The organism is Paeniglutamicibacter sp. ORCA_105 (genome assembly GCF_045798545.1).
Lineage (GTDB): Bacteria > Actinomycetota > Actinomycetes > Actinomycetales > Micrococcaceae > Paeniglutamicibacter > Paeniglutamicibacter sulfureus.
On record NZ_JBIXLM010000027.1, the window covers coordinates 1 to 57,671 of the forward strand.

Consider the following 57,671-nt stretch of genomic DNA (forward strand, 5'->3'; position numbering starts at 1 on the left):
CCTTGGCGCGATTGTGCGCGACACTTTGCTTATGAAAGAAAAGATCACGCTTGTGCCCACCCGCAGAAGTGTCATTGGCGCCGCGCTGGTTTCCGGCGCCGCGGTGACCTTGGTGTCGTGCGGGTCCGGCGATAAGGCCCAGGATCTCCCGGAAGCCACCGGCACCGGTACAGACGCCATCGATGTCTCCCGTTTGCCGGTGGACGGTACCGCATCGGTCACCGTCAACGGAAGCGGATACCTGCTCTACCGACCCGACGAGGCAACCGTCCTCGCGTACACCTCCGTGTGCACGCACCAGGGATGCAAGGTCGGCAGCGGCAGCGGCGAAACCTTCGAGTGCCCGTGCCACGGCTCCAAGTTCTCCAAAGCCGATGGCTCGGTCGCCCAGGGCCCCGCCGACGCTTCGCTGAAGCGCTTTCCGGCTGCGATCGAGGGTGACAAGGTCAAGATCTTCCTCTGATCCGGGAGCCTGCCGGGCCCCGGCAGGGGTTGTAAGTGACATCGCACGGCCACTTCGATCCTGCCTGCGCACGTGCATGAAATGATGGGAATCATGACTTCGCTTTCTTCCCCCATCACGCGTCGCGCCTTTGGTGGCACCACCGTGGCAGCCGGTGCCACCCTGGCCCTTGCCGCCTGCGGCGACGGTTCCTCGGCGGCACCCAACAACGTGCCCTCCGCCCCTCCGGAGCCCGTCGGCACCGGCACCGTGGTGGCGACCACCGCCGAATTGGCCGTGGGTACGCGCCTGTCGGTTGAAGCGGTCCTCACCCAGGGCGAGGCAGCGGGTAGGCAGGCAGGTTTCCTGCTGTTCCGCCCGAGCCAAAAATCCGTTCTCGCCTACTCGGCAATCTGCACCCACCAGGGATGTGCCGTCGGCGCGAAGTCGCCCAACGACGACGAGGCGTTCTACTGCGCCTGCCACGGCTCGTTCTTCCAGCCCGAGGACGGCAAGGCCGTCGCCGGTCCTGCCCGCGGCGCGCTGGAGCGCTTTGCCGCGGAAATCAAGGGCGATGACGTCCTCATCTACGTCTAGGGTGCCCCTTGGTTGGGCCTTTCGGCGGCCGGGCACCCGAGACTAGGCATCGAAGCCGTGGGTCATGAACCCGACGGTTCCCTCATCGAGCCCCGACAGCGAGAGCCAGCCGGCCTCGCTGGGTGCCCCGGGCACGCCGAAGGCCGTGGTGTTTGTTCCCCATCGGGTGCACACCAGCTCGTTCGCATCGTTGACCCAGTGGGTGGCAACCAACAGCCCGTCGGCCCAGGCCTCGAAACGCCGGGCCGATAGGATGCCGCCCAACGGGATGGGGAGTTCTTCGGGCGGGCCCACCTGCTGGATCCGCGCATTGGGTTCCGCGCGCCGAGGGACGAGGCGGTCGTGTATCTCCTGGCCGGACTCGTTCAGGCGCACATATTCCACCGGGTTCCCGGGATCCCGGATGGCCCGCTGCAACATCAGGATGTCTGCAAAGCTCGGCATGGATTCCACGGGCGGATCCTGCGTCTCCCGGCGCATGATCCGGGCCTGGTCCATGGTTAGGTCCCGGAACCAGCTCAGCTCCCAGGCATCGGAGCCCGGGTCAAGCCGCACGCGCGACTCTGCCCGATAGGGTTGGTCGCCCTCCTCCACCAGGACGCGGGTCAGCAACACGTTGGATTCAAGGTTCCGGTAGAGCACCCCGATCCGCTGCTGGTCGCGGACCAGCACATCCCACCGCTCAAAATCCTCTGGCATGCTTCTCCCATGGCTCGTTGGCCCCCAAGAAATCCCACACTACCGGCCCCGGCAGTCCCAACGGAGCCGATGCGTGATGCCGGGACCCACTTTCCGTTCTATGCCCTGGCGGCCCGGGCAGGTTCCATTCTGTGGACGCGGTGCGCGGTGGCAGCCATGAACGCCTCGTCATGGGTGGAGAAGAGCACGGCGCCGCCGCGGTCCAGCACCTTCCCGATCGCACCCCGCAGCCGCGCCACCCCTTCCGCGTCCAGCGCCTCGGTCGGCTCATCGAGCAACAGCACGCTCGGATCGCGCACCAGCACGGTGGCCAGGGCCACGAGGCGCCGGGCGGAGGCGGGCAACTCGTAGGGGTGGGTTTCCGCCTCGGCGGCCAGCCCCAGGGTGGCCAGCACCTCCGGGACCCGCGCCGCCTGAGGACCGCGTTTGGGCAGGCCGAAGGCGACCTCGCGGCGGACCGTCCGTTCAAAGAGCTGGTCGGAGGGATTCTGCATCAAGAGCCCGATGGACCCGCCGGGGCGCGCATGGTCAACGACCCGTCCGGCGCCGGGGCGCAGCAACCCGGCCGCTGCCTTGAGCACCGTGGTCTTGCCCGCCCCGTTCGGCCCGGCCAGCGCGACGCATTCACCGGCCCTCACCTGCAGGTCCAGTCCCGCCACCACGGGGTCGGCGGATCCCGCGTAGCCGAGCTCCGTGCTGGCGAACTCGAGCAGTAAGGCCGCGCCAGCGCGCGGATTCCGGTGAGCCGGTGGTGGTGCCGGCACGCTGCCGGCCACATCGGCGCCCTCGGCCGAGCTGGTGCTGCCGGCGCGCAGCGACAGCACCCGGTCTGCACCGGCCGCCAACCCATCGAGGCTGCGGGTGAGCAGCACCAGCGCTGTCCCCTCGGAGCGCAGGTGATCCAGCAGGGCCGAGACCTGGGCCGCCGCGGAGGCATCCAGGCCGGCCAGCGGTTCGTCCAGTACCAGCACCTGCGCGGCGCCCAGGGCGAGAGCGGCCAGCGCCACGAGGCGTTCCTGCCCGCCGGAGAGCTTCCCCGAATCACGGGTCAGCAGGGAGCCGATTCCAAGTTTCCGGGCCAGCGCGGCGATGCCCAGGCGCATGTCGGCGCGCGGCACCCCGGCGTTCTCGAGTCCCAGGGCCAGTTCCTCCTCCACGGTTTCGCGTACCCCGGAGAGGTAGTGCCGGGCATCCTGGGGCAGCATTCCGACGTGGCGGGCCCACCCCACCGGATCGATGCGCGGGTCGGCGCCGGCACCGTGGCGGATCTCCCGCCCGGCGAGGGTGATGCACCCGTCCAGGTCGTCGCCGTCGTGGCGGGGCAACATCCCCGCAAGCACCGCACCAAGCGTTGACTTGCCGGAGCCAGAGTCCCCCACGATTGCCGTCAGCGATCCCGGCGCCAGGGACAGGCAAATGCCGGCAAGCGTGTCGTGCTCGGCCCCGGAGTAACGGAAGCGTTCCAAGTCCAGCTCGAGCACTGCGTTGCGCGTCGTGCTCATGCGGCGGCCATCCATTCCGGGGCCAGGACCGCCAGGGGGCCGATGACGATGCAGGCAAGCGCTGCCCGGCGCAGTCGGCGCTGGGCGGCCGAGTCGGGCACCGAACGCAGGCGGGTGTGCGGCCCCGCAGCCGGGAAGCCGCGCGCGGCCAGGTGGGCGGAACGGTCGGCTGCGTCCTGCAGGGCGAAAAGCACCAACGGCACCGAGCACAGGCGGATCCGGCGCCACCAGCCAGCCGGCCCGGCACCGGCGGCCGCCCCGCGCAGCGCCTGCGCTTCACCGATGGCGCGCTGCCGTTCGGCCAGGCGGGGCAGCAGGGAAAGCGTGGCGGCCACCAGGTAGCCCAGTTGCGGCGGGGCGCCGGAGAGATCGACGGCGGCGACGAGGTCGTGCCTGTCGATGAGCAGCGTGCACAGCAGCCCGGCGACCACCAGCACGGCGGTGCGCAGCCCCAGCTGCCCGGCGGTGGCCAGCCCCTCGGTGGTGATCCTTAGCGGGCCGGCAGCGGCCAGCACATGGCTGCCGGTACGGTCGACCAGACCGTGGATCAGCAGCTGGGAGCCCCAGGCCGGCAGCAGGATGGCGGCAGCGATCCCTGCCAACCTCCGCCCACGGCGCGCCCGCACCGCCAGCAGCACGCAGCCCAGCAGCACCGTGGCGCTGAGCCACCAGCGGCCGGCTGCCGTGGTGGTGGCCACGACTGCCGCTGCGAGGGCGAGCACGGTGAAGGGATGCAATGGTGCGGTGCGGGACACTGGCAGCTTCCTAGCGGGAGCCGCGGCGGCCGAGCACCCGATAGCGGCGCACGAACGCGAAGCCTGCACTCAGCCGCCCGGGCAGCGCATACACCAGCAGCGCGGCGAGCAGGAAGACAATGGCCTTGTCCCCGGGATCGGAGATCAGCGCCTGCTTGGTCACGGCGCCCAGCAGCGAGTCCCCCATCGAGCGGAATGCGGCGACCAGCGCGCCGGTGCCCACCCCGGAGGTACCGCCGAAGACGAAGGCGGCGACGGGCGCGGAGAGAACGCCTACCAGGATCCCGGCCAAGAGCCCGGCCACCGGGGCCAGGTAGGGGCGGCGCAGCGCACCGAAGCGGGCGGCGGTGCCGGCCAGGAAGCCGACCAGCGCTGCACCGGCCGCGAAGGGCAGCACCGTCGGGTTGAACAACGACCAGATGAGCGTGCCGAGCACGCCGGTGGCTGCCCCGGCGCGGCGTCCGGCCAGGAAGCCGACCAGCACCGTGCCCAGCGAGTCCAGGTAGAGCGGGATCATCACGGACCCGACAAACTGGCCCAGCACGATGTTCAGCGCAAGTGCCACGGGGATCAGGGTGAGCGTGGAGACCGGCAGCTCGGGCAGCACGGCTGCGAGCAGCAGGAGCGCGGCTGCCAGGTAGGCCGCGAAGGTGGCCAGGGCAACCCCTTGGCCGAGGCCGTCGACGAGGCCGGTCGGCTGGGTCAGGACCAGGACGGTATAGGTGCCGGCCAGCAGGAGCACTCCGGCGGCGGCAAGGATCCGGCCGCGCAGGGCGTGCCCTGCGGCTTTCTCGGGCAGGGTCAGGTTCGGTGACATGGTGGGGGCATTCCTCGGGTGCTGGGGGCGCAGCCGGTGAGGACCGGTGGCGCAGCTGGGCGGGAGCGGGGGGGCCTATGTCACCTCGGCCCGGTGAATGATTCTAGCCGATTTGGCCCGGGCCCGGTTCCCCTTGGGGAGCCCCGTCCAGCCGCCTGGCGAGGGCACCGAGGCGGGAAACGAGTTCGGCAAACCCCGCCGCCGGATCGTTCCAGGACACGACGCGGGCGTTGGCGGGCTTTCCCCAGAGCGCGCGGAAGTCAGCCACGGTGGTTCCCGTCAACAACGGGGATTCGGTTTCGACATCCACGGTGGCACCGGCGCTGCGGTACTCGAGCGTGCCGGCGGCGATGCCGGCGGCAAAGTAGTCGTGTACGTGGGCGATGTAGCCCTGGTCGTAGTGGCGGTGGAATTCGAAGTAGAAACGCAGCGCGTCGGAAAGATAGCGCACCAACGGGTTCGAGGCGGTGCTGCGCGTGCCTTCCGGGTCCCCGGCAAGCACATGCTCGGGTTCGGCGCAGCCCGCCGCGGCGGCCAGGTCGGTGAGCAGCCCGGGCTGCATCTCGAAGCGCTCGGTGGAATCCAGCGAGCACACGATCGGCAACTTCTGGACGTCGAGACCCGCCTGGGCGGCCGCGGTGTAGGCCGCGTAGACCTCGGCGGCGGCGTGCGGGTCCACGTGGGTGTTCCACTCCGCGGTCGGGGTGGTGTTCCCCTGGTGGTAGAAGGCCCCGCCCATGATCACCACCCGGCCCAACAACCAGGGAAGCCGTGGTTCCCGGCGCAGCGCGAGCGCGAAGTTGGTCAGCGGGGCGCTCAGCAGGGCAGTGAGTTCCCCGGGGTTGGCGCGGGCTGCCTCGATCCAGTGGTCGACAGCGTCTATTCCATGGCCGGCGGCGGGTCCGGGATCCGGCAGCGTCGCGTAGCCGACCCCTTGCGGGCCATGGGTTTCCGGGGTGGTGGTCAGCGGGACCTGCAGCGGGGCCCGCGCGCCGATGAGCACCGGCACCTGCGGCTGCCCGCACAACGCCAACAGCGCCCGGTTGTTGGCAGCGACCTGGTCGGCGTCGACGTTGCCGGGCGTGGCGGTGACCGCCACGATCTCCACGTGGTCGCAGGCGGCCAGGTAGGCCAGCGCAAGTGCGTCGTCGATTCCGGTGTCGTTGTCCAACAGGATCCGGATGCGGGGCGTGTCCATCGGCTAGAAGAGCGCGATCTTGGGCACGGCCGGGAAGATCGCGTCCAGCTCGGCAAGGTCCTCGGCGCCTGGCTTCCAACCGGCGGAGGCGGCGTTCTGCTTCACCTGTTCGGGGCGGGTGGCCCCGGCAATGACGCTGGCCACGGCGGGACGGGATGCCAGCCAGGAGAATGCGACCTCCAGTTCGCTCAGTCCGCGGGCGGCGGCGAACGCACCGAAGTCGCGCAGCTGGCCGAAGTCGGCGGTGTCCATCAGGTGCCGTCGGGCGTGGGTCAGCCTGGAGCCTTCCGGGGCGGAGCCGCCGGAGTACTTGCCGGTCAGCAGCCCGTTGGCCAGCGGGAAGTAGGGCAGCAGGCCCAGCGAGTACGCCTGCGCGGCCGGTGCCACCTCGAGCTCGGCACGCCGATCGAGCAGGTTGTAGTGGTTCTGCGTGGAGACGAAGCGTGCCCCGCCCGCGGCGCGTGCGGTGAACTCGGCCTCGGCGATCTGCCACCCGGCGCGGTTCGAGTGCCCGATGTAGCGCACCTTGCCGGCTGACACCAGGTCATCGAGCGCGGCAAGGGTCTCCCCAATGGGCGTGAGCTGGTCCGGGGTGTGGAATTGGTAGAGGTCGATGTAGTCCGTGCCGAGCCGCCGCAGCGATGCCTCGACTGCCCGCACGATGTAGCGCCGCGAGCCGCGGGCACCGAAGTCGTTGCCGTTGGCGCCGCCCATGTCCATGCCGAACTTGGTGCCGATGACCACCTCGTCGCGCCGCTGCCCCAGTGCCTTGCCGAGCATGGTCTCGGACAGCCCGGGCTCCCTGCCGTAGGTGTCCGCGACGTCAAAGAATGTGATTCCCGACTCAAGGGCGGCGTTGATGACGGCGTCGGTGCCGGCCTGTTCCTCGGTCGCGGTGCCTGCCCTGCCCAGGTTGTTGCACCCCAGCCCCACGGCCGAAACCACCAGTCCGGATGCTCCCAATCGACGGTATTCCATGGCGCCCATGCGCATTAGTCCTTTCACCGGTGGTCCCTTGGCCAATGCCCTGCGCGTGCGCGGAAGGCATGGAGGCGGCTTGCTGTGCCCGCCTAAGCATTCAAGCATGCACCATGCCGGGCGGCACAGTGTGTCGGGGCCGAGGCGGCGTGGGTTCACGGTAAACGCCCATGAACCCTTAAGATGGGGGTTATGTCTAAAGTCCTCACCTCCCTGCCCGTTGGCGAACGCGTAGGTATCGCGTTCTCCGGTGGCCTTGATACTTCCGTCGCCGTTGCCTGGATGCGTGAAAAGGGTGCCATCCCTTACACGTACACCGGAGACCTCGGCCAATACGATGAGCCGAACATCGACGCCGTTCCGGGCCGCGCCCTGGAATACGGTGCAGAGGCCGCCCGCCTGGTCGACTGCAAGCCCGCCCTGGTCGAAGAGGGCCTCGTTGCCCTGGCCTGCGGCGCCTTCCACATCCGCTCCGGCGGAAAGGCCTACTTCAACACCACCCCGCTGGGCCGTGCCGTCACCGGCACCCTGCTGGTGCGCGCCATGCGCGAAGACGGCGTTGACGTGTGGGGCGACGGCTCGACCTACAAGGGCAATGACATCGAGCGGTTCTACCGCTACGGCCTGCTCTCGAACCCGAAGCTGCGCATCTACAAGCCGTGGCTTGACCCGGCCTTCGTGCAGGAGCTCGGCGGCCGCTCGGAAATGAGCGAATGGCTCGTTGAGCGCGACTTCCCGTACCGCGACTCCGCCGAAAAGGCATACTCCACCGATGCCAACATCTGGGGCGCCACACACGAGGCCAAGACCCTCGAACTGCTGAACACCTCGCTGGAATCGGTCCAGCCGATCATGGGCGTGCGCTACTGGGACGAATCGGTCGAGGTCAAGACCGAGGACGTCTCCGTGACCTTCGAGGCCGGCCGTCCGGTCGCCATCAACGGCGTCCGTTTCGAGAATGCCGTTGCGCTGGTCGACGAGGCCAACAAGATCGGTGGCCGCCACGGACTGGGCATGAGCGACCAGATCGAAAACCGCATCATCGAGGCGAAGTCCCGCGGCATCTACGAGGCCCCGGCCATGGCGCTGCTGCACATCACCTACGAGCGCCTGCTCAATGCGATCCACAACGAAGACACCGTGGCCAACTACCACGCAGAGGGCCGCCGCCTGGGCCGCCTGATGTACGAAGGCCGTTGGCTGGACCCGCAGGCACTGATGCTGCGCGAGTCCCTGCAGCGCTGGGTCGGATCCGCCGTCACCGGCACCGTCACCGTGCGCCTGCGCCGCGGCGACGACTACACGGTGCTGGACACCACGGGACCGAACCTCAGCTACCACCCGGACAAGCTGTCCATGGAGCGCGTTGGCGACTCCGCGTTCGGCCCGCTGGACCGCATCGGCCAGCTGACCATGCGCAACCTGGACATCGCCGATTCCCGCTCGCGCCTGGAGCAGTACGCCAACCAGGGCCTGCTCGGCGAGAAGACCGTGAAGCTGGTCGGCAAGCTGGAGGCCGGCGGCGCATCGGCAATCGTTGACGCCGAGACGGTCGACGCCGACGAATTGGCTTCCGATCGCGCCCTCGAGCGTGCCGCGTTTGATTCGGGCACCGACTAAATAGCAACACCGGCGTGCCCTTGAGGCCGCCGCATTTGGGGCGGGGCGCCCCTTGCCAGGAAACCGGCGAGGGCGCCCCGCCCTTTTTCATGACCTGGAATCGATGGCATCGAGGTCGCGCACCGCAAAGCGGTGGTGGTCCCATTCCTCCTGCAGGATCGTGTGGAGGCAACTCAGAATCGTCTCCGGGTGTTGGGGATTCCAGGGGTTCTCGCGCAGCAAGGCCAATTGGCCGGGCGTGAGCGCGGCGAGGAAGTCCCGCACCACGGCCACGCGCCCCGCCCTGGCCGCGAGCACCTCAGGACTCCCCCGTCTTCGAGCAGCCACGGCCCTTCGATTTCCATTCCCTTGACATTGGCCCCGCGCATCACGGTGCCCGGGTTCGCAGCACCGGTCCGTACCGGCTTGCTAGACTTCTCGACCACGCCACGTTGCCTACGTTCGGAGAATCCTTGTCGAAAAACATCCCACGCGCCCGGCTCTGGTCGTGGGCGCACGCCGAGCGCACCGCCCTGGCCCGCGACCTCGACGGGCTCGAGGACAAACAGTGGGCTACGACATCGTTGTGCGGGCGCTGGAGCGTGGAAGAGGTCGTGGCACACCTGAGTGCCGCGGCAAGTGTGGGCCCGGCTCGCTGGATGGCCAGCGTACTGGGCGCCAGGTTCAATTTCGACCTGCACAATGACAGGCGCCTGTCCGAGCACCGCGGGGCAACACCTGCCGAAACGTTGGCACGTTTTCGCGCGATCCTCACCAGCACCACCTCGACATTCGGTCCGGTCGAGGCGTGGTTGGGCGAAGTCCTCATCCACGGCCAGGACATCCGCGAGCCCTTGGGAATCGAACACGACGTCGATCCGGAGGCCGCCACCGCTCTCGCGGTTTTCCTGGCCCAACGGGATTTCACCGTTTCGAGCAAGACGAACATTGCCGGTTTGCGGCTCGAGGCGACCGACGGCCCTTTCGCCACGGGTGCGGGCCCACTGGCCAGGGGCACAACGATGGCGCTGGTGATGGCCATGGCCGGACGCGGAGCCTATTGCGGACAGCTGGACGGCGCGGGTGCCGAAGCGCTGCTGGCCCGGTGCACGGCGGCTGCGGGCAGCTGATCCCTGCCGGTGGACCTGCCCTGGGCAGCACAATGCCCGGCAGCGATTCCTCGTTGCCGGGCATTGTGTCCGGGTTGCTAGGCCAGGGTGAACGGAGCCTTGGCCGGCAGCGGGTAGGCCTGCCGGGGCTTCTCGACGTCCTCGAACGGCGCGGTCGCGATCGACAGCTTGGTGAAGTCCAGCTTGGCCTCGCGCAGGCAGGTCTTGATGGCAGCAACTGCCTTCTTGGGCTCCGGGGAGAGGATGCGGATGTTCAGCTTGTGCGGGGCGTAGTCGGAGGACTCCACGGTTCCCAGGCCGCGCCAGGCCAGGTGGCCGACGAGTGCTTCCTTCGCGGTGGTTTCCAGGTACTTGTCCCTGTCGGTGCCGGTGGCGGTCTTCAGCGCGTACTGCACGATGACCCACCCCTGGTCTTCCTCGGCCAGCGGCATGAAGCCGTCCTCCTGGCAGGCTTCGGTGAACGCCGCCAGCAGTCCCTCGGCCGTCGCCGCGGTGACGTCCTTGGCGGTCTCGGTCTTCGACTGGTGCCCCACGGTGCCGTGGTTCACGACGAACTGGCCGAGCTCTTCGCCCTCGTAGGTGGAGAACCAGGCCTCGCGGAAGTACAGGGTTCCGTCTTCGTCGCGGCGGTAGGTGCGGACTATTGACATGCGGTGGTGCTCCTTAGCGGGATGATGAGTCTGAAAATGCCGTACGGCCGCGTGCGAGCCAACCGGTCGCGGTGCCGTCAAAGGGGGCGTGTGCCCCGCCGAGCGAGGCGAGCAGGCGGCTGGCCTCGTCGCTGATGCACGACACCAGCTCCTGCGGGTAGCCCATGGATGCGCTGTGCTGGGCGAATTCGTCCTCGTCGTCGAGGAAGATGCCGCGTGAGCGCGAGTCTATGACGTCGAGGTCCATGTCCACGGAGTTGGCTTCCCAGCCGCCGCGGGCCAGTTTGCGCCAACCGATCTGGGTCGACAGGTCGAGGTACACGCGAAAGTCCTCGGCGGGGTCGTCGTAGAACGTGCCTAGCCATTGCCCGGCACGGGGCACCAGGCAGACCGCATCGGTGTCGGCCCAGTGCCCGTGGCCGGGACGCGAGACCAGCGAGCCGGCGGGCTGGTAGATCCAGTGGCCGTGGTCGTCGGCGCCGAGGTAGCGCCCGGGCACCACCCAGTGCGGGTGCCCGTCGTATTTCCAGGCCCTGGCAACCACCAGGTCCCCGGGGCCGGCTCCGGCAGGGTCCCGCGGCAGGCCCGCGGGCACCGGTGCTGCTGCGTTCACAGCTGGGGAATCTGTCCGGTGGGCATCTCTGCTCCGGGCAGCGGTCGGGCGAACGGGACCTTGGTGCCCAGCACCTGGGCCAAGGTGTCGTTGGCGATCCGGTCGGCGGTGAGTCCCACTCGTTCCAAGACCTCGTCGCGGGTGCCGTGGGCCAGGAACTCGGTGGGCAGGCCCACCTCGTTCAGTGCCGTGTCGACGCCCGCCGCGCGCATTTCCTGACGGATACGCGAACCCACGCCCCCTGCGCGGACGCCGTCCTCGACGCACACCACGATGCGGTGGCGGGCAGCCAGGCCGATGATGGAGCGCGGCACCGGAAGCACCCAGCGCGGGTCGACCACGGTGACCGTGATGCCCTGGGCGTTGAGCCGGGCGGCGACATCCAGGCAGAGTTCGCTCATGGCGCCGACCGAAACGACCAGCACGTCGCGTTCCTCGCCGCTTCCGAGCTTGGCGAGCACGTCCACGCCGTCGTGCAGGCGCTGGATGGCGACAATTTCCGGGCCGACGCTGCCCTTGGAGAATCGGACCACCGAGGGCGCGTCCTTGATGGCCACGGCCTCGCGCAGTTCCTCGCGCAGCCGCACCGCATCGCGCGGAGCTGCGAGGTGCAGGTTCGGCACGATCTGCATCAGCGCCATGTCCCACATGCCGTGGTGGCTGGGCCCGTCCGGCCCGGTGACCCCGGCGCGGTCCAGCACCACGGTGACGCCGGCCTTGTGCAGGGCCACGTCCATGAGCAGCTGGTCGAACGCCCGGTTCAGGAACGTAGCATAGACGCACACCACCGGGTGCAGCCCGCCGAAGGCCAGGCCCGCGGCGGAGGTCATCGCGTGTTGTTCGGCGATGCCCACGTCCAGCACCCGTTCGGGGTGGCGTTCGGACATGGTCTTCAGGCCCACCGGCTGCAGCATTGCGCCGGTGATGGCAACGATGTCGCTGCGTTCGTCGGCGATGTCGGCGATTTCCTCGCCGAAGACCGAAGTCCAGGAACGGGCAGAGGCCTTGGATACGGGTTCGCCGGTCTGCGGGTCGATGACGCCCACCGCGTGGAACTGGTCGGCCTCGTCGGCGCGGGCAGGGGCGTAGCCGCGGCCCTTTTCCGTCAGCGCGTGCACCAGGACGGGTCCGCCGTAGTTGCGGGCCTGATGCAGCGCCTGGTCGACGGCCGTCTGGTTGTGCCCGTCGATGGGGCCGATGTACTTCATGCCCAGGTCCTCGAACAGGCCCTGGGGTGCCCACCAGTCCTTGATGCCCTTCTTGGTGGCATGCAGGGACTTGTAGGTGAACTGGCCCACGGGACCTGAATCCTTCAGGCGGCTCTTGAGCCTGTCCATGGTGTTTTCGTAGGCCGGGTGCGTTCGGAACATGTCCAGGCGCTGGCGCAGGCCGGCCAACTGGTCGGCGAGTCCGCCAATGGTCGGGGCGTAGGAGCGGCCGTTGTCGTTGACGACGATGACCACGCGACGGTCCTTGTCGGCAGCGATGTTGTTGACCGCTTCCCAGGCCATGCCGCCGGTCAGGGCGCCGTCGCCTACCAGGGCGACAACGTAGCGGTCGGCTTCCCCGGTGAGCTTGCGGGCCCGGGAGATCCCGTCGGCCCAGGACAGCGAGGAGGAGGCGTGGGAGGACTCTACGATGTCGTGCACCGATTCGGCGCGTTCGGGATACCCGGAGAGCCCGCCCTGTTGGCGCAGCGTGGAGAAGTCCTGGCGCCCGGTCAGCAGCTTGTGGACATAGGACTGGTGTCCGGTGTCAAAGATGATGGAGTCGGTGGGTGAATCGAAGGCCCGGTGGATGCCCAGGGTCAACTCGACCACACCGAGGTTGGGGCCCAGGTGTCCCCCTGTGCGGGCAACGTTCTTGATCAGGAATGACCGGATTTCCTTGGCCAGCTGGTGCATTTTAGCCGCGTCCAGGCCACGAAGGTCCCGCGGTTCCTTGATGATCGGAAGCAGTGGCACGGAGGCAGTCCTTTCGCAGTGGCAAATACCCGTTCAATCTTACCGCTCGTCCCTTGCCGCCGGGCACCATGGCGGTGCACGCCACAGTGTCCCGCCCCACCTTCAGCGGGCGCTGGATAGAGGAAGCGAGCCTTGCGTAGGATCAAGTTGCGGGCAAACCCTGCCCTTTATCATCCCCCGCCAAGCCCTAGGATCCACAGCCCCATGAGCACTTCGAGCCCCCAGATCCCCTCGGTACTCTTCGTTTGCAACACCAATGGCGGGAAGGCGCAAATTGCCGCGGCGCTACTGCGCCAGGCCGCAGGAGATTCCGTTGCGGTGAAATCCGCCGGACTCATTCCGGCCCACCACATCAATGAACTGGCCGCCTCCGTGGTGGAAGAAGTCGGTGCCGACATGCGCGCAGAGGTACCGACCGCGTTGACAGAGGAAGTGCTGCGTGCCGCGGACCGGGTCGTCATCGTGGGCGAGGCACAGGTCCCCTGCATCGAGGGGGTCGCGATGGAACGCTGGGTTCCCGCCGAAGCGCCGGCGGAGCTGGGCACCGAGCGCGAGCGCATGGAATTCCTGCGTGATGACATCGCAGCCCGGGTTGCGATGTTGAACGATGATCTCGGAACGACTTCCGGTTAGTCCCCTGTAGCCCGGATGACCACCGGCGCCGCATCGGTATTCCCGCCTGCACGCTTTGTCACAGACCAACGTCATGTCATGGATGCAGGGCGGAGCCGGATGACGTGTCAGTGCCCGGTGACACCCTCGTCCCGATGGCGCCCACCGTTTTCGGTTCCCCCGGAGGGATTTGACTGCGTCGGCTGATCGGGATCCCTGAGCGGGTCCCGTCCGGCCTCGGACGCATCGCCATCCCGGGTACCCCTGGTTTCGACGTTAGGGTCAAGCGCATTGGCCTTGTTGGCCTGCTCCTGTGCACTGGCCCGTGCCGACTGGGCTTCGGCATTCTGGTTGCGGGCTTCTTCCTGGAGGCGGTCGGCGTCAACCTGGGCTTGCTTGGCGTCCGCTGCCGCCCTGGCAGACTTGGCTTCGCTCTCCCGTGCATTGAGCTGCTCGTCGGCCGCCGACTGGCGGAGGGTTTCCGCCCGCTCGTGGTCCTTCTCCTTCTTGCGTCGTTGGCCAAAGAAAAGTACTAGTCCAATGACGACCAGTACGACAACGATTATGACGATGGTCCACACCAGCTGGCCTGAATCCATGATTTTCGACCTCGTTCCAATGGCAACAATGGGTGTAGAACCAGTAAAGCCCAAAACCAGATTGGTTGCCATGGATATGCCACAGCAGCTCTTCGCGGTGTCCCGATACAGAGGAATTCTGTATCGCATTCATACGTGAGTCAGCCCCAGGGATTCCCTGCAGGGCGCGGGCTCCCGCACAGAAGCCGAGCCGGACGAATTCTTCCATCGGCCGCATCCCCGGGCGTACGTTTCGACAAGCCAACCCCCGCGGCGTTAACGCCGCAAAGGCGGGCCGACCCGGAATTCTCCGGATCGGCCCGCCCTTGCGAGCGTGGATCTTCGCTAACTAGATTAGTTGGCGGAGATCTGACGCAGGACGTACTGCAGGATGCCACCGTTGCGGTAGTAATCTGCTTCGCCCGGGGTATCGATGCGCAGGACGGCATCGAAGGAGACGGTCTTGCCGTCTTCCGCCACGGCGGTGACCTTCAGGGTCTTGGGGGTGGTGCCGTTGTTGAGTTCGGTCACTCCCTCGACTGCGAAGGTTTCGGTGCCGGTCAGACCCAAAGTCTCGGCGTTTTCGCCAACCGGGAACTGCAGGGGCAGAACGCCCATGCCGATCAGGTTGGAGCGGTGAATACGCTCGAAGGACTCGGTGATGACTGCCTTGACGCCCAGCAGTGCGGTGCCCTTGGCTGCCCAGTCACGCGAGGAGCCCGAACCGTATTCCTTGCCGCCCAGGACGACCAGCGGGGTGCCTGCTGCAGCGTAGTTCTGCGCAGCGTCGTAGACGTAGGCCTGCGGTGCGCCTTCCTGGGTGAAGTCGCGGGTGAAGCCACCTTCGACGTTGTCCAGGATCTGGTTGCGGATACGGATGTTCGCGAAGGTACCGCGAATCATGACCTCGTGGTTGCCACGGCGCGAGCCGTAGGAGTTGAAGTCCTTGCGGTCCACGCCGTTGGCCAGGAGGTACTGCCCCGCCGGGGAATCGGACTTGAACGAACCGGCCGGGGAGATGTGGTCGGTGGTGACCGAATCGCCCAGCTTCAGCAGCACGCGGGCGCCCTCGATGTTCTTGACCGGCTCCGGAGTTGCCGTCATGCCATCGAAGTACGGGGGCTTGCGGACGTAGGTCGAATCCTCTGCCCACTCGAAGGTGTTGCCTGCCGGGGTATCGAGCGCCTTCCAGCGATCGTCGCCGTCGAAGACACCTTCGTAACCCTTGGCGAACATGCCCTCATCGATGGAAGAATCCATCGTTGCCTGAACCTCGGTCGGGCTCGGCCAGATGTCCTTGAGGAACACCTCGTTGCCGTCCGTGTCGGTGCCCAGGGAATCGGTTTCGAAGTCGAAGTCCATGGTGCCGGCCAGGGCGTAAGCGATGACCAACGGCGGGGACGCCAGGTAGTTCATCTTCACGTCCGGGTTGATGCGGCCTTCGAAGTTGCGGTTACCCGAGAGCACTGCGGTTGCGGAGAGGTCGTGGGCCTGAATGGCCTCGGAGATCTCGGCATCCAGCGGGCCGGAGTTGCCGATGCAGGTTGCGCAGCCGTAGCCCACGATGAAGAAGCCAAGCTTCTCCAGGTACGGCATGAGGCCGGACTTTTCGTAGTACTCGGTGACGACCTTGGAGCCCGGGGCGACAGAAGTCTTGACCCATGGCTTGGACACCAGACCCTTTTCCACTGCCTTGCGTGCCAGCAGGGCTGCGGCAAGCATGACGGAGGGGTTGGAGGTGTTGGTGCAGGAGGTGATCGAAGCGATCGAGACCAGACCGTGGTCGATGGAGAAGCTCGTTCCATCGGCCTTGGTGACCTCAACGCTGGTCGACGGGCGACCAATGTTCAGTTCGTCGGCTGCACCGGCGGCGTAGTTGTGGATGTCCTTGCGGAACTGCTCCTTGGCGCCAGAAAGCTCGATGCGGTCCTGCGGACGCTTCGGGCCGGCGATGGAGGGAACCACCGTCGACAGGTCGAGCTCGAGGAACTCGGAGAAGCGGATCTCGCGGCTCGGATCGTGCCACATGCCCTGTTCCTTGGCGTAGGCCTCAACGAGGGCCACGTTTTCGGCGGAGCGGCCGGTCAGGCGCAGGTAATCCAGGGTGACGTCATCGATCGGGAACATGGCCGCGGTGGAACCGAATTCCGGGGACATGTTGCCGATGGTGGCGCGGTTTGCCAGCGGAACCTGGGCAACGCCTTCACCGTAGAATTCGACGAACTTGCCGACGACACCGTGCTTGCGCAGCATTTCGGTGATGGTCAGCACGACGTCGGTGGCGGTGGCACCAGCGGGGATCGATCCGTTGAGCTTGAAGCCGACAACGCGCGGGATCAGCATGGAGACGGGCTGGCCGAGCATTGCTGCCTCGGCCTCGATGCCGCCCACGCCCCAGCCCAGCACGCCCATGCCGTTAACCATGGTGGTGTGGGAGTCGGTGCCGACGCAGGTGTCGGGGTACGCGCGGAGCACGCCATTGACTTCGCGGGTCATCACGGTGCGAGCCAGGAACTCGATGTTGACCTGGTGCACGATGCCGGTTCCCGGGGGAACTACCTTGAAGTCATCAAATGCGGTCTGGCCCCAACGCAGGAACTGGTAACGCTCCCCGTTGCGCTGGTATTCGATTTCCATGTTGCGCTCGAGGGCACCGGCGTTGCCGGCAACGTCGATCTGCACCGAGTGGTCGATGACCATTTCTGCTGGAGCCAACGGGTTCACCCGAGTCGGGTCTCCGCCAAGTTCCTTGACTGCCTCGCGCATGGTGGCGAGGTCAACGATGCAAGGAACACCGGTGAAGTCCTGCATCAAGACGCGTGCAGGGGTGAATTGGATTTCGGTGTTCGGTTCTGCGTTTGCATCCCACTGGCCTACGGCCTTGACGTGTTCTGCAGTGATGTTCGCGCCATCTTCGGTGCGAAGCAGGTTCTCCAAAAGAACCTTGAGGCTGTACGGAAGGCTTTGCGCACCTTCGACGGCGTTCAGCCGGTAAATTTCATATTCGTTGCCCTTGACGTCCAATACGCCCTTGGCACCAAAACTGTCCACATTGCTCACGGGGACTCCTCTCGCCGGAATTACATCTTCGTTGCACGCCCACAAGGAAATCCAGTTAGGCGATCCTAACTGGGTTTACCTGTGTTTTACTAGCGGCAGAGCTATAAGCAGTCTATCCCCCGCCACCCTTAAAACCCCGCCAACCCGACATTTTCGGGCCGGACGGAGTCATATCATCGCCTAGTGGCGGACAAACAGTCCTACGGTTTCCATGTGGTGAGTGTGCGGATAAAGGTCAATGACATCAACCTCTTCCAGGCGGAACCCCGAGGCCCTGAGATCTGCAGTGTCACGGGCAAATGATGCAGGATCGCACGAAACATAGGAGATCTTCTTGGCACCCGAACGCACCATCGCGGAAACGGCGGTCTTGCCGGCACCGGTGCGCGGCGGATCAAGCACAATAGAATCCAGCTTGGCCTTGCGCGTATTCAATTCCCTGGACAAGGTCTTTTCAACCCGCCCCTGGGAAATGATCGCCTGGGGGAATTCACGCAGGTTCTTCAGGGCATCCTTGCTGGTTCCCGGGGCGCCCTCAATGGACAGCAGCATGCCGTCGTCGCCCACGGCCTTGGCCAGCGGTGCGCTAAAGAGACCTGCCCCGGCGTAGAGGTCCGCGATGCGCGTCCCGTAGCCTGGCGCCAACTGGCTCATCACGCGCTCCACCAGGGTGGCAGGGGCCAGTCGGTGGATCTGCCAGAAACCTTCGCCGGTGATGCGGTAGTCGTGTCCCGCCACCGATTCGGAAAGCCACGTCCGCCCGCGCAAGCGCTGCAGGGCACCGCGCCCGTCGGCGGCCGATCCTCCGACCTGGGTCAGTGCCGCTGCACTGGTTCCCTCGGGCAGGCGCTTGGCCGCGCGGCCCGCGGCCCCGGCTACCGTTCCGTCCTCGATGAAGAGCACCAGCACCCCTCCATCGTCGCCGGATCCGACGGCAACCTCGATGCGGCTGAGGCCCGCCAGAGGCAGATCCCAGAGCGCCAGCTCGTTGATCTTCGGGTGTGCCAGCGGCATTTCCTTAACCGGCACCAGGTCGTTGGAGCGGAAGGGACTCATGGCCAGGCGACCCTTGGCGTCCACTGCGAAGGCCGTGCGCGTGCGCCACCCCAGCCCGTCGGCGGATTCGCCCTCGGGCGCGCGCACCGCGGTGAAACCGTGCTCGGCCGCATCGATGCCGCCCAGGCGCTGCATCTGCTCGACGAAGATCTGGCCCTTGATCTCGCGCTGGGCGTCCAGTGCGATATGCCCGAATTCCGCGCCGCCCACCGGCAGGACGCCGCGCGGGGCCGCGTGCAGGGAGTCGGCCTGGGTCCAGAAATGCGGGACCCGGTCCGCGGAGGCCTCGTGGACCTCGACGACGTCACCGCGCCAGAAGCGGGCCTTTTCGCCGTCATCGCGCACGGCGACCGAAACCAGTTCGCCGGGAATGCCGTGGCGCACGAAGATCACCCGGCCCTCGTGGCGGGCGACGGTGTGGCCGCCGTGGGCCGGTGCGTCGAGGCGCACCTTCAGGATGTTTTCGTGCGTGCTCATGGCTTGTCTTTCGGATTGGAGATCTGGGGTGCCGCTGGATGCGGCTTGGGCTTGGCGCCTGCCGAGGCTTCCTCGGTGGGGCCCAGGTACATGGAGGCGTCGGAGGAGGCCAGGCGCCACGGCACCGAGGCCACCACGACCCCGGGCTCGTAATGCAGGCGGTTCTTGATGCGCATGGCGGTCTGGTTGTGCACCAGTTGCTCCCACCAGCGGCCCACCACGTATTCGGGGATGTAGACGACAATCAGGTCGCGCGGTGAATCACGCTTGATCGAGCGGATGTGCTCGATCAGCGGCGGGGCGATTTCCCGGTACGGGGAGGCAAGCACCGTGATCGGCACCGGGATGCCGAGGGCCTCCCACCTGGCCAGCGTCGCCTCGGTGCGCTCCGAGTCGGCGTCCACCACGATGGCATCGAGCTTCGAGGGACGCGCGGCGCGGGCGAAGGCCACCGCACGCAGCACCGGCTTGCGCAGCGTGGAGACCAGCACCAGTGCGTGCACGCGGGCAGGCAGGGCGGTGGCAGAATCGTCCTCGCCAATGGCAAGTTCCCTGTCCACCTGCACGTAGTGGCGGTGCAGCGAATCCATCATCGCGAACAGCACGGCGATGCCCAGCACCGCCAGCCAGGCACCGTGAACCAGCCGGGTGCCCAGCACGATGACAAGCACAGCGGCGGTGAGCGCGAAGCCCGCGAGGTTCAGCAGCCTGGAGCGGTGGATGCGGGCGCGCACGCGCTTGTCCGGGGTCTGGGCCAGTTCGCGGCCCCAGTGCCGGATCATGCCGAGCTGGCTCAGCGTGAAGGACACGAAGACGCCCACCACGTAGAGCTGGATCAAGGTCGGAACGTGGGCGTCGAACACCCAGATCAACGCGATGGCGGCGATGGCCAGGGCCAGGATGCCGTTGGAGAAGCCGAGCCTGTCCCCGCGGGTGCGCAGCTGGCGCGGCAGGTAGCCGTCGGTGGCCAGGTGCGAGGCCAGGTTGGGGAAGGAATTGAAGGCCGTGTGCGCGGCTATCAGCAGCACCGCAACCGTCACCGCCAGGACCAGGTAGAAGCCGATGGACGCGCCGCCGAAGATGGCCTCCGCCACCTGGCCGAGGACCGGATGCTGGATGTAGTCGGCAGGGATCGGACCGCCGTCCAGGCGCAGGCCGGTGGCGGGATCCTCCACCACGTGGACCTGCACTGCCCGCGCCAGATACATGGTCCCCAGGGTCAGTGCACCGGCGAATAGGCCCAGCAGCAGCAACACAGCAGCCGAATTGCGGGCCTTGGGGGCCGCAAGCTTGTGGACGTTGGAGATCGGGACCTCGACCCCGGTGAGCGCGGCGGATCCGGTGGAGAACGCGCGCAGCACCAGCAGCATCCCGGCCAGGCCGGTGAGCCCGTGCGGATAGTCGGGGTCGGGAACTACCTCGAAGCCGGCGCTCGGGGCGGTCCCCAGCGTGCCGGTGGCGGCAAGGATCCCGCCGGCTGCGAGCATCACGAGGACCACGCCGATGAACAGGTAGACGGGTGCAGCGGTGCCGATCTTGGACCGGCCCCGCCCGCGCAGGTTCAGCACCGTCAGCACCACGACCCCGGCGGTGGCGAACCAGGCCTGGCTTCCGTCCAACGCCGGGAATGCGGCGATGACGTAGTGCGAGGCGGAGGAAATGGACACCGCCACGGTGAGCACGAAGTCGACCAGCAGGGCAGCTGCCACCGTGGTCCCGGCCCGCGGCCCCAGGTTCACCGAGGCGATCTCGTAGTCGCCGCCGCCCGAGGGATAGGCCTTCACCGACTGGCGGTAGGAGGCGATGATGACAAGCATCACGACCATGACGGCAAGGCCCACCGAGGGCGAGAACGCCATGGCGCCCAGCCCGGCCAGCGCGAGGGTGAGGATCACCTCGTCAGGCGCATAGGCAATGGAGGAGAGAGCGGAGGCCGAAAAGATGGGCAGCGCAAGGCGCTTGCGCAGCGGGGCCTCCTTCAGGCGCTCGGTCCTGAAGGGGCGCCCCACCAGGATCCGTTTCAACGCGTCGAGGAATGAAAGCACGATCCAAAGCTAGCCCCCTTTGCCCCGGCCTGTCATACACCACACCGTCGCGGGCGACGTGAAGAATCCCGCATCGGGGGCCCGAACCGTGAAACACTGGTGAATGAACCGTGCCACGGAGGACCGCAGGCACCTCGGCGGGAACAAGAAGGATGGATCATGGCGCACTTCGTCATCATGGGTTGCGGACGGGTGGGCGTGACCCTGGCCCACACGCTCGACGACGCCGGGCACTCGGTGGCGATCATCGACCAGGACGACCGCGCATTCCGCCGCCTGCGCCGCAGCTTCTCCGGGCTCAAGGTCTCCGGCGTCGGATTCGACCGCGAAACCCTGGAACGGGCGAAGATCGCGGAGGCCTACGCCTTTGCCGCGGTCTCCAGCGGCGACAACTCCAACATCCTGGCCACCCGGGTGGCCCGCGAGACCTATCACGTCCCGCACGTGGTGGCCCGCATCTACGACCCGGGACGGGCGGAGATCTACCAGCGCCTGGGCATCCCCACGGTGGCCGCGGTGCGCTGGAGCTCGGACCAGGTCTTGCGCCGGATCCTGCCCGAGCATTCGCTTCACGGCGACTTCCGCGAGGCCTCCGGCCGGTTGATCCTCGGCGAGGTGAACATCCACGAGGGCTGGTACGGCTACGGGCTCGAGGAGCTCGAGGCCGCCGCCCCGATCCGCATCGCCTACCTCTCGCGCTTTGGCGAGGGCGTGCTGCCGGTTCCCGGCATGCGGCTGCAGCAGGGCGACATCGTGCACGCGATGATGCCCGTCAACGCCGAAAAGGACATCGAGAAGGTCCTCTCGGTCGCCCCCAAACCAATCACGGAGCAAAACACGTAATGAAGGTCATGATTGCCGGAGCAGGGTCCGTGGGCAGCTCCATTGCCAAGGAATTGATCAGCCACGGACACGAGGTGCTGCTCATCGACGAGAAGCCCGAGGTGGTTTCGCGGGCCGGGGTGCAGGGCGCCCGCTGGCTCTTCGGTGACGCCTGCGAACTCTCGGTGCTCAAGGAAGCCAAGCTCGAGGAAGTCGACGTGGTTGTCTCGGCCACCGGTGATGACAAGGTGAACCTGGTCGTATCGCTGCTGGCCAAGAGCGAATTCGGCGTCGGACGCACCGTGGGCCGGGTGAACAACCCGAAGAACGACTGGATGTTCGATGATGCGTGGGGTGTTGACGTCGCGGTGAGCACCCCGCGGCTGATGACGGCCCTGGTCGAGGAGGCGGTGGAGATCGGCGACCTGGTGCGCCTGATGACCCTGCAATCGGGCGTGGTTTCGATGGTGGAGTTCACCGTCCCGCACGATTCTGCGCTGATCGGCCGCACCCTGGGCTCGGTGGCGTGGCCCAACGAGGCCACGGTGGTGGCGATCCTGCGCGATGACATCCCTCTGGCGCCCAGCCAGGATGATGTCATCGAGGGCGGGGACGAGTTGTTCTTCGTGACCACGATCGTGGCTGAGGACGAGTTGCGCACCGTGCTGCGCACCACCGGCGAGCAATAGCCTCGGCGCGAACCCCGCCAAGCGCCGTCCCAGCATGGACGCCGGGTGCACTGGACTGCATGCGTATCGCGTTGCCGGGCGCCTGCTAGGCGATTGTGCCCGTTGTCGGTTCGCCGGCCGGCGCCTTCTGCGGCCGCGAGATCATCCAGGCAACCCACAGCGCCGCAGCATAGAGGGGCACGCCCATGGCCAGGCGCGCCGCGCCCAGGGCCGGGACGTTGTCGGCCAGGTACAGCGGAAACTGGACGACCAAACGCGCGGCAAATACCGCCACCACGATCCAGGTCGCCCAGGCGTATTGCCTGGCGCGCAGCTTGTTTTCCCGCCAATGCGTTTGTTCCGAGCGGATGAATCCGAAGATCACGCCCATCAGGGGCCAGCGGACCATGATCGAAATAACCAACGCCGCCCCGTAGGCGAGGTTCGTGTAGAAGCCGGGGACGTAGTAGTCCTTGGCCTCCCCGGTGACCCTGGAGAAGATGGCGCAGATGGCCACGCCCGCCAGGCCGGTCAGGGCCTGGGTGAGGGAGCCGCGGCGCACCAGGCGCACCACGGTGAACACCAGGGCCACGGTCACCGAGGCAATCAGCGCGGTGTTCAGCTGCTGCCACAGGGTGAAGATGACCAGGAAAACCAGGCCCGGCAGCAGCGACTCGACGAGTCCGCGCACCCCGCCAATGGTCTTGAGCACGTCGATCTGCCCGTCCTCACGGCGTTCGATGCCGGAATTGGCGCCGATTCGCCGGGCCATGTCCTCGGCACCGGGCGCGTCGTCCTCGGGCTGGGGCTGCTGTTCGTTGTGCTCGCTCATGGCGGTCCGTTGTCCTTGGGAAGACTCGAGGGTGAATGGGGGGCGGTGCGCACTGCTAGCGGGAAGTGCGCTCGGGCAGGATCTCGTAGCGGGGGTTGAAGACCGTGGGCACCGAATCAAGCGGTGCGACCATGCCTTCGTATTTGATCCGGGAGCCTGCCACGAGTCCCGGCACCCGGCGCTGGCCCACAAAGACCAGCCGCAGGTGCGGCACCGCGCTTCGGCGGCCACCGGGCGGTGCCGGGTGGTCAACGACCGTCGCGGAGAAGGCCGGGGCCTGCGCCAGGGGAAGGATCGTGATGGATTCGACGTAGCCGCGGTGCGCGATGCGCCCGCGTACCGGAAGCTCGGCCAGGGACGCCAGGGGCTGGACGCCCGTGGGTCCCTGTTCTCCCGGCTCACGGACGGCCGCGACTTCCGGTCGCTGCGACCGGTTGGCCTTCACCGCTTTGTCCTTGGGCAACGAATCAGCCGATCTGGGTGATTTCCGGGCCACGTTCGGGACGCTCGGTGCCGGGGGCCTCGCCGGCCCCATCCGGACGGGCCAGTGCACCGGAGGGCACCGTCAGCGACAGCAACTCGGTCGGCGGCATCGGCGTGTCGCCGCGCACCACCACTACTTGTGCCAGGGTGTCCTCCATGATCTTGGATTCGGCCGCATCCGTCAGCGCCGAACCGCCGATCACCGCGCGGAGGAACCAGCGCGGACCGTCGATGCCCAGGAAGCGCAGCGCCACGTGGCCCTGGCGCCCGTCGGGGGCTGTCTGCGGAACCCGAGCCAGCAATTCGTTGCCGAAGCGGCCGGGAACCATTTCCGTTTCCCCGCCCTGGTCGGCGATGCCGGTGGCGATCTGGGTGGAGATGCCGGGCCACAGCTCATCGGTCTTGGGTGCGGCGAAGACCTGCAGCTGCATGCGCGAACCACCGATCTCCAGGGCCACGGCGATGACGCGCTGCGTGGATTCCTCGACCTCGAGGCGAAGCTGCAGGCCGGGGACCGGCTTGATCAGCAGGGCTCCCAGGTCCAGGAAGCCCTCGCGGTCCTCGATGTCATCACCGTCAAAGGGCCCCCCCGCGCGTTCCGAGGTTGCCGCCGGCGCGTCCTGGGCCGCGGCTTCCGCCTCTGGAGCCTCGGCAGGCTTTTCCCCCGCCGGCTCCCCGGTCCCGTTGGCTGCCGCGGCATTGAGTCCGGCGATGGTCTGTTCGGGCTGCGCCTCGGCGACGGCCTTCTTCTTACGCTTGAAAATCATGGAAGTTGCTCTCTTGCTGTATCGACCGTGAGATTTCGCTGGCCGGCCCTAGTGGCTGCTGTTTGCGGTTTCGAAACCACCGGTGGAGCCAAAGCCGCCGGCGCCGCGCGAGGAGTCGTCAAGATCCTGGACCTGGATGAAGTGGGCCCGCTCGACCTTCTGGATCACCAGCTGGGCGATGCGGTCCCCGCGCTTGAGCACGATCGGGGTGGTTGCATCCGTGTTCAACAACGTGACCTTCAACTCACCACGGTACCCGGCATCCACGGTCCCCGGCGCATTGACCACGGTCAGGCCGTGCTTGGTGGCCAGGCCGGAACGCGGGTGGATCAACCCGACGTAGCCCAGAGGCAGCGCCAGGGAGACGCCGGTGGGAACCAGCGCCCGTTGTCCCGGCTCCAGCGTCACGTCCTCGCGGGCACACAGATCTGCTCCCGCATCGCCCTCGTGCGCATAGCTTGGTGCCGGAAGGTCCGGATCAAGCATTTTCAGGGCGATATCGACTCTCGATTCGGACATCTATTTTCCACTCCAAGGGGTTCAAGATTGGGTTCTGGCCGCGGCACGGCCACTGCTGTTTCCCATTAACTCTAGTCCCTCGCGCGCGCCGGCGCTGGCCGGGTACGGACTCCCAACCGCCTATGCTTGAGGGTATGGCCGAGAACCCTTCACCGATGCAACCTGCCCCCGTCCACTTCAGCGAAAAGCTGTGGCCCGCGTGGTGGATCTGGGTCGTGACGCTGGGCCTGGGCGCCACCGCCGCCATCGCATTCATCCCGGTGGGCCTGGGCTGGGGAGTCGTGGCCGGCATCGTCGCCCTGGGCCTGATCTCCTTCGCCCTGGTCATGAGCACCCCGAAGATCGAGGTCCGCGACGAAACGCTGACCGTGGGACGTGCCACCATCGAACGTGAATTCGTTGGCGACGTCACCGGCTACCGCGGCGCGGCGGCCTACCACCAGCGCGGTCCGGGCCTGAACGGCATCGCCTTCATGTGCATCCGCGGCTGGATCGACCCGGTAGTGCGCATCCAGATCACCGACGAGCGCGACTCCACCCCGTACTGGCTGGCTTCGACCCGCCGTCCCGAGGAACTCACCGCCGCCCTGGGCGGCGTCATGGTGCAGTACCGCGAGCCGGTGGAGAACCCCGAGGCGCAGGATGGCAACTCCCCCGATGCCGCCGAGGAATCCGGCACCGCCTAGGCGCCAATCCACCGAGGCACAAAAACGCCCGCCATCCCCTCCTCCCGCTTGTGCGGGGATTGAGGTGTGGCGGGCGTTGTGTTGTGTTGTGGCTAGCCCTCGCAGTCGGTGCAGTAGAGCAGGCCGTCCTTCTGCAGGGCGATCTGCGAACGGTGCCGCACCAGGAAACAGGACGCACAGGTGAACTCGTCCGCCTGCGCCGGCATCACCATGACCGCGAGTTCTTCGCCGGACAGGTCGGCACCGGGCAGCTCGTAGCTGTCGGCCAGGGCCGCCTCGTCTTCATCGATGAGATTCGAGGCGTTGGTGTTCGTGCTGCGCTGGGCCTTCAGCTCGGGCAGGGCCTCGGGCTTCTCATCGTCTTCGGCATGCTTCCGAGGTGCATCGTAGTCGGTTGCCATAGTTGCTGCTTCACACTCCGCTTGGTTCAAGCTGTTGTTCGTCTTGGGTCGTCCCGGGACCGGTTCCGGTCCCGCGGGTGAATCCACGCAAATTGATGCGCTTATGATTCAACGCAGAATCATGCTTTTTTGTGCCCGGTCGGGAACCGACTGTTCATCATTGCACCTTCGGGTCCAAAGACGGGATTTTTTACCCGTTTTTACGCTCTTTTTCGGGCTTGGTGGGAATAATCATGAAGCCGGTCCGCGCCACACCAAGGCACCTCTTAGGTATTTGCCCCCGCAGGTGGCAAAGTTTTAGTCACAACACGACGGTTTGTGGAGGATAGTCATGCGTCAACTCCGACTGGTGGGAATCCACGAGAACGGTGAGAGCCTGCACCTGAGCAGCGACGACGGGAACAGCTTTGTGCTGCCCGTCGATGAAGCGCTGCGAAGTGCATTGACTCGAGCAGCCCGGGCCGATCGTACGGAGGCGCAAGCCGCGCCGTTGTCACCCCGCGACATACAGGCCCGGATCCGTTCCGGCGCCACGGCAGAGGACGTGGCGGCCGTTTCCGGCATGTCCCTGGAGCGCATCATGCGCTACGAGGGCCCGGTGCTGGCCGAACGCGAATACATTGCCTCCCAGGCGCGCAATGTGGAGGTTTCCGCCCCGCAGACCCATGACGGCTACCGCAGCATCTTCGGCGAGGAACCGGCCAACCTCGGCGAAATGGTCGCCTATCGCATCCACTCGATGGGCATAGACACCGAATCCCTGGCCTGGGATGCCTGGCGCGAGGCAGATGGTTCCTGGGAGGTCGTGGCAACCTTCGATTTGCCCGAATCCGACGCGAGCATCGCCTTGGACGCCGGTTCCGAGGAATCCGTCGCACGCTGGTCGTTCCACCCGAACCGCAAATCGCTGCAGAACGCCAATCGCTGGGCCCAGGTCCTGAGCGAACTTGAACCGCTCGACGCGCCGGTGGGTGCCCGCCGACTGACGGCCGTCGCCGACGACCCCTTCGACGTCGAGGCCGACGGGGACGACGTCGACTTCGAGGCAGCCGTGGCCGACTCGGAACAGCTCCTTGACGCGCTCAGCGCCCGCCGCGGGCAGCGCCTGGGACTCGACGAAGAAGGCGACGACGCACTGGCCGCCATGCTTTCACGCTCCCCGCACCCGGAGGACGACCCGCGTCTGGCCGGCCCCGCGCCGCAGGACGACGGACTGCCCCGACTCTATGACGGCGTCAGCTCAAGAACCACGACCATTTCCCTGGTGCCGAACCTCCGCCCGGAAACCCCTGACAACGGGGAATCGGCAGAGGGTTCGGAAGCCGGTGCCCACGACGATGACGCCGGTGGCAAGAAAAAGGCCAAGCGCTCCTCGGTGCCCAGCTGGGACGAGATCGTCTTCGGCCGGCGCAACAACAACGACTGAACCCACGTAGGCGCTGCACCCACGGGAAAGGCCCGGTTATTGGCAAGGATTTGATGCCAAAAACCGGGCCTTTGCTTTTGGGTGCTATTTCCCGGCCGCCGGGCGCTTCAGGGTCAGCAGCGGAACCTCGCACTCGGCGCGGGTCAGCGAGCCGTGCTGCCCGATCATCGTGAATGCGGCGGGCTTGACCCTCCGGCCGTCGAGGAAAGCGATGTCCTCCGCGGACAGGATGAGCAGGTCCCCGATGCGTTCGCGCACCCGGTCATCCACCGGCCCGAACAGGCCTAGGTCGATGGCCTCGTCGCGGCCGAGCACCCAGGCCTTGGACCCAAAGCGTTCCCGCCATGCCTCGGCCACCGCCTCCCTCTGGGCCGGCGGGGTCTGGGCGTGGAAATGCAATTGCGCCCCTCGCGGCTCGCCGGAGGTCAGTTCGACCCCGTCCACCAGCTCAGGGAACTCGGAGTAGTCGATCCGCCATTTCTCGTCTACGTCGACCATGCCGTGGTCGGCCGTCAGCAGCAGCAGCGTGCCGGCCGGGACCCTTGCGGCCAGGGTGCGCATGACCGAGTCCAGGTCCTCCAGTGCGACTCCCCATTGTGCCGAGTCCTTGCCGTGCCGGTGCCCGGCCTTGTCCAGCTCGTTAAAGTAGCAGTACACCAGGGAGCGGGGATTGGCCGCGAGGATCTCGCAGGTGGCGCGCACCCGTGCGTACGGGGACTCCGCCGCGGTGAATTCGGGGCCGCGCAGTGCCGCCTTGGTCAGGGCCGAATCCTTGAATTGGGATAGGGACACCGTGGCGGTGTGCACGCCGGCCGCCGCTACCTGTTCGAACACCGTCCGGTGAGGCTGCCAGGACAGCGGGTCCAGGTCCTTGGGCCAGCCGCCCAGCTGGTTTACGACGCGGCGGCGTTCGGGGTCAACAGCGTCGTAGCCCACGACCCCGTGCTGCCCCGGCGGCAGGCCGGTGCCCATGGAGGTGAGCGAGGCGGCGGTGGTGGAGGGGAAGGAAGCGTGCAGGGTCTGGGAGGTTTCCATGAGCTTGCGCAGGAACGGGGCATGTCCCCCGCGGGCCTTGAGCAGGGCCTTGCCCAAGCCGTCGACCATCACCACACAGATGCGGTTGGCCCTCGGAAGCCCCAGGGCGTTCTCGAAGCCCTCGACTCCCAGTGCCGCCGCCGCGCTGGGCAGCAACTCGGCGATGGTCTTGCTTCCATACGGAGGGGCCGCCGGCAAGGCGGCGGCAGGGGTTCTGCGGGTGCTGGTTGCCACGAGGCGGTGTTCTCCCTTGTGGCCTTAGCCCTGGTGGGTGTTTCGGCCGAAGCGCGATCCGACGCGTCCGCGCACCTCGGCGGCGGGTGCCGCAGCCCCGGGGCGGGACGCATCGGCGCCGCGAGGGGCCGAGGCACGGCGCATTGACTTTGCGAAGCCGCGGGCGGCGGTCACGGCATTGACGCCGTCGGCCTCGGCGCTTACGCGTAGCACGAGGTCCTCCTGCTGGGAGGTGCCGGTGTAGCCGTGGTCGGTGTCGCAGGCGGGGTCGGCGCAGCCGGCCGGGGCCAGGTCGATCCGCTGGGCACCGGCCCAGGCGATGCCGAGGGTCAATTCCTTGACCATGTCGCCGGTGCTGTAGTTCTGCGGCTGGTGGTAGACGTAGCTGGTGGCCACGGTGGTGACCTTGGAGAGCTGGACCAGCTCGGTGGAGACCTGGGCCATGACTTCCTTGCCCTTCTCGTCCAGCTGCTGGTCATCGACGTGGGCTACCAGCAGCACGTCCTCGGCCAGCACCAAAACGGTGATGTGCCGGTGGACCTCGTGCTGGTCGAAGTGGGTCTCCAGGTGCACCAGGTGCGCGCCGGTTTCCCGCCCATCGAGCGCCTCATCGATGATGTCGGCAACCATTTTCGGGTAGAACCCGGCACGGTCGAGGTCAGCTTGCAGGTCGGGGCCCGTGGCCGAAGAAAGGGGGGTCATGCCTACCAGTCTACCCAAGGGGACGAACCGGGAGGTCTGGGTGTGGTGTACGCCGCTGCCGCGATGCCGGCTCAGCGGCTCATGGCCCGGCGTGCGGAATCGGTGCGCTGCTCCGGGTTGCCCAGCCAAATCTCGACCGCCAGCACCGTCGTGCCGTTGGCGGTGGCCATGACCGGGTTGATTTCCAGCAGGGACACCTCCGGGTGGTTGTCCTTCAGGGTGGCCACGCGGTTCAACAGGTCTTCCAGTGCACCCAGGTCCACTGCGGGAAGTCCCTGGTAGCCGCGCAGTCGGGCGGAGGCCCGCGGGGCAGCCACCAGGTCCGAAAGGTCGGTGTTTGTCAGCGGCGGGGTGCCGTGCGCCCAGTCGTCGAGCAGGTTCACCGCGTCGCCAGCCAGGCCGAAGGACACCACCGGGCCCAGCAACGGGTCCTCGACGGCCCTGACCACGCAGCCCTGCCCTGCCGGGGCCATGGATTGGACCTCGAGGTCCTTCGCCGCATACGTCGCCAGGATCTCGCGCATGTGCCCGATATTGGAGCGCAGCGAGGCCTCGTCGGTGATATTCAGCCTGACCCCGCCGAGGTCCAGCCTGTGGCGCAGGTGCTCGTCGCGGGCCTTGAGCGCAACCGGCCAGCCCAGCCGTCCGGCAGCGGCAACCGCCTCGTCGGCGGTTTCGAAGCCCGAGGATTCAAGCACCCCGATCCCGTAGTGGCCCAAAAGTTCGGCCGCCTGGCCCTTTGACAGGTGCAGCAGGTCCACGCCCTCCACGGTGTCCAGGGCCTGCTCTATGAATTGGGCGGCGGCAGGCACGTCGATGCCCGGCGGCTCGATGACCTCTCCCTGTTCCCGGGCGACCCAGCGCGCATAGTGGACGACCGCCGCCAGGGCGTTGACGGCGACCCCGGGGCTGGAATAGCAGGGCAGTCCGTAGTTGCCGCCATCCGGGTGGGTCCCGGCATCCAGCAGCCCGTCGACAGTGGCCACGGGATCCATGAGGCCGGTGAACACCGCCACCACGGGCTTGCCCGCCTCAGCTGCCGCCTCGCGGATGCACCGGGCCAGCGCCTGGTTGGAAAGCCCCGGCTCCGGCAGCAAGGTGACGATCCCGCAATGCACTTCGGGGTTTTCCAGCGCCGTGGCCAGGGCCGCGGCAAGCCGCGGCAGCGCCCGGGACTGACCATCCCCCAGGTGCACCCCCGCATCCGAGGCAACCACATCGAGGTGGTTCTGCTCGGCGGCGTCGGCGACCACGGAGGCCAACGCCGCGGAGTTGGACAACACCGCGATCCCTGGACCGGCCGGCAGCGGCTGGGCAGCCACCACCTGCGCGATTTCCATCAATTCCTCGTTGGTGCGCACCCGGATCACCCCGGATTGGCGCAGCATCGCGTCCACCGCCGCCGTGGGCGCCTGGGTGGTTCGCACCGCGTGGCCCGGCGGCAGCCGCAGTCCCATGACATCGGACTTGGCCACGATCACGGGCTTGGAGTGCGAGAGCCGGCGGGCGATGCGGGAGAACTTGCGCGGGTTGCCGAAAGACTCGAGGTACAGGCCCACCGCGCGGGTGGCGGGATCGTCTTCCCAGAACTGCATGGCGTCGTTGCCCGAGACATCCGCCCGGTTGCCCGCCGAAACAATGGAGGACACCCCGACGCCGCGGCGCACGGAGGCCGCATAGAGCAGCACCCCGATGGCGGCGGATTGGCTGAAAAGCCCCAAGGTTCCCTGCTGGGGCATGCCGGGGGCGAGGGAGGCGTTCATGGAGGTCGCGGGGGCGGTGTTCACCAGGCCCAGGGATGCAGGGCCGATCACGCGCATCCCGTTGGCCCGCGCCAGCCGGACCAGTTCGTGCTGGCGGGCCAGTCCCGCCTCGCCGTCCGCTTCGAAGCCTCCCGTGGCGATCAGCAGCCCCTTGACCCCGGCGTGGGCGCACTGCGTGATGACCTGGTGGATCTGGTCCTGCGGGACGGCAATGACGGCCAGGTCGACGGGACCCGGGATCTCGGCCAGCGTGGCGTAGCTGCGCATGCCGCCGAGCTCGAAGGCCTGCGGGTTCACGCCGTAGACGGCACCGGTGAACCCGCCCTCGATGATGTTGTGCAGCAGCGTGTGCCCGACCGTGCCCCATTCGCGGCTGGCTCCGATGACCGCGATGGATCCGGGGGCCAGCAGCCCGGCCAGCGACTTGGCCTCGGCGCGGTGTTCGCGCGATTCCATCACGGCGCGGGACTTTTCCGTGGGGTCGATGGGGAACTCGAGCATCACCACGCCCTCGTCGAAGTGCCGCTTGACCGCATAGCCGGCCTCGGCGAAGACCGTGAGCATCTTCCGGTTTTCGGGAAGGACCTCCGCGGAGAAGCTCTCAATGTCGTTTTCGCGTGCGGCGGCGGCCAAATGCTCCAACAGGATGGATCCCACGCCCATGCCCTGGTAGGCATCGGAAATGTTGAAGGCCACCTCCGCGTCGGTGGGGTCATCAAGCCGATCATAACGCCCCACACCGATGATGTCTTCGCCCCGGATCACGACGAAGGCCACCCTGTTGACGTGGTCGACCTCGGTGAAGCGCTTGAGCTCTTTGGCGGTGAGCGAGGATTTGTACGTAAAATAGCGCATGTAGACCGAGGCCTCGGATTGCCCGCGGTGCATTTTTTGCAAATTGTCGGCGTCGCTTGGTTGAATCGGGCGTAGATGTGCCGTGGATCCGTTGCGCAGGACAACGTCTGCTTCCCAATGGGACGGATATTCACCGGGTTTACGACCATCCACCATAGGCTTAGCCTAGCGGTCGGCGTCCGAAGAGCACTTGAATCGACGCGCCGGAACCGCAGCTAGAGATGAAACCTGCCCTTGCCCAAGGACAGGCATCAGTACCGAATCGAGGATTCACACCAAATATGGCGCGCAAAAAGCCCGAACCACTGCCCGCGGACTTCGTGGAGCACATCGTAGACATCGATGTGACCAAGGAAATGGAGGGATCCTTCCTGGAGTACGCCTACTCGGTGATCTACTCCCGCGCCCTGCCCGATGCCCGCGACGGACTCAAGCCGGTGCAGCGACGCATCTTGTTCATGATGTCCGAGATGGGCCTGCGCCCGGAGAAGGGACATGTCAAGAGCGCCCGCGTGGTCGGCGAGGTCATGGGCAAGCTGCACCCGCACGGCGACACCGCGATCTACGACGCGATGGTGCGCATGAGCCAAGGCTTCGCGCTGCGCCTGCCGCTGATCGACGGACACGGAAACTTCGGCTCGCTGGATGACGGTCCCGCGGCCCCGCGCTACACCGAGGCCCGGCTGGGCGCCTCGGCGGTGGCGATGACGGCGAACCTGGACGAGGACGTCGTGGACTTCGTCCCGAACTACGACAACCAGTTCATGCAGCCCTCGGTCTTGCCCGCGGCCTTCCCGAACCTCCTGGTCAACGGCACCACCGGCATCGCCGTGGGCATGGCCACCAACATGGCACCGCACAACCTCGGCGAGGTCATCGCCGCCGCCCGGCACCTGATCGCCCACCCGGACGCCGACCTAGCGGCCATCACGAAGTTCATCCCGGGCCCCGACATGCCCACCGGCGGCAAGATCGTGGGACTCGACGGCATCCGCGACGCCTACCGGGCCGGCCGCGGAACCTTCAAGACCCGGGCCAAGGTCGAGCTGGAGCAGATCACCGCCCGCCGGCAGGGCCTGGTGGTCACCGAGCTGCCCTACATGGTCGGTCCGGAAAAGGTCATCGAGAAGATCAAGGACGCGGTCAATTCCAAGAAGCTCACCGGCATCGCCGACGTGGTCGACCTCACCGACCGCAACCACGGCCTGCGCCTGGTCATCGAGCTGAAGAACGGCTTCAACCCCAACGCGGTGTTGTCCCAGCTGTACAAGTTCACGCCGATGGAGGATTCCTTCGGCATCAACAACGTCGCCCTGGTCGAGGGCCAGCCGCGCACCATGGGGCTGCTGGAGCTGCTCACCGTCTACGTTGAGCACCGCCTGCTGGTGGTTCGCCGGCGCACCGAGCACCGGCTGGCGAAGAAACTTGACCGGTTGCACCTGGTCGAGGGACTGCTCATTGCGATCGTCGACATCGACGAGGTCATCGCCATTATCCGGTCCTCGGACGAGACGGCCCAGGCGCGCGAGCGCTTGATGACGATCTACGACCTGTCCGAGTTGCAGGCCAACCACATCCTGGAACTGCGGCTGCGCCAGTTGACCAAGTTCTCGCGGATTGAACTGGAGAAGGAGGCCGAGGAGCTGCGCGCCGCCATCGATGAGTTGCGGGCGATCCTGGACTCCGATGAATTGCTGCGCGAGCTGGTCTCCGGCGAGCTGGCCGACATGGCCGAGAAGTTCGCCACCCCGCGCCGCACGGTGCTGCTGGAGTCCGAGTCGGGATCCCCGCTGAAGGGCACCTCGATGCCCGCGGCGGTGGGCACCGGCAAGGCGGCGCCGATGAGCCTGGAGATCGCCGACGATCCGTGCCGGGTGTTGCTTTCGGCCACCGGGCAGGTGGCCCGCACCGGATCGGCTGACCCGTTGGACGGTGCCGGTGCGCGGGTGAAGCACGATGTGCTCGCCTCCGTGGTGGCGACCAGCGCCCGCGGCGAAATCGGCGGGATCACCTCCACCGGGCGGATGCTGCGCCTGCAGGTCGTGGACCTGCCGCTGCTGCCCCCGGCCCACGGCTTCCCGCAGCTGACCGGAGGGGTGAAGGTGGCCGAATTCGCCCAGCTGGCCAAGGGCGAGAAGATGGTCGCGCTGGTGCCGCTGGATGCGGTGGTGGCACTTGGCACCGCGAACGGCGTGGTCAAGCGGCTGAGCCCCGACTACCCGTTGAACCGTGACGAATGGGAAGCCATCACGCTCAAGGATGGCGACACCGTGGTGGGCGCCGCCGTGGGACCCGACAGCGCGGACCTGGTCTTCGCCACCCGCGGCGCCCAGCTGCTGCGCTTTGCCGCCTCCGCCGTGCGCCCCCAGGGCCGCACCGCCGGCGGCATGGCCGGCATCAAGCTGGCTTCCGATGACAGCGTGATCTTCTTCGGCGTCGTCGAGGCAGCCGCGCAGGCACCCGTCTTCGTCTCGATTGCCACCGGATCCAACACCCTGCCCGGCACCGCCTCGCATTCGGTGAAGGTCACGGACTTCGCCGAGTACCCGGCCAAGGGCAGGGCAACCGGCGGGGTGCGGGCGCACCGCTTCCTGAAGGGCGAGGACCATCTGGAGCTTGCGTATGCCGGGGCAGGTCCTGCCCGGGCGTCGTCCGCAGCCGGCGTGGTGCGTGCACTGCCCACCGAGTACGCCAAGCGCGACGGCTCCGGTGTCCCTCTGGCGCAGGGCGTCGACCTGCTCGGCGGCACCCCGGCGACCGAAGCGTCCCCGGCGGAGGCCGCACTCTCGCCAAACGGAGAATTGCCGCTTCCCGGCAGCTCCACGCGCGCGCCGCTGGCCGCACCCACCGAGGACAGCAAGCCCTTTGCCGATTCCGGGGTGGTCGAGGTCGAGTCCTCCCGCCGGGTTGTCATCCAGGACTCGTTGCTGGAGGAATAGGCTCCGGGCCCCGCGCACAACAGCGACGGGGGGAGGTCGTGGACCGTTCACACACCGTGGCGACGATCCATGACCTCCCCTTTTCCATGTCCGGCAACCCCGCGACGCCGGCCGGGCACGAGACCAATACCTTTTCATAGGGTTTGGCTGCAAGGATTCCATCACGGTTGACATGGGGCATCGAGCAGATTCGAGGCCCGCGGGGCCTATACCCACGGCCTTCAGGAAAACCGTCCGGCCTGCGATTCGAGGAACTCCCACCCTGCGAATCCCGGGCACGGAATGGCACCGACGGTGCGGCGCACGCGAGCGTCACGGTTTCCCCCAAGCCGGAAACCTCGCGTGCGATCCCCGGCGGGTTCCCATGATCGGGCGACATGGCACCAGCGGAGAGATTGTTCTTCGACGGCCCTGGCCTGTGACCAAGAAAGGCCACTGCCGCTTGCGCCCCCTGTCATCTTCGTCATCCCGGTCGATCTCTCCCCGTTCCCCCTCTTGTCGGGCCGTGTACACGGAACCGTTGCGAATTCCCGACACGGTATATCCCGGGCGAATGCTCCGCCGGGTCCCAACAAGCCGGATCTTCGAGGTCTCCACCGAGGTGGCCGGCACCATCGTCTGGGCGTTGGACGAATGGAAAGCAGCGTTTACGGCCTTCCGGTGCCCCATTCCATGGCGTTCGCGAAAACCACGCTTGACACGCTTATTTGTCGCATGGCGTGCCCAAGGTTTCCCGAGGGTGTTACACGCACAGTTGCCATACCTTTCGGATCGGCTGAGGAGTCAACATGAAATCCAACCAACTCAGGAGCACGGGGCGGCACACTGCGGTCCCAAGAAACCTGCAAAGAAAAATTGCGATCGCGACGATCGGGCTCCTGGCACTGGGCATGCATACCCCTGCCCAGGCGGCAACCCAGGTCATCGTCAAGAACCCCGGCGGAATCGTGGCCGTGGGTCCCGTCAACACGGATACCGGTTTTCCCAGTTTCTACCAGGACAGTGCAGGCACCCGCCTTGAACTATGTCTTGACGCCTTGAATGCCCTGTGCGGATTCCTTCCCGGTGACGTCCCGAACGCAGAGGCACCGATTACCTTCCCCGACAATTTCCCGGAGGAAGCCTTCTACATGCTGGCGTCCAGCGAACTGGAATTCCCCGGCGGGGGAAGCGCCGTTTTGGTCCTCGGACTCGAGGCCGCCTTCGCCAACGCCGTCCAGGCCGGAGACCAGGTCGTTTTCGGCCGCCAACGCGTGGTGGTCAAGGGCGGACCGGTCAACACGACGTTGACGTTCACCCATCCCTACGGCAGCCTGACCCTCGATACCGATGCGGCCGGGGACGGCAAACTCGTTGAAGACATTTCCCCTGCCGTGGAAAACTTCACCACGCCGCTCAGGAGCAATATCGGCCCATTCCTGAAGTGGGATCCAGCAGAGGCCCCGGCAGCGCCGGACGGCTACCTTGGGAACCCCGACGCGGAGCACACCGTGACCGGCAGCCCCTTTGGCACCAACGCATTCTCGGTCACCGGCGGAGGAGTGAACCTGTCCACGAATCTGTTTGGTCTCCAAGGGAAGATTTCCAGCGATGGAACGGAGCCGCCGCTCAATCCCAACGACGTGACGGCTCCCTTGATGACCGCGCAGGCCCCGGCCGCCGCTGCGACCGGCATTCCCGTGGCGGCGAACATCACCGCGTCGTTCAGCGAGTCCGTCGCCGGATTCAACCCGAACAATGTGCGCCTGACGCATGCGGACGGCACTGTGGTCGCTTCGACCATCAGCTATGACGCGGCAACCCGCACCGTTACCGTCGATCCGTCGGCAAGCCTGGCCAACAACACCGTCTACACGATGTCGCTGACCGCCGGCATCCAGGATGCGAGCGCCAACGCCCTGGCACCGGTTTCGTGGTCGTTCACCACCGATGTGGCACCGGCCGTCACGGCGCGGACGCCCGTTGCCAACGCTGTGGACATCCCCCTCGGGAACAATGTCTCGGCGACATTCAGCGAAGACGTTCTCGGGATCGATGCAACCACCGTGACACTGGCAACGGCCGCAGGGACCGCAGTCCCGGCCACCGTTTCCTATGACGCAGCGACCCGCACGGCGACCCTCGATCCGACGGCCAACCTGGCCCTGGGCACCACTTATAAGGTGTCCCTGTCCAACGCCATCCACGATGCGAGCGGCAGTCTGCTTCCGGCCACCGCGTGGACCTTCACCACGGATGCGGCACCGGTGATCACCGGCCGGACACCGGCGGTGAATGCCACCAACGTGGCACGCACCGGCAACGTGGACGTAAGGTTCAGCGAGGTCATGACCGGGGTCAATGCCACCAACATGCGGTTGACCACCTCGACCGGTGCCGCGGTGTCGGCAGCTGTCACCTTTGACGCGGCAACGCGCTTGGCGACGCTGAACCCGACGGCCACCCTGGCCGCCGGAACCCGTTACACGGTCTCGCTGGGCGCCGGCATCATCGATCCCCGCGGCCACGCACTGCCGGCCACCACATGGTCCTTCACCACCGATCCGCTGCCGACCGTCACGGGTCGGACGCCGGCGGCCAATGCCACCAACGTGGCACGCACCACCAATGTGGCGGTGAAGTTCAGCGAAGCCGTCACCGGCATCAACACCACCACGGTGCGGCTGACGAACCCGGCGGGAACCAACGTCGCGGCAGCGGTGACCTACAACGCCACCACGCGCACGGCCACGTTGAACCCCTCGGCCACACTGGCCGCGGGCACCCGTTACACGGTTCGGCTCTCCAACGGCATCAAGGACGCCCGCAGCAACCCGCTGACGGCCACCACTTGGTCCTTCACCACCGATCCGCTGCCGACCATCACCGGACGGACACCGGCGGCCAATGCCACCAACGTGGCACGCACCACCAATGTCACCGTGAAGTTCAGCGAGGCGGTCTCCGGGGTCAACACCACCAACCTGTGGCTGACCTCCCCCACCGGCGCCAAGGTGGCGGCTGCAGTGAGCTACAACGCCACCACGCGCACCGCCACGCTGAATCCGACGGCCAGCCTGGCCTTGGGAACCCGGTACACGGTGCGGCTTTCCAGCGGCATCAAAGATGTCCGCGGCAACCCGCTGACGGCCACGACGTGGGCGTTCACCACCGATCCGGCACCGAAGGTCATCGGGCGCAGCCCGGCAGTCAACGCCACCAGCGTGGCTCGTGCCACCAATGTCACGGCGAAGTACAGCGAGCCTGTCTCCGGCATCAACACCACCACGGTGAAGTTGACAAACCGGGCCGGCGCAACGATCGGGGCAGTGGTCAGCTACAACGCCACGACCCGCACCGTCACGCTGAATCCCAAGGCCAGCCTGGCTGCGGGAAGCCGCTACACGGTTCGGCTCTCCAACGGCATCAAGGATGCCCGCGGCAACTCGCTCGCGGCCACCACATGGTCCTTTACGACGGGAGCCCGCTAACGACACCATGAAGTCCTAGCACGTGCCGGAGGCCAGGCTGCGCATCGCGCAACCTGGCCTCCGGCACGTTTTCCGCATCCCCGCGCTAGACCGCGGCCGGCACCGGATGCGAGGCCGACTTCAGGTCATGGACCCTGTCAGCCAGTGCCGCAACGGCTCCGTCGTGGGTCACCAGCAGCACCGCTTCGCCCGCCAAGCCCGCGCGGAGGTCTGCGACCAATGCCACCGATTCGTCCGCGCCAAGGTGTGCGGTTGGTTCATCCAGCAGCAGCACCCGTGCCCTTGCGGCCAGGGCACGGGCCACGGCCAGGCGTTGGCGCTGGCCGCCGGAAAGTTCGTGGCCCCCGGACCCGATGCGCTCATCCAGGCCCGCGGGCAGCGTTCCCAACCACGATTCCAGCCCGACCTTGGCCAGCACCGCCCGCAGTTCGGCGTCGGAGGGCTGGTCTCCGGCGTCCCTGCCTAGCCCGAGGTTGGAGCGCACGGAGGAATCGAAGAGGTGGGCTTCCTGCGGGCACCAGGCCACCCGGGCCAGGTCAGCGGCACCGATGGGCATCCAATCCCCTGCACCCCGCCTGGCCTGCAGGGCACCGGACAGGGGCTTCAGGGCACCCAGCATGGCCGCCAGCAGCGTCGACTTTCCCGAGCCCGACGGGCCGGTGACCGCGACCCATTCGCCCGGATTCACTTCAAGGTCGAGACCTTGAACAACCGGCTCCCCCGCGGCCCAGCCGATGTCGGCAGCGTGCAGCCGCAGTCCCAGTTCCGCGGTCTGCACCTCCGCGGCTCCGGCGGGTTCCGGGGTGTGGCCCGTGCCGCCGGCAGTGGCCCAGACGCGGCGCAACACGTCATCGAGTTGCGGCAATTGCTGGATGGATATGGAGGTGTTGGCGATCGGCTCGCCAAGGGCCAGGAGCAGCAGCGCGGCCACTGCCGCCGCTTCTCCCCCGGTCCCCACCAGGACCACAGCCAGCACCGCGGCCAGCGAGGAAAGCAGCACCGCCCCGCCCTGGGCGACACCGGCGCCACGGGCCGCAGCACGCAGCAACCTGGTTGCGCTCGCGTCGGCCGCGGTGAACTCCGACAGGGCCCGCGGGCCGACCCGGTTGGCACGCAGATCCCCCGCCGCACCCAACAGCGTGGGCACCCGGGAAGCAAGCCACATGCGGTGCCGACTGGTGTGAATGGTGCTGCGCCTTTCCACCGCAAGCACGGCCGCCGGCAACAGCACAAAGGCAGCGAGCCCCAACCCCAGCGCCAGCGGCAACGCCGCCGGGGCCCAGAAGCCGATTCCCACGGTCACGGCAACCCAGGTGGCGATTCCCGCGACCGGCGGCACCAGGACCCGGGGCACGGCGTCGCGCACCTCATCGACCTCGGCCACCAGGTGACCCAGTGCAGCACCCGAACGGGTGAGCCGGCCCCAGCCATGTGGCCGTGCTACGAGTGCATCCCAGAGGCGTTGCCGCAGGGTGGAGGCGAAGCCCATGACGGCGTCGTGCACGCGCAATTGCTCGAGGTAGCGCAGGACCGCGCGGCCGATGCCGAAGGTGCGCACCCCGACGATGGCGACCATCAGGTGCAGCATCGGGGGTTGGTGGCTCGCGGTGACGATGAGCCAGCCGGAGATCCCGGTCAGCCCAGCTCCGAAGATCGCTGCGGCCGCGGCCAGCACGAGACCCGGAATCATGCCGTTGCGGAACCACGGCATGGAGCCCAGCAGCCGCCAGTGCGCGGCACGCGGGCCCGGGAGCGCGGCCCGGGGTTCGCGCACTGGCGCAGGGTGTGCGGGAACAGCAGCCAAGAGCGGGGGTTGCACGGGTCCGTGGTCTTCGGCCGCCGGTCGCGCGGCAGCGTCCGGGTCCCGCAGCATCGTGGCCAGGGCCCTGTCGTGGGTGGCCACCAGCAGCGCGCATTGACCGCGCAGTCGGCGCATTGCCAGGCGGATGCGGACGGCGGATTCCTCGTCCAGATGCGCTGTCGGTTCGTCGGCCAGCACCAAATTGACTCCGGGGTCGGCGGCCACCTTGGCGAGCACCCGCGCCACGGCCAAGCGGCGCAGCTCGCCGGGGCTGCAGTCCACCAGGTTCCGCTGCGCCAGGTGCTCGATGTTCGCCTCTTCCAGGACCGCCCGAAGCATTTCCCCGGACAGTCCTGCGCCGGCGTGCAGCCGGATCTCGCCTGACACGGTGGACTCGGTGAACCGGGGGTGCTGGGAGATGGACGCCGTGCGGGACAGGTCCACGCGAATCTCGCCGTCGATCTCGGACCCCTGCCCGAGCTGGCCGAGCACCGCCTGCAGAAGCGTGGTTTTCCCGCTGCCGCTTGCAGCATCCAGCACGCGCACCGCGCCGGCCTCCAGCTGCAGGTCTAGCCCGGAAACCACAGGCTCGGACCGCCGGGCATAACTGACCGAAAGGCCCTTGATGGACAACACGGGAGAGGTCCCGGACGGTGTCCGGAGCCCGGAATCCGGCCCGTCCGATGCAGTGGCTCCAATGAATCCCTCGCTGCGTTCAAGGGCCTGCACCCCATCCTCCGAGGAGTGGAAGGCGGCCCCCAGCGCACGCAGCGGCAGGTAGCATTCCGGGGCCAGGATCAGGGCAACCAACCCGGCTTCCAGGCCCATATGTCCGTAGACCAGGCGCACGCCGATGAAGACGGCGACCACCGCCACGGAGATGGTGGCGATGAGTTCGAGGGCCAGCCCGGAGAGAAATGCCGTGCGCAGCGTCCTCATGCTGGATTCGCGATAGTCCTCGGAGACCTTGGCCAGGGCCCTGCCCTTGCCCTCCGCCCGGCGCAGCCCAATGAGGGCGGGAAGCCCCTGGGCCAGTTCCAGCAGCTGGTTCGAAAGCCTGTCCAACCCGGCGGCCGCGGCCTGGACCCGATCCTGGGTATGCAGTCCAATCAGGATCATGAACACCGGGATGAGCGGGACCGTCAGCACCACGACCAGTGCGGAGACCCAGTCAGCGGCCAGGATCCTGGCACCGACCAGGACCGGGATGACCATGGCAGATACCAGCGCGGGCAAGTACTTGGTGTAGTAGTTGTCCAGCCCGTCCAGCCCGCGGCTGGCCAGTGCCGCCAGCGCCCCGTTTCCGGGGTTGGCACCGGCAACCCTCCCGTCCAGCCCGGCGGCCAGCAGCCGGGAGCGCAGCTGCTCCTTTGCCCCGAGCCCGGCCCGGTGTGCCGCGAACTCGGTGCCCCACACCGCCGCTGCCCGAAGGATCGTTCCGCCCAGGCCAAGCACCAGCAGCCGCTGGGCATCGAGTGGCGTGCCGGCAGCCAGTTGGCTGATGGCAGTGGCCAGGGCGTCGGCAACCAGGACCAGGCCGCCGGCCTTGAATGCCGCGAGTCCGGCCAACAGGGCCAGGACCTTCCGGGAACCGGTACCGGCTGGAAGAACGGGTTTCATGGTGGGTTTCTCCTCGTGCCGGTCAGACGATCGAGGTCACGGTGTGTGCCTCGGGAATGTGCACCTCGGTGACCCGCTTGCGGAACACCCAGTAGGTCCAGGCCTGGTAGGCCAGGACCATGGGCAGGCCGAAAGCCGCCACGATGCTCATGAGCCTGAGGGTGTAGGGGGTCGAGGATGCGTTGGACACCGTCAGGTTGAAGGCAGCGTCAATGGTGGAGGGCAGGACGTTGGGATATGCGGCGGTGAAGATCGCCGCGACCCCCGCCAGCAGGAAGATGCCCAACCCGGTGAAAACCAGGCCCTCGTGGTTTTTGCGCGCCTGGAACCAGGCGAACAGCAAGGCGCACACGGCCAGGCCCAGCGGTGCCATGGCGGCCATGCTGTGGTTCAGCAGCACCACCGCAACCGCCCATGCGGCCAAGGGCAGCAATGCCACGGGAAGCCAGCTGGCCACGAGCCGTGCCGCCCGGGTGCGGATGTCCCCGTCCGTTTTAAGGCCGAGGAAGGCCAACGCGTGAATCAGGCAGAATGCCACGACGGCGAGCCCGCCGAGGACCGCGTACATGTTGAACCAGGCAAAGGGCCCTCCGACGCGGTCGCCGTTGGCGTTCAGCGGGAGTCCGGTGGTGCTCAGCGCCAGCATCGCCCCGACGCCGAACGCGGCGACAAAGGAGCCCATGAAGATGGCCCAGTCCCAGGCCTTTCGCACGGCATGGGTGTGTGCCTTGCCGCGGTATTCGAAGGCCACTGCCCGGAAAATCAGGGCCACGAGCACCAAGGTCAAGGGGACATAGAGGGCTGAGAAAAGCGAGGCGTACCAGTAGGGGAACGCCGCAAAGGTCGCGGCCCCGGCGGTGATCAGCCAGACCTCGTTGCCGTCCCAGACCGGGCCGACGGTGTTCAGCAGCACGCGGCGCTGCTTCTCGTTTTTGGCGAAGGTCTTCATGAGCATCCCCACGCCCAGGTCGAAACCTTCAAGGAACAGGTAGCCGCCCCAGAGCACGGCTATCAGGATGAACCACAGTGTGGGCAGGTAATCCACTTGTACAGTCCTAACTCTTAAGTCGGCGGTCAGTAGGCGAAGGACAGCACGTCGGTGTCCTCGTCCTGGTCATCGGGGTGCCCATCGAGATCGGGCATGGCCGAACCGATCCCGCCGCGGACGTAACGGGTCAGCAGAACGACCTCGACCACCAGCAGGAATGCGTAGATGGAGGTCAGGGAGATCAACGAGAAGAGCATCTCCCCCGCGCTCACCCCCGGAGAGACGGCGGCCGCGGTGTACATGAACACCTGGTCGATGCCTTGGAAGCTGGGGTTGGGTGCCACCACGAAGGGCTGGCGACCCATTTCGGTGAAGATCCAACCCGCGGCGTTTCCGCCAAATGGTGCCAGGATTCCCAGGACGGCGAGCCTGGAGATCCATTTGCTGTGGGGCACGGTTCCCTTTCGGGTCAGCCACAGGGCCACCGCCGCGGCAACCGCCGAGAGTCCGCCCAGGGTGATCATCAGGCGGAAGCCCCAGTAGGTGACCTCCATGACCGGAAGGTAGTTGATCTCGCTTCCGGCGCGATCGCCGTAGATCGGGTTGTCCGGAAGGTGGGTTCCGTACTTTTCCTGGTACTCGGGCAGGAGGGTGTTTACCCCCTTGACCTCGGTCGTGAAGTTGTCGTGGGCGAGGAAAGAGAGCAAGCCCGGAATTTCGAAGACGCCGACGACGTCGTCGCAGGTGGTTGCGCCGCCGCCGCGAAGGTCGCCCACCGATAGCAGGGAGAACCCCGTGCCGTCATGGCAGGCCGCTTCCGCAGCTGCCATCTTCATCGGCTGTTGCTGGATCATCAGCTGGGCTTGGGCATGGCCGGAGAGGGCAACACCCATGAACGCAACCATCGCCACGACGGCGCCAATGCGCAGCGACTTGATCCAGACCTGGTAGTCCACCTTGTCGCGGTTTTTCCCCAAGGTTGCCGACTCCCCCACCACGACCTTGCCCGAGGCGTCCACGGTGTCAATGCCCGACTGGCGGCGCTTGTGGAGGTGGTACCAGGAGATGCCCAGCAGGAATCCGCCGGCGACGGCAAACGCCCCGAAGACGGTGTGCGGGAACGTGACCAGGGCGGTGTTGTTAGTGAAGACTGCCCAGGCATCGACCATGGTGGCGCGGCCGTCGACGATTTCGGTGCCGACGGGATGCTGCATCCAGGAGTTGGCCACCAGGATGAAGTAGGCCGAAAAGATACTGGCCAGCGAGGCAATCCAGATGGTGGCAAGGTGGAGGCGCTTGGGCAGCCGGTCCCAGCCGAAGATCCACAGCCCCAGGAGGACGGATTCAAGGAAGAAGGCCAGCAACGCCTCCATGGCCAGCGGTGCACCAAAGACGTCTCCGACGAAGCGGCTGTATTCGCTCCAGGCCATGCCGAACTGGAATTCCTGGACGATGCCGGTGGCCACTCCCATGATGAAGTTGATGAGGAAAAGTTTTCCCCAGAAATTGGTCATGCGCAGGTATTCTTCCTTGCCGGTGCGGTGCCACGCGGTTTGCATCACCGCGACCGTGAGCCCCAGGCCGATCGTCAAGGGAACCATCAGGAAGTGATAAACGGTGGTGATCCCAAATTGCCATCTGGCAATTTCCAGTGCATCCATGCCAAACCCTTCAATGCAGTCATTCGCGGCGTTGCTTCGGCCCCGCATCCCGAGTTCTACAATCCGTAGAACTTCCTTTCTACTCACTGTAGAACATTTGGCTCCAACGCGGTAAACTGGATTCAGCGGGAAGCACTCAACACACTCCCCGCTGGCCTCTGCGTTAGCTGCACGGGGCCTGGAACACTTTGTAAGGAAATGAGATTGGCCACTCTTGGCGACCTTGAACGCGCAGTAATGGAACTCCTTTGGGATGCCGAATCCCCGCTCACGGCCAATGAACTTCGCGACCAGCTCGCAGCACCCGGCGACGTGGAAGGCAAGGAACTTGCCGTGACCACCGTCCTGACGGTGTTGGCACGACTGGAAAAGAAGGGCTTGGTGGCGCGTGAGCGCGACATCCGTCCGCATCGCTACACGTCGGTGACGAGCCGCGAGGATCACACCGTGTCCTTGATGAACGAAGCCCTGGGTACCGTGCTGGATCGCGAAGCCGTACTGGCTCGCTTCATCGGCGGCATCTCCGCCGAGGAAGCACAGTCCTTGCGCCTGCTCCTCGATACACCACGTAACGCCTAGCGACGACCGGCACGGTTACCAACGTGCTGCTGACGTCTTATCTCCTGGCGGGACTGGCCATTCTTTTGGCGTGGCCCATACCCGTCGCACTTTCGCGCGCCCAATGGACGGCCCGATCCCCCTTTACGGCGATGGTGGTTTGGCAAGCCATCGCGCTGGCAGGTGGACTCTCCATGATTGGCGCGATGCTCTTTTGGGGCCTTGAGCCACTCGGAAATTCACTCCTGGGTGCGCTGGAAGGCGGGGCAAGGCTCGTCCTCGGCGATGCAGACGTCACATCCCCCGGAACCATCCACATCTTTGCCCTGAGCACGGCAGCACTGCTGGGATTCCATCTGGTGCTCACCTTGATCCGGGCCGCCTGGCGCATCACCCGCCAGCGCGCACGACACAGGCATATCCTTTCACTGCTCAGCCAAAAATCCACCGCCAATCCCGGAACCCTGGTGCTGGACCACGAGATCCCCATTGCCTATTGCCTGCCTAGCTTCACCGGGTCGGTTACCGTGCTTTCGCGTGGCCTGGTCCAGCGGTTGAACGAGGATGAACTGCAGGCAGTCCTGGCCCATGAAAAGGCCCACCTGGAGCAACGCCACGACCTGCTCCTGCTGGCCTTCGCCTCCTGGAACGATGCCCTGCCGTGGTTGCCAACGGCCAAGCACTCGCTGGCCGCCGTCCAGGAGTTGGTTGAGATGCTCGCCGATGACGCGGCCCTTCGCGTAGTCACCGCTCCCGTTTTGCTCCGCGCCTTGCTTACAGTCGCCACGGGAGCCCTTGGCGAACCGGCCGAGCGGGGGCCGGCAGCCCTGCCGACCGCAGGCACCAGCGGCGCACCGACCGAAGAGCTTTCGTCGCATCGCCTGCGGCGGCTGTTGAGACCGCAGCCACCGTTGTCGGCCATGGTGCGCTCCCTGATTCTCACGGCCGCGTTGCTGTTGCTGGCACTGCCCACCACAATGTTGGTGGCCCCGGGGCTCCTCAGCTGATCCAGCTCCGGCGCGCCAGTACCATCTTCGAACATGGAAATGGCCGGCCGGCGCCTTCGAGGGCACCGGCCGGCCATATTGTTTTCCCGCTATGCGTCGATCCTGTCCCGTTCAAGGAGCTCGGCTCCTGAAATGATGAATTCCTTGCGCGGTGCCACATCCGAACCCATCAGCAAGTCAAAGACGCGCTCGGCCGATTCGGCATGTTCCAGCCCCACCCGGCGCAAGGTGCGGTGCCGCGGATCCATGGTGGTCTCGGCCAACTGGTCGGCATCCATCTCACCCAGGCCCTTATAGCGCTGGATTGGTTCCTTGTAGCGCTTGCCATCCTTTTCCAGGGCGGCCAATACCTCGTGAAGCTCGTTCTCCGAGTACGTGTAGACCATCTCGTTGTCCTTGGAGCCGTGGGTGATGACCTCCACCCGGTGCAACGGTGGCACTGCCGCATAGACCCTGCCCTGTTCAACCATGGGGCGCATGTACCGGAAGAACAGCGTCAGCAACAGGGTGCGGATGTGCGCGCCGTCGACATCGGCATCGGTCATCAACACGACCTTGCCATAGCGTGCGGCCTCGATGTCGAAGCTTCGGCCTGAGCCCGCCCCGACCACCTGGATCAGCGCGGCACACTCCGCGTTGGACAGCATGTCGGCAACCGAGGCCTTTTGCACGTTCAGGATCTTGCCGCGGATCGGCAGCAGCGCCTGGAAGTCCGAGGAGCGCGCCAGGCGGGCGGTCCCCAGGGCGCTGTCACCCTCGACGATGAACAGCTCGGTCCTCTCCGTGTCGGTGCTGCGGCAGTCCGCCAGCTTGGTGGGGAGCGAGGAAGTTTCCAGGGCATTCTTGCGTCGCTGGGTCTCCTTGTGGACACGCGCCGAGATGCGCGACTTCATTTCGCTGACCACTTTTTCCAGCAGCATTGCAGCCTGGGTCTTGTCGCCCTTGGCCGTGGAGTTCAGCTTGTCCGTGAGGCTCTTCTCGACCACCTTGGCAACGATCAGGCGCACCGCCGAGGTGCCGAGGATTTCCTTGGTTTGGCCCTCGAACTGGGGTTCGGCCAGGCGCACCGTCAGGACCGCAGTCAGCCCGGCACCGACATCGTCTTTCTCGATCTTGTCGTTCCCGGCCTTGAGCTTGCGGGAGTTGGCCTCGATGACCTTGCGGAAGGTCTTGAGCAGGGCCTGCTCGAAGCCGGTTTGGTGTGTTCCGCCCTTGGGTGTGGAAATGATGTTGACGAAGGAGCGCAGGTTCGTCTCGTAGCCAATCCCCCAGCGCAGGGCGATGTCCACCTCACAGGTGCGCTCCACCTCGGTGATCCGGCTGTGGCCCGAATCATCGATCACCGGCACCGATTCCTTAAACGTTCCCGAGCCGTGGAAACGCCAGATATCGGTGACGGCCGCATCGTTGGCCAGGTATTCAACGAACTCGGAGATCCCGCCGTCGTGGTGGAAGACCTCTTCATAGGGGCCATCCTCCCCCAGGGTGCCGACCAGGCCGCGCTCGTCGCGCAGTGTGATCTTCAGTCCCGGCACCAGGAACGATGTCTGGCGGGCGCGTGCCTGCAATTCGGTGTAGGAGAACTTGGCATCGGGCGTGAAGATCTGTCGATCGGCCCAATAGCGCACGCGGGTGCCGGTGACTCCTCGCTTGGCCTTGCCCACCACGTCAAGCACCGAGGCCGTGGAGAAGGGTTCGAAGTTGGAGTCAGGCTTGGGCTTGCCCGTATCGGCAAAGCGTCCGGGCTCGCCGCGGCGAAACTGCATCCCATAGGTCTTGCCACCACGGTCCACCTCAACGTCGAGACGGGAAGAAAGCGCGTTGACCACGGACGCACCCACACCATGCAGGCCGCCGGAGGCGGTGTAGGAGCCGCCGCCGAACTTGCCGCCGGCATGGAGCTTGGTGAAGACCACTTCGACGCCCGAGAGCCCGGTCTTTGGTTCGATGTCCACCGGAACGCCGCGGCCGTCGTCGTGGATTTCCACTGAGCCGTCGGCGTGCAGGAAGACCTTGATCGATTGGCCGTGGCCCGCCAGTGCCTCATCGACGGAGTTGTCGATGATTTCCCAAAGACAGTGCATGAGTCCACGCGAATCGGTGGAACCGATGTACATGCCCGGACGTTTGCGTACCGCCTCGAGCCCTTCCAGGACGGATAGGTGTCTGGCGTTGTAGTCATTGCTTTTGGCCACGGTTATTGAACTCCTCAAAAACGTCGGAACGACGCTAACCACAATAGTCTCTGGGCCCGCCATTTCGCTGATGCGTGCCGCCAGTGAGCGGCAGCTCACCCCCTGACGTGCTACGCGGTGAGCGAAAGATCGTATTTTCACGAAGAAAATAGCCCTATTGCTGGTTGTATTGAGTACACATCGAATGAAGGAGGTCATCATGACAACGACCGCAGTAACCCGAGAGCTGAATGCCCTTGATCGTTGCGACCGGTGCGGTGCACAGGCTTTTGTGCGTGCGGTATTGGAGACCTCCGGTGGTGAGCTATTCTTCTGCGGACACCACGCTCGCGCAGTAGAAGGAAAGCTGCGCCCCTTGACCAACGAATGGCAAGACGAAACGGCGCGTCTCTACGAGAAGCCCGTTTTCGACGACGAGGACTAAAAGAGTCGCCAGCCAAGTGCTGAGATGACCTTTGGGCGGGACCCTGGCTTGATGCCGGGGTCCCGCTGTCGTTTGGCGGGACCTCCCGGATGCGCCAGGCCAATGACGACCCGCTGCTTAAGACACAAAGTGCCGGTGTCGCCCCCTGACTAGCTGGGGAAAACACCGGCACCTGCATCGGGCCCTGAGGCCGAACTCCTAGTCCAGGTAGTCGCGCAGGACCTGGGAACGGGAGGGGTGACGAAGCTTGGACATCGTCTTGGATTCGATCTGGCGGATGCGTTCGCGGGTCACGCCGTAGACCTTGCCGATTTCGTCAAGGGTCTTGGGCTGGCCGTCGGTCAGGCCGAAACGCATGGCAACAACGCCGGCTTCGCGCTCGGAGAGCGTGTCGAGGACCGAGTGCAACTGTTCCTGCAGCAGGGTGAAGGACACGGCATCGGCGGGGACCACGGCCTCGGAGTCCTCAATGAGGTCACCGAACTCGGAGTCGCCGTCTTCACCCAGCGGGGTGTGCAGTGAGATCGGCTCGCGACCGTACTTCTGGACCTCGACGACCTTTTCCGGGGTCATGTCCAGTTCCTTGGCGAGCTCTTCCGGAGTGGGTTCGCGGCCCAGATCCTGAAGCATCTGGCGTTGCACGCGAGCCAGCTTGTTGATGACCTCGACCATGTGCACCGGGATACGGATGGTGCGGGCCTGGTCGGCCATGGCTCGGGTGATCGCCTGGCGGATCCACCAGGTGGCGTAGGTGGAGAACTTGAAGCCCTTGGTGTAGTCGAACTTCTCAACTGCACGGATCAGGCCCAGGTTTCCTTCCTGGATCAAGTCGAGGAAGAGCATGCCGCGACCGGTGTAGCGCTTGGCGAGCGACACCACGAGGCGAAGGTTGGCCTCGAGCAGGTGGTTCTTGGCGATCTTGCCGTCGTGCACGATCTGCTCGTAGTCCCAGCGCAGGCGCTTGTCCATCTTGCCTTCGTCGGCATTAAGCTTCTCGTGGGCGAAAAGACCTGCCTCGATGCGCAGGGCAAGGTCAACTTCCTGCTCGGCATTCAGCAGGGCTACCTTACCGATCTGCTTCAGGTAGTCCTTGACCGGGTCGGCAGTGGCTCCGGCAACCATGACCTGCTGCTGCGGGGCATCGTCTTCGTCGGAGGTGAGGACAAAGCCCTTGGAGTTCTCGTCGACGGCCGGGGCCTTCGGGGTCTCCTCGGCATCGTCGGCGTCGGTTTCAGCCTCTTCGGACTCTACGTCCTCATCGGCCTTGGCACGGGACTTTGCAGGAGCCCGCTTTGCAGCAGGCTTCTTCGCGGTGGCGGCCTTGTCGGCAGCCGGCACGGCAGCAGCCTTATCCGTAGTTGCATCCTGCGGATCGGCGGCAGCATCCGCTGCCTGGCCATTGGTGGTCGTCTCAGAAGACACGAAATACCTTTCTCACGGTTCGTCCGCGATGCCACCTACCGGTAACACCACTATGACCCTGTCAAGTCCGCGTCCCGCCGATTAACGACGAGTCGGGATTCAGGGTCCAGTAAGTGGAACGCCTTTTTCCCGCCATTTGTTCCCATCGAACCAACTCGATGGTGCCGGCTTGATAGCCATGGAACACGAACCCAACCGGGTCTGTTGGTTAACAGTGTCTCACGTTTCGGGGTCACGCAGATTCATCGGGCGCGTGTGCCGGTGAAATATCTTCCACCGGGTTTCCCTCCCGCATCATGCACTGAGCCGTCCTTCCAAGCGCAGCCGCCAGGCGCGCGCCGGATCGGCCACCCACGAGGGCATCTCGCCCGATTCCAGCAATTTGGCCATGAGTTGCGCCAGCCGGTAGTCCGGATCATTTGCCAGGGCCGTCCCAAAGAGTTTCAGGGCCGAGCTCCCCTTGCCCTTGGCCCAGTTCACCCAACCGAGCAGGCACAGCAACGCGGACGTCTCCTCGCGTTCCGCGACGCCAAGCAGGTCGCGGCAAAAAAACCACAAGCGTTCAAGCCGGTCCCAATCGGGCGTGCACGCCGCGGTTCCCAGCAGGAAATCGGAGAAGTCCTGTGATGCGCGCCCAAATTCGACCCCTCGTGAGACTTCCTTCAGTGCCTCGAACGCCTGAAGCGTGCCCCGGCCAGCCAGATAGGGAAGGATGTCCCGAATCATGCGGTCGTTGAGGGAAAGCAGCAACGATGCACACAACACGTCGTCCGTTCGCAGGCGACGCTCGGCGACGACTGGATCCTCATCCAGCAGCCGGGCCCAGTCCTTGATCAGCGACTCCCGAGGGACGGTTCCGGAGAACTCCGCGGCCAAGATATCCACGTTCGTCCGCACTTCATTCTTGCTGTCCCATTCGGCAATCCCTGTGCCGTCCCAGAGTTGGTCCTCGGGTGCCGACCCGGCGACAACCATCCTCAAGTGGGTCTCGGTCAGCGCGAGGTCCGGCAAGTCGAACCCTTCGCTGGGGCAGCAGTTTTCGCTGAGGCAGAAGTAGCTGTGCCAGCGGCTGGTGCCGACGAACCAGGCATCGCGCACCTGGATTCCCGAGCGAACGAGCTCGGGCGCAAGCCGCTCCACGAGTTCGTGCCTGGGCAGGGAGTCATGGTTCCCGTTGGGGGCTTGTCCGGTGTAGACGGCGGCAAAGACTGCGCTGGCATCGGGTACCTTGTGCACCAGCTGAACCAACTGGTCGGCCCACTGGTCTGCCAAGTCGCTCGAGCCTTCCGCCGCCGGCAGGTCAACCCGCAGTGTGGCGGCAAGGCCCTTGCCCTGCATGATCAGCAGGACCACCGCATTACGGGGGTAAAAGCCCAAGGCGTGGGGAATGTATGCCAGGACCTCTTCGGGGCTGGCCAGTGAAAAATTCGACGCTGAAGGTGTAGTAGTCATGCACCCCATGCTGCGCCCCGGTCAATGGCGCCGGCAGGAGAAGTCGGGAAGCCTGTGGATACGCGCGCCCCTGGAATCGCGCCGGGTCCCGCCCCGTGTGCGGATCAGTGGTGCTGCAGAGAGCCGTGCGCCGGGAGGGCGCGCTATTCGATTTCGGTGCGCCCGGACAGGCCCCGGGCGGACCTCGGGGTGTATTCGCCACGCGCGGCCATGTTGCGGCGGGCCTTGTTGCGGGTGATGACCATGCCGATCACGCCACCGAGAAGCACGAGGAACTGGAAGGAGAGCGCCCACCTGAACGCATCAAGGGAGTAGAGCTCGGCACCGGGACCCGCAGCCTTCTGCTGGAGGTCAAGCAGCCAGCCCACCACGTACACCGTGACAAGCGCGGCCAGGAATCCCCCGACGTTTACGATTCCGGTGGCCGTGCCGATCACGTGCGACGGGTTGAAGGTGCGGGCAAAATCAAAAGCGATCATGGAGGCCGGGCCGCCCAATGCAACGCATACGATCAGGACAACCAGAAGCCACATCGGCGCTTGTCCCGGCCAAAGCAACACCACCAACCAGCTCAGGGCGATCGCCCCAATGACGTTGAAGGCGATCGCCGACCGCCGATGCGGATGGCGCGCCACTGCCGAACCAAGGACGGGACCGGCCACCAGGGCAACCAGGACGAAAATGGAGAGCAAGCCCGAAGCCGTGGCCGGACTGACGCCCTGCCCGGAAACCAGGAAGGGATAGCCCCAGGTCAGCAGGAAGACGTTGGTTGTGAACTGGGTGGTGAAGTGCGTCCAGAAGCCCAGTCGGGTCCCCGGTTCCCGCCACGCATTGGAAAGCAGCACGCGGGCCCGGGCGGGGGCCGGCGGGACCTCGTTGCTGAGCGGTCCGTTGCTGATAAGCACCAGGGCCAAGACAAATCCCAGCACGGACAGCGCCGCCAGGGAAAGGAAGGCCGGGGTCCAGCTCCACGCGTGCAGCAGGGCAACAAACGGGATCAGTGAGAGCAGCTGCCCCAGTTGGCCCACCATGCCGGTGGCTTGGGTGAGCATCGGGATCCGGTATCCGGAGAACCAGATCGGCAGCAGCCGGATGACCGAGACAAAGGTCATCGCATCGCCGGCACCGACGAAGAACCGTCCGATCAGGCCGGCACCGACGGAATCCGCCATCGCCAGCAGGAGCTGGCCGACCATCATCAGTGCCGCTCCCCCGGTGATCATGGCCCGGGGTCCCCATCTGTCCACGAGGATGCCAACGGGAATCTGCAACCCGGCGTAGACAACCAGCTGCACCACGGAGAAGGTGGCAAGGATCGAGGCCGACGCGTCAAAGCGGTCGGTGGCCTCCAGGCCGGCCACACCGAAGCTGGTGCGTTGGGTCACTGCGATGAGGTAGGCCGTGATGCTGACTATCCACACCACCCACGAGCGGACGGAGTCGTGGTGTTCGGCCTTGGCCACTAGGAGTCCTTGGCGGCCGTGCCACCTTGTTCGGGGAAGCCGGAAAGGAAGGCCTCCACGGCCAGGGCAAGTTCCTCGCCGCCGGGGACCTCTGCATCGGGCGTGACCAGCAGCGAGCGGCGCTCGATATCCGGCACGTGCTGGTCAAAGCGTTCCTCGAAGTTTTCGACCATCCTGGCGACGTCGGGCGTCGCCGCCACCTGTTCGGCGATCTGCGATTCGAGGTTGCGCCCCGCCTCGCGCAGGCGGTCGGTCGGCAGGCCCAGTTCCATGGCGGCGCCGACATATTCCAGGACGCCCACGGCAACCTGGGGGTACTCGGCCTCGGAGAGGTAGTGCGGCACATGGATGGAATAACCCACCGCGTCCCTGCCGGCTTCAATCAGGCGTACCTCGATGAGGCTGGCCAGGCTCGCCGGCAGCTCCGCCGTCGGGGTCCAGGTGGAGATCCCGTCAATCAGGTCCTTGCGGTTGCCGTGTGCGGTGACACCCAGCGGGCGGGTGTGCGGAACCGGCATCGGGACCGCGTCAAAGGAAACAGACAATCGGACATTGAACGCCTCGACCAAGGCGACGATCGCGGCGGTGACCCGTTCCCAGGCCAGATCCGGTTCGGTTCCTGTCAGGAACAGGAAGTCGCGCTCCAGGCCATCGGTGAGGCGGTAAAGCTCCAGGCGCGGGGCCTGGTAGGCAGCGAAGTGGTCGCCGAGGAAGGAAATCTGGGGGCGTCGCTCGCGGTAGTTGACCAGCTGGTCGGTATCGAACGAGGCGATAAGCTTCGGTTCCAGCGAGTCCAGCAGCTCGGAGCGCACCTGGGCCAGCGCATGGCCGGCATCTGCGTGGCCGCGAAGGCCGATGAGCAGGTCAAGGCCCTGTAGCTCGGGTGCGTCCAGGTCGAGGTCTTCGAACCTGACCAAGGATTGTGGGTCAAGCATTGCCGCTGCTCCTTTCGGGTTGCATCGCTGGGTTTCACCGGCCACACCTTCGCCCTGGATCTGACTCAAGGTGGCCTCCGGCCCCCGGGCACGACCGACTCGGTGCAATGCCAACCACAGGGAAACCAGGGACATGGTGCGGGCCGGATGAACCCAGTCGGGGTTCTTTCGGTCGCCTACTACTGGGGGTCAACCCCAACTGACGGCGATTTCTTCCCGTGGCCCGCATCCAATTCTAGGCCGATTGGCCGACGAATGCGCTGTGGCATCGGTCTCAACGATACGATCGCTAAAGGCCGATCGGCTTTTGCGTCCCGGGGACCCCGGCACGCGGCAGCCGTCCCGCCGCCTTCGACGCATGGGCACCTGACATGCATGCACAGAATCCAATGAAGAGGAATCGTTCCGTGATCAACTCCATCGATCTCAAGCTGACCGCCGTTTCGACCGACATCAAGCGCCTGGGCGCGGACGCCCTGGTTCTCGGTGTCGTCAAGGGCACCGATGGTCCCGTCCTGGTGGCCTCGCCCTTCAGCGCCAAGGCCACCGACACACTCCAAGCCTCGCTGTCGGCCTTGAACGTCACCGGTGCGGCCGACGAGCTGGTCCGCCTTCCGGCCGGCGACGAGACCAAGGCCCGGATCCTGGTACTCGCCGGCCTCGGGTCCCACGAGGAATCCACGCTGACCACCGAGGCGCTGCGCCGCGGCGCGGGCTCGGCGGCACGCCAGCTCGCAGGTCTCTCGACCGTGGTCTTCGCCCTGCCGGCCGCCACCCCCGAACAGGCAGCTGCGGTGGCCGAAGGCGTGGCCCTGGGCGCCTACCACTTCAACAGCCACCGCTCCACGCCGGCCACCAAGCTGCCGCTGACCGAGGCAGTCATTGCCACTGCCGCGTCGGCCGACCCGGACCTGCCGGCCGCACTGAAGCGCGCCGCAATCCTGGGGCGCGCCGTGCGGGCCACCCGCGACCTGGTCAACGTCGCACCCAACGTGCTGTACCCGGCTTCCTTCGCGCAGGAGGTCAAGGACTCCACCAAGGGCCTGCCGCTGAAGGTCACGATCCTCGATGAGAAAAAGCTGGAAAAAGACGGCTACGGCGGACTGATGGGCGTCGGCGGCGGATCCGAGCGCAAGCCGCGCATGGTCAAGATCCAATACGCACCGGCCAAGGCGGGCAAGCACCTGGCCCTGGTGGGCAAGGGCATCACCTTCGACACCGGCGGCATCTCGATCAAGCCGGCCGCAGGAATGCACGCCATGAAGTGCGACATGGCCGGGGCAGCCACCATCTTCCAGGCGATCGTCGCGATTGCCGAGTTGGGCCTGCCGATCACCGTCACCGGCTGGCTCTGCCTGGCCGAGAACATGCCGGGCGGCGCCTCGACCCGTCCGGGCGACGTGATCACCATGCTCGGCGGCAAGACCGTCGAGGTGCTGAACACCGACGCCGAGGGCCGCCTGGTGATGGCCGACGGACTTGTGGCCGCCAGCGCCGAGAAGCCCGACGCACTGATCGACGTCGCCACGCTGACCGGGGCGCAAATGGTGGCCCTGGGCCTGCGCACCGCGGGCGTCATGGGCGAGGAACAGCTGCGCAACGCCGTGGTCTCCGCCGCCGAGAAGGCCGGCGAGACCGCCTGGGCCATGCCGATGCCCGAGGAACTGCGCCCCACGATCGATTCGCAGGTCGCCGACCTGGCCAACATCGGTGAGCGCATGGGCGGGATGATGACAGCAGCGGTGTTCCTCAACGAGTTCGTTGGCGAGGCCAACGGGACCAAGATCCCGTGGGCACACATGGACATTGCCGGCCCCGCCTTCAACGAGCAGGCCGCCTACGGCTACACCCACAAGAACGGCACCGGATCCTCGGTGCGCACGCTGGTGGCGCTGGCCGAGGAAATGGCCTCCGCGAAGTAGCCCCCGGGAGCTCCGCCCGCCAGACGCGTATTTCTACCCCCTGTAGTAGATATGCGCGCCTGCACGGCCCCGTCGGGCCCTTGGCCGCGCCGAAAAGCCCCAGCCGCTGTGCGACCGGTCACAGGCGTGCGCAATCTGCCTCACCGTATGTGGCCGAGCGCGTATCAGGGGGATAAGGTAATCCTGATAGATCACTAGCATCACCGTACTTGCGCGAGCCCTGCACGGGGCCCGCACGTACACCCCATAGACCCACTGGCCGACCACAACGTCGGCCACAACTCATAACGAGGGAGCGTTCACGTGGCCGAATCGGCAGCAACGCAAGAATTCGACATCCTCATTCTCGGCGGCGGTTCCGCCGGCTACTCGGCAGCATTGCGCGCCGTCCAGCTGGGCTTCACCGTTGGCTTGATTGAAAAGGCCAAGCTCGGTGGCACCTGCCTGCACACCGGTTGCATCCCCACCAAGGCGTACCTGCACTCCGCCGAATTGGCCGAGAACGCTCGCGAAGGCGCGAAGTACGGCATCAACACCACCCTCGACTCCATCGACCTGGGCGCGGTGCGCAGCTACAAGGACGGCATCGTCGCCGGCAAGCACAAGGGCCTGACGGGGCTGCTGAAGATGAAGAAGGTCACCGTCATCGAAGGCAACGGCCGCCTGGTTTCCCAGGACACCGTCGACGTTGACGGAGTGGCGTACAAGGGCAAGAACATCATCCTTGCCACCGGTTCCACATCCAAGACCATGGGCATCGAAATCGGCGGCCGCGTGCTCACCAGCACCGAGGCCCTGAACATGGACACCCTGCCCAAGAGCGCCATTGTGCTCGGCGGCGGCGTCATCGGCGTCGAGTTCGCCTCGGTGTGGAAGTCCTTCGGCGTCGAGGTGACCATCGTCGAGGGCCTGCCCTCGCTGGTCCCCAACGAGGACCCGGCGATCATCAAGAACCTGGAGCGTGCCTTCAAGAAGCGCGGCATCAAGTTCAACACCGGCGTCTTCTTCGAAAAGGTCGAGCAGGACGCCAACGGCGTCAAGGTCTCCCTGGCCGACGGCAAGACCCTCGAAGCCGAGATCGTCCTGGTGGCCGTGGGCCGTGGCCCGGTCACCGAGGGCCTGGGCTACGAAGAGCAGGGCATCCCCATGGACCGCGGCTTCGTGCTCATCAACGAGCGCTGCCACACCGGCGTGGGCAACATCTACGCCATCGGCGACATCGTCCCGGGCGTGCAGCTGGCCCACCGCGGCTACCAGCACGGCATCTTCGTCGCCGAGGAGATCGCCGGCCTGAAGCCGGTAGTCGTCGAGGACATCAACATCCCGAAGGTCACCTTCTGCGAACCGGAAATCGCTTCGGTCGGCTACTCCGAGCCCGCAGCAAAGAAGAAGTTCGGTGACGACCAGATCGAGACCACCGAGTACAACCTGGCCGGCAACGGCAAGTCCTCGATCCTGGGCACCTCCGGCTTGATCAAGATGGTGCGCGTGAAGAACGGCCCCATCGTGGGCGTCCACGGAATCGGCGGCCGCATCGGCGAGCAGATCGGCGAGGCGCAGCTCATCGTGAACTGGGAAGCCTACCCGGAGGATGTCGCACAGCTCATCCACGCACACCCGACGCAGAACGAATCGCTCGGCGAGGCCGCCATGGCCCTGGCCGGCAAGCCGCTGCACGGTTAGTCACAATTGCTGCACCGGGCATGCGTTCCCCCGCGGATCGCGTGCCCGGTGCACTAAGCTCGGAGGCACTGACCTCCCACGGGATGTGCGGGAAACCGCGGATCTCTCGCACACAAATTTTTAGTTAATAGGAGAACGGGAACAAGATGTCTGAAACCGTGAACTT

Annotated in this window: 47 protein-coding genes (1 of these 47 running past the window's edge); 17 read left to right on the forward strand and 30 right to left on the reverse strand. The window is 66.3% G+C overall.

The genetic code is table 11. From position 1 onward, the window contains the following. Positions 1–463, forward strand: a 463-nt coding sequence (locus ACIPUB_RS13525) for a ubiquinol-cytochrome c reductase iron-sulfur subunit (protein ID WP_407607855.1), incomplete at its 5' end; no start/stop codon positions are given. A 93-nt stretch (positions 464–556) separates the two neighbouring features. Next, positions 557–1,039 carry a Rieske (2Fe-2S) protein gene (locus ACIPUB_RS13530; RefSeq protein ID WP_407607856.1) on the forward strand — a complete coding sequence of 161 codons (483 nt, stop codon included), beginning with the start codon at positions 557–559 and terminating at the stop codon, positions 1,037–1,039. Between the two features lie 42 nt (positions 1,040–1,081). Here ACIPUB_RS13530 and ACIPUB_RS13535 read toward each other — a convergent pair whose 3' ends face one another. From ACIPUB_RS13535 to ACIPUB_RS13560, 6 genes are all read right to left on the reverse strand, one after another. Continuing rightward, on the reverse strand, positions 1,082–1,738 hold the full coding sequence (locus tag ACIPUB_RS13535; RefSeq protein WP_407607857.1) for a hypothetical protein: 657 nt from the start codon (positions 1,736–1,738) through the stop codon (positions 1,082–1,084). A 98-nt stretch (positions 1,739–1,836) separates the two neighbouring features. Next, positions 1,837–3,240, reverse strand: coding sequence for an ABC transporter ATP-binding protein (locus tag ACIPUB_RS13540; protein WP_407607858.1), 1,404 nt, complete (start codon positions 3,238–3,240; stop codon positions 1,837–1,839). Further along, positions 3,237–3,995 carry an energy-coupling factor transporter transmembrane component T gene (locus ACIPUB_RS13545; protein WP_310288005.1) on the reverse strand — a complete coding sequence of 253 codons (759 nt, stop codon included), beginning with the start codon at positions 3,993–3,995 and terminating at the stop codon, positions 3,237–3,239. Before ACIPUB_RS13545 ends, ACIPUB_RS13540 begins: the two co-directional genes overlap by 4 nt. Before the next feature lie 10 nt (positions 3,996–4,005). Further along, positions 4,006–4,812, reverse strand: a complete 807-nt coding sequence (locus tag ACIPUB_RS13550; RefSeq protein WP_310288006.1) for an ECF transporter S component — start codon at positions 4,810–4,812, stop codon at positions 4,006–4,008. A gap of 103 nt (positions 4,813–4,915) precedes the next feature. Further along, on the reverse strand, positions 4,916–6,010 hold the full coding sequence (locus ACIPUB_RS13555) for a nucleoside hydrolase (RefSeq protein ID WP_310288009.1): 1,095 nt from the start codon (positions 6,008–6,010) through the stop codon (positions 4,916–4,918). A gap of 3 nt (positions 6,011–6,013) precedes the next feature. Next, positions 6,014–6,988 carry an aldo/keto reductase gene (locus ACIPUB_RS13560; RefSeq protein ID WP_310293343.1) on the reverse strand — a complete coding sequence of 325 codons (975 nt, stop codon included), beginning with the start codon at positions 6,986–6,988 and terminating at the stop codon, positions 6,014–6,016. Positions 6,989–7,180: 192 nt separating this feature from the next. Between ACIPUB_RS13560 and argG the strand changes: the two genes are divergently transcribed. Next, positions 7,181–8,608 (forward strand): argininosuccinate synthase, encoded by a 1,428-nt coding sequence (gene argG, locus ACIPUB_RS13565; protein ID WP_407607859.1) that lies wholly within the window; start codon positions 7,181–7,183, stop codon positions 8,606–8,608. 87 nt (positions 8,609–8,695) lie between these two features. On the opposite strand, the gene ACIPUB_RS13570 is transcribed toward argG, so the two are convergent. Next, entirely contained in the window at positions 8,696–8,935 is a 240-nt protein-coding gene (locus ACIPUB_RS13570; protein WP_407607860.1) for a DinB family protein, read from the reverse strand. Positions 8,936–9,060: 125 nt separating this feature from the next. Between ACIPUB_RS13570 and ACIPUB_RS13575 the strand changes: the two genes are divergently transcribed. Continuing rightward, complete coding sequence (locus tag ACIPUB_RS13575) at positions 9,061–9,717, forward strand: maleylpyruvate isomerase family mycothiol-dependent enzyme (RefSeq protein ID WP_310288015.1); 657 nt, start codon at positions 9,061–9,063, stop codon at positions 9,715–9,717. Positions 9,718–9,794: 77 nt separating this feature from the next. Here ACIPUB_RS13575 and ACIPUB_RS13580 read toward each other — a convergent pair whose 3' ends face one another. The 3 genes from ACIPUB_RS13580 to dxs are packed head-to-tail and all read right to left on the reverse strand — an operon-like array spanning position 9,795 to position 12,944. After that, the gene (locus ACIPUB_RS13580) at positions 9,795–10,367 is read right to left on the reverse strand and encodes a hypothetical protein (RefSeq protein ID WP_310288018.1); all 573 of its coding nucleotides are present in this window, start codon (positions 10,365–10,367) and stop codon (positions 9,795–9,797) included. 13 nt (positions 10,368–10,380) lie between these two features. Continuing rightward, on the reverse strand, positions 10,381–10,980 hold the full coding sequence (locus ACIPUB_RS13585) for a DUF402 domain-containing protein (protein ID WP_310288023.1): 600 nt from the start codon (positions 10,978–10,980) through the stop codon (positions 10,381–10,383). Further along, the gene (dxs, locus tag ACIPUB_RS13590; RefSeq protein WP_407607861.1) at positions 10,977–12,944 is read right to left on the reverse strand and encodes a 1-deoxy-D-xylulose-5-phosphate synthase; all 1,968 of its coding nucleotides are present in this window, start codon (positions 12,942–12,944) and stop codon (positions 10,977–10,979) included. The genes ACIPUB_RS13585 and dxs overlap by 4 nt, the downstream gene beginning before the upstream one ends. 204 nt (positions 12,945–13,148) lie before the next feature. On the opposite strand from dxs, the gene ACIPUB_RS13595 reads away from it, so the two are divergent. Continuing rightward, positions 13,149–13,577, forward strand: a complete 429-nt coding sequence (locus tag ACIPUB_RS13595; protein WP_407607862.1) for a low molecular weight phosphatase family protein — start codon at positions 13,149–13,151, stop codon at positions 13,575–13,577. Positions 13,578–13,684: 107 nt separating this feature from the next. On the opposite strand, the gene ACIPUB_RS13600 is transcribed toward ACIPUB_RS13595, so the two are convergent. From ACIPUB_RS13600 to ACIPUB_RS13615, 4 genes are all read right to left on the reverse strand, one after another. After that, positions 13,685–14,155 (reverse strand): hypothetical protein, encoded by a 471-nt coding sequence (locus ACIPUB_RS13600; RefSeq protein ID WP_407607863.1) that lies wholly within the window; start codon positions 14,153–14,155, stop codon positions 13,685–13,687. A 333-nt stretch (positions 14,156–14,488) separates the two neighbouring features. Further along, positions 14,489–17,194: an aconitate hydratase AcnA gene (gene acnA / locus ACIPUB_RS13605; protein WP_310288033.1), complete on the reverse strand. Its 2,706-nt coding sequence runs from the start codon at positions 17,192–17,194 to the stop codon at positions 14,489–14,491. 180 nt (positions 17,195–17,374) lie between these two features. Then, a complete protein-coding gene (locus ACIPUB_RS13610) occupies positions 17,375–18,727 on the reverse strand; it encodes a class I SAM-dependent RNA methyltransferase (protein ID WP_407607864.1) in 1,353 nt (450 codons plus the stop codon). Beyond that, on the reverse strand, positions 18,724–20,772 hold the full coding sequence (locus ACIPUB_RS13615) for an APC family permease (protein WP_407607865.1): 2,049 nt from the start codon (positions 20,770–20,772) through the stop codon (positions 18,724–18,726). Before ACIPUB_RS13615 ends, ACIPUB_RS13610 begins: the two co-directional genes overlap by 4 nt. A 159-nt stretch (positions 20,773–20,931) precedes the next feature. Between ACIPUB_RS13615 and ACIPUB_RS13620 the strand changes: the two genes are divergently transcribed. Both ACIPUB_RS13620 and ACIPUB_RS13625 read left to right on the forward strand, forming a co-directional pair. Next, positions 20,932–21,615: a potassium channel family protein gene (locus tag ACIPUB_RS13620; protein WP_407607866.1), complete on the forward strand. Its 684-nt coding sequence runs from the start codon at positions 20,932–20,934 to the stop codon at positions 21,613–21,615. Beyond that, a complete protein-coding gene (locus ACIPUB_RS13625) occupies positions 21,615–22,283 on the forward strand; it encodes a TrkA family potassium uptake protein (protein ID WP_302266193.1) in 669 nt (222 codons plus the stop codon). The genes ACIPUB_RS13620 and ACIPUB_RS13625 overlap by 1 nt, the downstream gene beginning before the upstream one ends. Before the next feature lie 85 nt (positions 22,284–22,368). Here ACIPUB_RS13625 and ACIPUB_RS13630 read toward each other — a convergent pair whose 3' ends face one another. Genes ACIPUB_RS13630 through dut form a run of 4 tightly spaced genes read right to left on the reverse strand, consistent with a single transcriptional unit; the run spans position 22,369 to position 24,863 of the window. Further along, positions 22,369–23,094 (reverse strand): DUF3159 domain-containing protein, encoded by a 726-nt coding sequence (locus tag ACIPUB_RS13630; RefSeq protein WP_407607867.1) that lies wholly within the window; start codon positions 23,092–23,094, stop codon positions 22,369–22,371. A 55-nt stretch (positions 23,095–23,149) separates the two neighbouring features. Next, positions 23,150–23,539 (reverse strand): hypothetical protein, encoded by a 390-nt coding sequence (locus ACIPUB_RS13635; protein WP_407607868.1) that lies wholly within the window; start codon positions 23,537–23,539, stop codon positions 23,150–23,152. 22 nt (positions 23,540–23,561) lie between these two features. Continuing rightward, positions 23,562–24,344, reverse strand: coding sequence for a DUF3710 domain-containing protein (locus ACIPUB_RS13640; protein ID WP_407607869.1), 783 nt, complete (start codon positions 24,342–24,344; stop codon positions 23,562–23,564). A 48-nt stretch (positions 24,345–24,392) separates the two neighbouring features. After that, on the reverse strand, positions 24,393–24,863 hold the full coding sequence (gene dut / locus ACIPUB_RS13645) for a dUTP diphosphatase (protein WP_264270650.1): 471 nt from the start codon (positions 24,861–24,863) through the stop codon (positions 24,393–24,395). Between the two features lie 134 nt (positions 24,864–24,997). On the opposite strand from dut, the gene ACIPUB_RS13650 reads away from it, so the two are divergent. Next, positions 24,998–25,549 (forward strand): DUF3093 domain-containing protein, encoded by a 552-nt coding sequence (locus ACIPUB_RS13650; protein WP_407607870.1) that lies wholly within the window; start codon positions 24,998–25,000, stop codon positions 25,547–25,549. 92 nt (positions 25,550–25,641) lie between these two features. Here ACIPUB_RS13650 and ACIPUB_RS13655 read toward each other — a convergent pair whose 3' ends face one another. Beyond that, positions 25,642–25,950 carry a DUF4193 domain-containing protein gene (locus ACIPUB_RS13655; RefSeq protein WP_264270648.1) on the reverse strand — a complete coding sequence of 103 codons (309 nt, stop codon included), beginning with the start codon at positions 25,948–25,950 and terminating at the stop codon, positions 25,642–25,644. A 331-nt stretch (positions 25,951–26,281) separates the two neighbouring features. Between ACIPUB_RS13655 and sepH the strand changes: the two genes are divergently transcribed. After that, a complete protein-coding gene (gene sepH / locus ACIPUB_RS13660) occupies positions 26,282–27,376 on the forward strand; it encodes a septation protein SepH (protein ID WP_407607871.1) in 1,095 nt (364 codons plus the stop codon). A gap of 84 nt (positions 27,377–27,460) precedes the next feature. Here sepH and ACIPUB_RS13665 read toward each other — a convergent pair whose 3' ends face one another. The 3 genes from ACIPUB_RS13665 to ACIPUB_RS13675 all read right to left on the reverse strand — a co-directional run bounded on the left by ACIPUB_RS13665 (position 27,461) and on the right by ACIPUB_RS13675 (position 32,121). Next, complete coding sequence (locus ACIPUB_RS13665; RefSeq protein WP_407607872.1) at positions 27,461–28,645, reverse strand: alkaline phosphatase family protein; 1,185 nt, start codon at positions 28,643–28,645, stop codon at positions 27,461–27,463. Positions 28,646–28,669: 24 nt separating this feature from the next. Further along, entirely contained in the window at positions 28,670–29,347 is a 678-nt protein-coding gene (locus tag ACIPUB_RS13670; protein WP_407607873.1) for a DUF5998 family protein, read from the reverse strand. A 71-nt stretch (positions 29,348–29,418) separates the two neighbouring features. Continuing rightward, entirely contained in the window at positions 29,419–32,121 is a 2,703-nt protein-coding gene (locus ACIPUB_RS13675; RefSeq protein ID WP_407607874.1) for a GNAT family N-acetyltransferase, read from the reverse strand. A 125-nt stretch (positions 32,122–32,246) separates the two neighbouring features. On the opposite strand from ACIPUB_RS13675, the gene ACIPUB_RS13680 reads away from it, so the two are divergent. Both ACIPUB_RS13680 and ACIPUB_RS13685 read left to right on the forward strand, forming a co-directional pair. Then, positions 32,247–34,904, forward strand: a complete 2,658-nt coding sequence (locus ACIPUB_RS13680; protein WP_407607875.1) for a DNA topoisomerase (ATP-hydrolyzing) subunit A — start codon at positions 32,247–32,249, stop codon at positions 34,902–34,904. A 788-nt stretch (positions 34,905–35,692) separates the two neighbouring features. Beyond that, positions 35,693–38,374, forward strand: coding sequence for an Ig-like domain-containing protein (locus ACIPUB_RS13685; protein ID WP_407607876.1), 2,682 nt, complete (start codon positions 35,693–35,695; stop codon positions 38,372–38,374). A gap of 85 nt (positions 38,375–38,459) precedes the next feature. On the opposite strand, the gene cydC is transcribed toward ACIPUB_RS13685, so the two are convergent. The 3 genes from cydC to ACIPUB_RS13700 are packed head-to-tail and all read right to left on the reverse strand — an operon-like array spanning position 38,460 to position 44,444. Beyond that, the gene (cydC, locus tag ACIPUB_RS13690) at positions 38,460–41,795 is read right to left on the reverse strand and encodes a thiol reductant ABC exporter subunit CydC (protein WP_407607877.1); all 3,336 of its coding nucleotides are present in this window, start codon (positions 41,793–41,795) and stop codon (positions 38,460–38,462) included. Positions 41,796–41,817: 22 nt separating this feature from the next. Further along, the gene (gene cydB / locus ACIPUB_RS13695) at positions 41,818–42,840 is read right to left on the reverse strand and encodes a cytochrome d ubiquinol oxidase subunit II (protein ID WP_407607878.1); all 1,023 of its coding nucleotides are present in this window, start codon (positions 42,838–42,840) and stop codon (positions 41,818–41,820) included. Between the two features lie 29 nt (positions 42,841–42,869). Beyond that, positions 42,870–44,444, reverse strand: coding sequence for a cytochrome ubiquinol oxidase subunit I (locus tag ACIPUB_RS13700; protein ID WP_407607879.1), 1,575 nt, complete (start codon positions 44,442–44,444; stop codon positions 42,870–42,872). 204 nt (positions 44,445–44,648) lie between these two features. On the opposite strand from ACIPUB_RS13700, the gene ACIPUB_RS13705 reads away from it, so the two are divergent. Both ACIPUB_RS13705 and ACIPUB_RS13710 read left to right on the forward strand, forming a co-directional pair. Continuing rightward, positions 44,649–45,023 carry a BlaI/MecI/CopY family transcriptional regulator gene (locus ACIPUB_RS13705; RefSeq protein WP_217389836.1) on the forward strand — a complete coding sequence of 125 codons (375 nt, stop codon included), beginning with the start codon at positions 44,649–44,651 and terminating at the stop codon, positions 45,021–45,023. Between the two features lie 23 nt (positions 45,024–45,046). Then, positions 45,047–46,009 (forward strand): M56 family metallopeptidase, encoded by a 963-nt coding sequence (locus ACIPUB_RS13710; RefSeq protein WP_407607880.1) that lies wholly within the window; start codon positions 45,047–45,049, stop codon positions 46,007–46,009. 89 nt (positions 46,010–46,098) lie between these two features. Here the strand turns inward: ACIPUB_RS13710 and ACIPUB_RS13715 are convergent, their stop codons facing one another. Beyond that, positions 46,099–48,204, reverse strand: coding sequence for a type IIA DNA topoisomerase subunit B (locus ACIPUB_RS13715; protein WP_407607881.1), 2,106 nt, complete (start codon positions 48,202–48,204; stop codon positions 46,099–46,101). Between the two features lie 199 nt (positions 48,205–48,403). Between ACIPUB_RS13715 and ACIPUB_RS13720 the strand changes: the two genes are divergently transcribed. After that, the gene (locus tag ACIPUB_RS13720; RefSeq protein WP_264270636.1) at positions 48,404–48,628 is read left to right on the forward strand and encodes a hypothetical protein; all 225 of its coding nucleotides are present in this window, start codon (positions 48,404–48,406) and stop codon (positions 48,626–48,628) included. A gap of 198 nt (positions 48,629–48,826) precedes the next feature. On the opposite strand, the gene ACIPUB_RS13725 is transcribed toward ACIPUB_RS13720, so the two are convergent. The 4 genes from ACIPUB_RS13725 to ACIPUB_RS13740 form a co-directional block, all read right to left on the reverse strand. Beyond that, positions 48,827–50,050, reverse strand: a complete 1,224-nt coding sequence (locus ACIPUB_RS13725; RefSeq protein ID WP_407607882.1) for an RNA polymerase sigma factor — start codon at positions 50,048–50,050, stop codon at positions 48,827–48,829. A 294-nt stretch (positions 50,051–50,344) separates the two neighbouring features. Continuing rightward, the gene (locus ACIPUB_RS13730) at positions 50,345–51,502 is read right to left on the reverse strand and encodes a DUF4192 domain-containing protein (RefSeq protein WP_407607883.1); all 1,158 of its coding nucleotides are present in this window, start codon (positions 51,500–51,502) and stop codon (positions 50,345–50,347) included. Between the two features lie 143 nt (positions 51,503–51,645). Next, entirely contained in the window at positions 51,646–52,965 is a 1,320-nt protein-coding gene (locus ACIPUB_RS13735) for a nitrate/nitrite transporter (protein ID WP_407607884.1), read from the reverse strand. Further along, entirely contained in the window at positions 52,965–53,900 is a 936-nt protein-coding gene (locus ACIPUB_RS13740; protein WP_310288071.1) for a PAC2 family protein, read from the reverse strand. The genes ACIPUB_RS13735 and ACIPUB_RS13740 overlap by 1 nt, the downstream gene beginning before the upstream one ends. Positions 53,901–54,307: 407 nt before the next feature. On the opposite strand from ACIPUB_RS13740, the gene ACIPUB_RS13745 reads away from it, so the two are divergent. The 3 genes from ACIPUB_RS13745 to sucB form a co-directional block, all read left to right on the forward strand. Further along, on the forward strand, positions 54,308–55,822 hold the full coding sequence (locus tag ACIPUB_RS13745) for a leucyl aminopeptidase (protein WP_407607885.1): 1,515 nt from the start codon (positions 54,308–54,310) through the stop codon (positions 55,820–55,822). 303 nt (positions 55,823–56,125) lie between these two features. After that, complete coding sequence (gene lpdA / locus ACIPUB_RS13750) at positions 56,126–57,505, forward strand: dihydrolipoyl dehydrogenase (RefSeq protein WP_264270630.1); 1,380 nt, start codon at positions 56,126–56,128, stop codon at positions 57,503–57,505. Between the two features lie 146 nt (positions 57,506–57,651). Then, a protein-coding gene (sucB, locus tag ACIPUB_RS13755; protein WP_407607886.1) for a 2-oxoglutarate dehydrogenase, E2 component, dihydrolipoamide succinyltransferase crosses the window boundary here: on the forward strand, positions 57,652–57,671 show its 5' end (the start). 1,753 nt of this gene lie beyond the right edge of the window; 20 of the gene's 1,773 nt are visible here — the first part of the coding sequence; its start codon is at positions 57,652–57,654; its stop codon lies off the right edge, out of view.

What these genes read in the sequence shown, in the direction of transcription:
- ACIPUB_RS13530 (WP_407607856.1), top strand. Translation starts at nt 557, where the DNA reads ATGACTTCGCTTTCTTCCCCCATCACGCGTCGCGCCTTTGGTGGCACC.
- ACIPUB_RS13535 (WP_407607857.1), bottom strand. Translation starts at nt 1,738, where the DNA reads ATGCCAGAGGATTTTGAGCGGTGGGATGTGCTGGTCCGCGACCAGCAG.
- ACIPUB_RS13540 (WP_407607858.1), bottom strand. Translation starts at nt 3,240, where the DNA reads ATGAGCACGACGCGCAACGCAGTGCTCGAGCTGGACTTGGAACGCTTC.
- ACIPUB_RS13550 (WP_310288006.1), bottom strand. Translation starts at nt 4,812, where the DNA reads ATGTCACCGAACCTGACCCTGCCCGAGAAAGCCGCAGGGCACGCCCTG.
- ACIPUB_RS13555 (WP_310288009.1), bottom strand. Translation starts at nt 6,010, where the DNA reads ATGGACACGCCCCGCATCCGGATCCTGTTGGACAACGACACCGGAATC.
- ACIPUB_RS13560 (WP_310293343.1), bottom strand. Translation starts at nt 6,988, where the DNA reads ATGGAATACCGTCGATTGGGAGCATCCGGACTGGTGGTTTCGGCCGTG.
- argG (WP_407607859.1), top strand. Translation starts at nt 7,181, where the DNA reads ATGTCTAAAGTCCTCACCTCCCTGCCCGTTGGCGAACGCGTAGGTATC.
- ACIPUB_RS13580 (WP_310288018.1), bottom strand. Translation starts at nt 10,367, where the DNA reads ATGTCAATAGTCCGCACCTACCGCCGCGACGAAGACGGAACCCTGTAC.
- ACIPUB_RS13595 (WP_407607862.1), top strand. Translation starts at nt 13,149, where the DNA reads ATGAGCACTTCGAGCCCCCAGATCCCCTCGGTACTCTTCGTTTGCAAC.
- ACIPUB_RS13600 (WP_407607863.1), bottom strand. Translation starts at nt 14,155, where the DNA reads ATGGATTCAGGCCAGCTGGTGTGGACCATCGTCATAATCGTTGTCGTA.
- ACIPUB_RS13610 (WP_407607864.1), bottom strand. Translation starts at nt 18,727, where the DNA reads ATGAGCACGCACGAAAACATCCTGAAGGTGCGCCTCGACGCACCGGCC.
- ACIPUB_RS13620 (WP_407607866.1), top strand. Translation starts at nt 20,932, where the DNA reads ATGGCGCACTTCGTCATCATGGGTTGCGGACGGGTGGGCGTGACCCTG.
- ACIPUB_RS13625 (WP_302266193.1), top strand. Translation starts at nt 21,615, where the DNA reads ATGAAGGTCATGATTGCCGGAGCAGGGTCCGTGGGCAGCTCCATTGCC.
- ACIPUB_RS13630 (WP_407607867.1), bottom strand. Translation starts at nt 23,094, where the DNA reads ATGAGCGAGCACAACGAACAGCAGCCCCAGCCCGAGGACGACGCGCCC.
- ACIPUB_RS13640 (WP_407607869.1), bottom strand. Translation starts at nt 24,344, where the DNA reads ATGATTTTCAAGCGTAAGAAGAAGGCCGTCGCCGAGGCGCAGCCCGAA.
- dut (WP_264270650.1), bottom strand. Translation starts at nt 24,863, where the DNA reads ATGTCCGAATCGAGAGTCGATATCGCCCTGAAAATGCTTGATCCGGAC.
- ACIPUB_RS13650 (WP_407607870.1), top strand. Translation starts at nt 24,998, where the DNA reads ATGGCCGAGAACCCTTCACCGATGCAACCTGCCCCCGTCCACTTCAGC.
- ACIPUB_RS13655 (WP_264270648.1), bottom strand. Translation starts at nt 25,950, where the DNA reads ATGGCAACCGACTACGATGCACCTCGGAAGCATGCCGAAGACGATGAG.
- sepH (WP_407607871.1), top strand. Translation starts at nt 26,282, where the DNA reads ATGCGTCAACTCCGACTGGTGGGAATCCACGAGAACGGTGAGAGCCTG.
- ACIPUB_RS13670 (WP_407607873.1), bottom strand. Translation starts at nt 29,347, where the DNA reads ATGACCCCCCTTTCTTCGGCCACGGGCCCCGACCTGCAAGCTGACCTC.
- ACIPUB_RS13675 (WP_407607874.1), bottom strand. Translation starts at nt 32,121, where the DNA reads ATGGTGGATGGTCGTAAACCCGGTGAATATCCGTCCCATTGGGAAGCA.
- ACIPUB_RS13680 (WP_407607875.1), top strand. Translation starts at nt 32,247, where the DNA reads ATGGCGCGCAAAAAGCCCGAACCACTGCCCGCGGACTTCGTGGAGCAC.
- ACIPUB_RS13685 (WP_407607876.1), top strand. Translation starts at nt 35,693, where the DNA reads ATGAAATCCAACCAACTCAGGAGCACGGGGCGGCACACTGCGGTCCCA.
- cydC (WP_407607877.1), bottom strand. Translation starts at nt 41,795, where the DNA reads ATGAAACCCGTTCTTCCAGCCGGTACCGGTTCCCGGAAGGTCCTGGCC.
- ACIPUB_RS13700 (WP_407607879.1), bottom strand. Translation starts at nt 44,444, where the DNA reads ATGGATGCACTGGAAATTGCCAGATGGCAATTTGGGATCACCACCGTT.
- ACIPUB_RS13720 (WP_264270636.1), top strand. Translation starts at nt 48,404, where the DNA reads ATGACAACGACCGCAGTAACCCGAGAGCTGAATGCCCTTGATCGTTGC.
- ACIPUB_RS13730 (WP_407607883.1), bottom strand. Translation starts at nt 51,502, where the DNA reads ATGACTACTACACCTTCAGCGTCGAATTTTTCACTGGCCAGCCCCGAA.
- ACIPUB_RS13740 (WP_310288071.1), bottom strand. Translation starts at nt 53,900, where the DNA reads ATGCTTGACCCACAATCCTTGGTCAGGTTCGAAGACCTCGACCTGGAC.